This is a genomic window from Streptomyces sp. NPDC001902, from assembly GCF_042891295.1.
Classification (GTDB): domain Bacteria; phylum Actinomycetota; class Actinomycetes; order Streptomycetales; family Streptomycetaceae; genus Actinacidiphila.
In genome coordinates this window covers 349,836-405,132 of the sequence record NZ_JBIATA010000004.1, presented here as the reverse complement: position 1 = coordinate 405,132, position 55,297 = coordinate 349,836, and the positions used below count along the sequence as shown (strand labels likewise).

The 55,297-nt window shown below is 74.1% G+C and carries 50 protein-coding genes and 3 tRNA genes (1 of these 53 running past the window's edge); 31 read left to right on the top strand and 22 right to left on the bottom strand.

Annotated elements, in window-relative coordinates; genetic code table 11:
- From ACFYYN_RS10665 to ACFYYN_RS10620, 10 genes are all read right to left on the bottom strand, one after another.
- Positions 1 to 1,029, bottom strand: the 5' portion of a protein-coding gene (locus ACFYYN_RS10665; protein WP_500545459.1) for an alkaline phosphatase PhoX. 129 nt of this gene lie to the left of the window's left edge; the window shows 1,029 of its 1,158 coding nt (coding positions 1-1,029); the start codon lies at positions 1,027 to 1,029; its stop codon lies off the left edge, out of view.
- Positions 1,030 to 1,196: 167 nt separating this feature from the next.
- Positions 1,197 to 2,123 (bottom strand): oxidoreductase, encoded by a 927-nt coding sequence (locus tag ACFYYN_RS10660; protein ID WP_499511784.1) that lies wholly within the window; start codon positions 2,121 to 2,123, stop codon positions 1,197 to 1,199.
- Positions 2,124 to 2,183: 60 nt separating this feature from the next.
- Positions 2,184 to 2,381 (bottom strand): antitoxin, encoded by a 198-nt coding sequence (locus ACFYYN_RS10655; RefSeq protein ID WP_500323035.1) that lies wholly within the window; start codon positions 2,379 to 2,381, stop codon positions 2,184 to 2,186.
- An 858-nt stretch (positions 2,382 to 3,239) separates the two neighbouring features.
- Positions 3,240 to 3,887: a PhzF family phenazine biosynthesis protein gene (locus ACFYYN_RS10650; RefSeq protein WP_500545458.1), complete on the bottom strand. Its 648-nt coding sequence runs from the start codon at positions 3,885 to 3,887 to the stop codon at positions 3,240 to 3,242.
- Between the two features lie 28 nt (positions 3,888 to 3,915).
- Positions 3,916 to 4,248 (bottom strand): nitrite reductase small subunit NirD, encoded by a 333-nt coding sequence (gene nirD, locus ACFYYN_RS10645; RefSeq protein WP_500323037.1) that lies wholly within the window; start codon positions 4,246 to 4,248, stop codon positions 3,916 to 3,918.
- The gene (nirB, locus tag ACFYYN_RS10640) at positions 4,245 to 6,830 is read right to left on the bottom strand and encodes a nitrite reductase large subunit NirB (RefSeq protein ID WP_500545457.1); all 2,586 of its coding nucleotides are present in this window, start codon (positions 6,828 to 6,830) and stop codon (positions 4,245 to 4,247) included. Before nirB ends, nirD begins: the two co-directional genes overlap by 4 nt.
- A 1-nt stretch (position 6,831) precedes the next feature.
- Positions 6,832 to 8,172, bottom strand: coding sequence for an NAD(P)/FAD-dependent oxidoreductase (locus ACFYYN_RS10635; protein ID WP_500545456.1), 1,341 nt, complete (start codon positions 8,170 to 8,172; stop codon positions 6,832 to 6,834).
- A gap of 67 nt (positions 8,173 to 8,239) precedes the next feature.
- Complete coding sequence (locus ACFYYN_RS10630) at positions 8,240 to 8,398, bottom strand: hypothetical protein (protein WP_500545455.1); 159 nt, start codon at positions 8,396 to 8,398, stop codon at positions 8,240 to 8,242.
- Between the two features lie 242 nt (positions 8,399 to 8,640).
- Positions 8,641 to 10,758 (bottom strand): molybdopterin oxidoreductase family protein, encoded by a 2,118-nt coding sequence (locus ACFYYN_RS10625; protein WP_500545454.1) that lies wholly within the window; start codon positions 10,756 to 10,758, stop codon positions 8,641 to 8,643.
- 648 nt (positions 10,759 to 11,406) lie between these two features.
- Complete coding sequence (locus ACFYYN_RS10620; RefSeq protein WP_500545453.1) at positions 11,407 to 12,111, bottom strand: SanA/YdcF family protein; 705 nt, start codon at positions 12,109 to 12,111, stop codon at positions 11,407 to 11,409.
- A gap of 83 nt (positions 12,112 to 12,194) precedes the next feature.
- Here ACFYYN_RS10620 and ACFYYN_RS10615 point away from each other — a divergent pair, with 83 nt between their 5' ends.
- The 7 genes from ACFYYN_RS10615 to ACFYYN_RS10585 all read left to right on the top strand — a co-directional run bounded on the left by ACFYYN_RS10615 (position 12,195) and on the right by ACFYYN_RS10585 (position 20,230).
- Positions 12,195 to 12,617: a gamma-glutamylcyclotransferase family protein gene (locus ACFYYN_RS10615; protein WP_500545452.1), complete on the top strand. Its 423-nt coding sequence runs from the start codon at positions 12,195 to 12,197 to the stop codon at positions 12,615 to 12,617.
- Positions 12,618 to 12,729: 112 nt separating this feature from the next.
- Entirely contained in the window at positions 12,730 to 13,608 is an 879-nt protein-coding gene (locus ACFYYN_RS10610) for a sirohydrochlorin chelatase (protein ID WP_500545450.1), read from the top strand.
- A gap of 36 nt (positions 13,609 to 13,644) precedes the next feature.
- Positions 13,645 to 14,952: a deoxyguanosinetriphosphate triphosphohydrolase gene (locus ACFYYN_RS10605; protein WP_500545449.1), complete on the top strand. Its 1,308-nt coding sequence runs from the start codon at positions 13,645 to 13,647 to the stop codon at positions 14,950 to 14,952.
- Between the two features lie 160 nt (positions 14,953 to 15,112).
- Complete coding sequence (locus tag ACFYYN_RS10600) at positions 15,113 to 16,375, top strand: NAD(P)/FAD-dependent oxidoreductase (protein WP_500332382.1); 1,263 nt, start codon at positions 15,113 to 15,115, stop codon at positions 16,373 to 16,375.
- Between the two features lie 30 nt (positions 16,376 to 16,405).
- Complete coding sequence (locus tag ACFYYN_RS10595; RefSeq protein WP_500332381.1) at positions 16,406 to 16,855, top strand: GNAT family N-acetyltransferase; 450 nt, start codon at positions 16,406 to 16,408, stop codon at positions 16,853 to 16,855.
- 31 nt (positions 16,856 to 16,886) lie between these two features.
- Positions 16,887 to 18,803: a DNA primase gene (gene dnaG, locus ACFYYN_RS10590; RefSeq protein ID WP_500545448.1), complete on the top strand. Its 1,917-nt coding sequence runs from the start codon at positions 16,887 to 16,889 to the stop codon at positions 18,801 to 18,803.
- Positions 18,804 to 18,934: 131 nt separating this feature from the next.
- Positions 18,935 to 20,230: an RNA polymerase sigma factor gene (locus ACFYYN_RS10585; protein ID WP_500545446.1), complete on the top strand. Its 1,296-nt coding sequence runs from the start codon at positions 18,935 to 18,937 to the stop codon at positions 20,228 to 20,230.
- A gap of 60 nt (positions 20,231 to 20,290) precedes the next feature.
- Here ACFYYN_RS10585 and ACFYYN_RS10580 read toward each other — a convergent pair whose 3' ends face one another.
- The 4 genes from ACFYYN_RS10580 to ACFYYN_RS10565 form a co-directional block, all read right to left on the bottom strand.
- Positions 20,291 to 22,246: an ABC transporter ATP-binding protein gene (locus ACFYYN_RS10580; protein ID WP_500322003.1), complete on the bottom strand. Its 1,956-nt coding sequence runs from the start codon at positions 22,244 to 22,246 to the stop codon at positions 20,291 to 20,293.
- A complete protein-coding gene (locus ACFYYN_RS10575; RefSeq protein WP_500545445.1) occupies positions 22,243 to 23,991 on the bottom strand; it encodes an ABC transporter ATP-binding protein in 1,749 nt (582 codons plus the stop codon). The genes ACFYYN_RS10580 and ACFYYN_RS10575 overlap by 4 nt, the downstream gene beginning before the upstream one ends.
- A 69-nt stretch (positions 23,992 to 24,060) precedes the next feature.
- Positions 24,061 to 25,515 carry an FGGY family carbohydrate kinase gene (locus ACFYYN_RS10570; protein ID WP_500322005.1) on the bottom strand — a complete coding sequence of 485 codons (1,455 nt, stop codon included), beginning with the start codon at positions 25,513 to 25,515 and terminating at the stop codon, positions 24,061 to 24,063.
- An 81-nt stretch (positions 25,516 to 25,596) separates the two neighbouring features.
- Positions 25,597 to 25,896 carry a YtxH domain-containing protein gene (locus ACFYYN_RS10565; RefSeq protein WP_500545444.1) on the bottom strand — a complete coding sequence of 100 codons (300 nt, stop codon included), beginning with the start codon at positions 25,894 to 25,896 and terminating at the stop codon, positions 25,597 to 25,599.
- 177 nt (positions 25,897 to 26,073) lie between these two features.
- Between ACFYYN_RS10565 and ACFYYN_RS10560 the strand changes: the two genes are divergently transcribed.
- The 3 genes from ACFYYN_RS10560 to ACFYYN_RS10550 all read left to right on the top strand — a co-directional run bounded on the left by ACFYYN_RS10560 (position 26,074) and on the right by ACFYYN_RS10550 (position 26,478).
- A tRNA-Asn gene (locus ACFYYN_RS10560) sits at positions 26,074 to 26,146 on the top strand.
- A gap of 14 nt (positions 26,147 to 26,160) precedes the next feature.
- Positions 26,161 to 26,233 (top strand) — tRNA-Asn (locus tag ACFYYN_RS10555).
- A gap of 168 nt (positions 26,234 to 26,401) precedes the next feature.
- Positions 26,402 to 26,478: transfer RNA gene (locus tag ACFYYN_RS10550), tRNA-Ile, on the top strand.
- 244 nt (positions 26,479 to 26,722) lie between these two features.
- Here ACFYYN_RS10550 and ACFYYN_RS10545 read toward each other — a convergent pair.
- Both ACFYYN_RS10545 and ACFYYN_RS10540 read right to left on the bottom strand, forming a co-directional pair.
- A complete protein-coding gene (locus ACFYYN_RS10545; protein ID WP_500545443.1) occupies positions 26,723 to 27,187 on the bottom strand; it encodes a hypothetical protein in 465 nt (154 codons plus the stop codon).
- Between the two features lie 170 nt (positions 27,188 to 27,357).
- On the bottom strand, positions 27,358 to 28,602 hold the full coding sequence (locus ACFYYN_RS10540; protein WP_500545442.1) for a glycoside hydrolase family 88 protein: 1,245 nt from the start codon (positions 28,600 to 28,602) through the stop codon (positions 27,358 to 27,360).
- Between the two features lie 227 nt (positions 28,603 to 28,829).
- Here ACFYYN_RS10540 and ACFYYN_RS10535 point away from each other — a divergent pair, with 227 nt between their 5' ends.
- The 5 genes from ACFYYN_RS10535 to ACFYYN_RS10515 all read left to right on the top strand — a co-directional run bounded on the left by ACFYYN_RS10535 (position 28,830) and on the right by ACFYYN_RS10515 (position 33,230).
- Positions 28,830 to 30,143, top strand: a complete 1,314-nt coding sequence (locus tag ACFYYN_RS10535; protein WP_500545441.1) for an alginate lyase family protein — start codon at positions 28,830 to 28,832, stop codon at positions 30,141 to 30,143.
- 274 nt (positions 30,144 to 30,417) lie between these two features.
- Positions 30,418 to 30,798, top strand: a complete 381-nt coding sequence (locus tag ACFYYN_RS10530; RefSeq protein ID WP_500545440.1) for a hypothetical protein — start codon at positions 30,418 to 30,420, stop codon at positions 30,796 to 30,798.
- 15 nt (positions 30,799 to 30,813) lie between these two features.
- A complete protein-coding gene (locus tag ACFYYN_RS10525; RefSeq protein WP_500545439.1) occupies positions 30,814 to 31,725 on the top strand; it encodes an NmrA family NAD(P)-binding protein in 912 nt (303 codons plus the stop codon).
- Positions 31,726 to 31,760: 35 nt separating this feature from the next.
- The gene (locus ACFYYN_RS10520) at positions 31,761 to 31,934 is read left to right on the top strand and encodes a hypothetical protein (protein WP_500545438.1); all 174 of its coding nucleotides are present in this window, start codon (positions 31,761 to 31,763) and stop codon (positions 31,932 to 31,934) included.
- A 66-nt stretch (positions 31,935 to 32,000) separates the two neighbouring features.
- The gene (locus ACFYYN_RS10515; RefSeq protein ID WP_500545437.1) at positions 32,001 to 33,230 is read left to right on the top strand and encodes a cytochrome P450 family protein; all 1,230 of its coding nucleotides are present in this window, start codon (positions 32,001 to 32,003) and stop codon (positions 33,228 to 33,230) included.
- 18 nt (positions 33,231 to 33,248) lie between these two features.
- Here the strand turns inward: ACFYYN_RS10515 and ACFYYN_RS10510 are convergent, their stop codons facing one another.
- Positions 33,249 to 33,908 carry a YoaK family protein gene (locus ACFYYN_RS10510; RefSeq protein ID WP_500545436.1) on the bottom strand — a complete coding sequence of 220 codons (660 nt, stop codon included), beginning with the start codon at positions 33,906 to 33,908 and terminating at the stop codon, positions 33,249 to 33,251.
- 125 nt (positions 33,909 to 34,033) lie between these two features.
- Between ACFYYN_RS10510 and ACFYYN_RS10505 the strand changes: the two genes are divergently transcribed.
- The 7 genes from ACFYYN_RS10505 to ACFYYN_RS10475 all read left to right on the top strand — a co-directional run bounded on the left by ACFYYN_RS10505 (position 34,034) and on the right by ACFYYN_RS10475 (position 40,288).
- A complete protein-coding gene (locus ACFYYN_RS10505; RefSeq protein ID WP_500545435.1) occupies positions 34,034 to 35,035 on the top strand; it encodes a Dyp-type peroxidase in 1,002 nt (333 codons plus the stop codon).
- Positions 35,032 to 35,835: a family 1 encapsulin nanocompartment shell protein gene (locus ACFYYN_RS10500; protein ID WP_500545434.1), complete on the top strand. Its 804-nt coding sequence runs from the start codon at positions 35,032 to 35,034 to the stop codon at positions 35,833 to 35,835. The genes ACFYYN_RS10505 and ACFYYN_RS10500 overlap by 4 nt, the downstream gene beginning before the upstream one ends.
- Before the next feature lie 64 nt (positions 35,836 to 35,899).
- On the top strand, positions 35,900 to 36,100 hold the full coding sequence (locus ACFYYN_RS10495) for a hypothetical protein (protein WP_500322019.1): 201 nt from the start codon (positions 35,900 to 35,902) through the stop codon (positions 36,098 to 36,100).
- A gap of 327 nt (positions 36,101 to 36,427) precedes the next feature.
- Positions 36,428 to 37,324: a cupin domain-containing protein gene (locus tag ACFYYN_RS10490; protein ID WP_500545433.1), complete on the top strand. Its 897-nt coding sequence runs from the start codon at positions 36,428 to 36,430 to the stop codon at positions 37,322 to 37,324.
- Complete coding sequence (locus ACFYYN_RS10485) at positions 37,321 to 38,619, top strand: beta-ketoacyl-[acyl-carrier-protein] synthase family protein (protein WP_500545432.1); 1,299 nt, start codon at positions 37,321 to 37,323, stop codon at positions 38,617 to 38,619. Before ACFYYN_RS10490 ends, ACFYYN_RS10485 begins: the two co-directional genes overlap by 4 nt.
- Positions 38,616 to 39,869, top strand: coding sequence for a beta-ketoacyl synthase N-terminal-like domain-containing protein (locus tag ACFYYN_RS10480; protein ID WP_500545431.1), 1,254 nt, complete (start codon positions 38,616 to 38,618; stop codon positions 39,867 to 39,869). The genes ACFYYN_RS10485 and ACFYYN_RS10480 overlap by 4 nt, the downstream gene beginning before the upstream one ends.
- A 134-nt stretch (positions 39,870 to 40,003) precedes the next feature.
- On the top strand, positions 40,004 to 40,288 hold the full coding sequence (locus ACFYYN_RS10475) for a hypothetical protein (protein ID WP_499511751.1): 285 nt from the start codon (positions 40,004 to 40,006) through the stop codon (positions 40,286 to 40,288).
- 131 nt (positions 40,289 to 40,419) lie between these two features.
- Here ACFYYN_RS10475 and ACFYYN_RS10470 read toward each other — a convergent pair whose 3' ends face one another.
- On the bottom strand, positions 40,420 to 40,713 hold the full coding sequence (locus ACFYYN_RS10470; protein ID WP_500322023.1) for a hypothetical protein: 294 nt from the start codon (positions 40,711 to 40,713) through the stop codon (positions 40,420 to 40,422).
- Positions 40,714 to 40,775: 62 nt separating this feature from the next.
- Positions 40,776 to 41,051 (bottom strand): chaplin, encoded by a 276-nt coding sequence (locus ACFYYN_RS10465; protein ID WP_499511749.1) that lies wholly within the window; start codon positions 41,049 to 41,051, stop codon positions 40,776 to 40,778.
- Between the two features lie 172 nt (positions 41,052 to 41,223).
- On the opposite strand from ACFYYN_RS10465, the gene ACFYYN_RS10460 reads away from it, so the two are divergent.
- On the top strand, positions 41,224 to 42,783 hold the full coding sequence (locus ACFYYN_RS10460; protein WP_500545430.1) for a S8 family peptidase: 1,560 nt from the start codon (positions 41,224 to 41,226) through the stop codon (positions 42,781 to 42,783).
- 60 nt (positions 42,784 to 42,843) lie between these two features.
- On the opposite strand, the gene ACFYYN_RS10455 is transcribed toward ACFYYN_RS10460, so the two are convergent.
- A complete protein-coding gene (locus tag ACFYYN_RS10455; protein WP_499511747.1) occupies positions 42,844 to 43,185 on the bottom strand; it encodes a chaplin in 342 nt (113 codons plus the stop codon).
- Between the two features lie 200 nt (positions 43,186 to 43,385).
- Here ACFYYN_RS10455 and ACFYYN_RS10450 point away from each other — a divergent pair, with 200 nt between their 5' ends.
- The gene (locus ACFYYN_RS10450; RefSeq protein ID WP_500545429.1) at positions 43,386 to 44,630 is read left to right on the top strand and encodes a glycoside hydrolase family 6 protein; all 1,245 of its coding nucleotides are present in this window, start codon (positions 43,386 to 43,388) and stop codon (positions 44,628 to 44,630) included.
- A gap of 91 nt (positions 44,631 to 44,721) precedes the next feature.
- Here ACFYYN_RS10450 and ACFYYN_RS10445 read toward each other — a convergent pair whose 3' ends face one another.
- The gene (locus ACFYYN_RS10445) at positions 44,722 to 46,629 is read right to left on the bottom strand and encodes a glycosyltransferase family protein (RefSeq protein ID WP_500545428.1); all 1,908 of its coding nucleotides are present in this window, start codon (positions 46,627 to 46,629) and stop codon (positions 44,722 to 44,724) included.
- A gap of 235 nt (positions 46,630 to 46,864) precedes the next feature.
- Here ACFYYN_RS10445 and ACFYYN_RS10440 point away from each other — a divergent pair, with 235 nt between their 5' ends.
- From ACFYYN_RS10440 to ACFYYN_RS10425, 4 genes are all read left to right on the top strand, one after another.
- Positions 46,865 to 47,641, top strand: a complete 777-nt coding sequence (locus ACFYYN_RS10440; protein WP_500545427.1) for an IclR family transcriptional regulator — start codon at positions 46,865 to 46,867, stop codon at positions 47,639 to 47,641.
- The gene (locus ACFYYN_RS10435; RefSeq protein ID WP_500322032.1) at positions 47,638 to 48,501 is read left to right on the top strand and encodes an SMP-30/gluconolactonase/LRE family protein; all 864 of its coding nucleotides are present in this window, start codon (positions 47,638 to 47,640) and stop codon (positions 48,499 to 48,501) included. The genes ACFYYN_RS10440 and ACFYYN_RS10435 overlap by 4 nt, the downstream gene beginning before the upstream one ends.
- A gap of 50 nt (positions 48,502 to 48,551) precedes the next feature.
- Positions 48,552 to 49,355, top strand: a complete 804-nt coding sequence (locus tag ACFYYN_RS10430) for an SCO2400 family protein (RefSeq protein ID WP_500545426.1) — start codon at positions 48,552 to 48,554, stop codon at positions 49,353 to 49,355.
- A 181-nt stretch (positions 49,356 to 49,536) separates the two neighbouring features.
- Positions 49,537 to 50,544 carry an NADP-dependent oxidoreductase gene (locus ACFYYN_RS10425; protein WP_500322035.1) on the top strand — a complete coding sequence of 336 codons (1,008 nt, stop codon included), beginning with the start codon at positions 49,537 to 49,539 and terminating at the stop codon, positions 50,542 to 50,544.
- A 49-nt stretch (positions 50,545 to 50,593) separates the two neighbouring features.
- On the opposite strand, the gene ACFYYN_RS10420 is transcribed toward ACFYYN_RS10425, so the two are convergent.
- Positions 50,594 to 51,217, bottom strand: coding sequence for a TetR/AcrR family transcriptional regulator (locus ACFYYN_RS10420; RefSeq protein ID WP_500545425.1), 624 nt, complete (start codon positions 51,215 to 51,217; stop codon positions 50,594 to 50,596).
- Positions 51,218 to 51,365: 148 nt separating this feature from the next.
- On the opposite strand from ACFYYN_RS10420, the gene ACFYYN_RS10415 reads away from it, so the two are divergent.
- From ACFYYN_RS10415 to ACFYYN_RS10405, 3 genes are all read left to right on the top strand, one after another.
- The gene (locus tag ACFYYN_RS10415; RefSeq protein WP_500545424.1) at positions 51,366 to 53,882 is read left to right on the top strand and encodes a beta-glucosidase; all 2,517 of its coding nucleotides are present in this window, start codon (positions 51,366 to 51,368) and stop codon (positions 53,880 to 53,882) included.
- Positions 53,883 to 54,071: 189 nt separating this feature from the next.
- Entirely contained in the window at positions 54,072 to 54,617 is a 546-nt protein-coding gene (locus tag ACFYYN_RS10410; protein ID WP_500545423.1) for a hypothetical protein, read from the top strand.
- 39 nt (positions 54,618 to 54,656) lie between these two features.
- A partial coding sequence (locus tag ACFYYN_RS10405; RefSeq protein ID WP_500545422.1) for an EI24 domain-containing protein occupies positions 54,657 to 55,297 on the top strand: 641 nt, incomplete at its 3' end.

Here is a 55,297-nt window from a genome sequence, read left to right as displayed (position 1 = left end):
GGACTGGCCGCTGACCCGCAGGAACGGCGAGACGACGTCGTCCGGGGTGATCAGGCAGATCTCCATGGTGCCGCCGTCCTCGGCGACGTAGAGGTCACCCGAGGAGCTGCCGGTGATGTTGTCCACGCCCGTCAGCGGGGCACTGCCGGGGACCAGGGAGTCGTCGTACGCCAGCGCGTAGGTGCCGGCGGCCAGGTCGAGCCGCCAGACGCGGTTGTCGCCCTTGGTGGTGAACCAGACGGAGCCGTCGGCGTAGTGACAGCCCTCGCCGCCGTTGAACCTCTTCGCGCCGGACACCTGGCTGCGGGTGGCGGTCGGGGAGCCGTCGGGGTCGGGCACGTTCGCCCAGGTGAAGGAGCCCGCGGCGGCGGTGCCGGCGACCAGCACCTGCAGGGCCCCGGCCGACAGGTCGCCCCAAGTGGCCGGGACGAACCGGTAGAAGCAGCCGTTGGTCTCGTCCTCGGTCAGGTAGACCACCTTGCGCACGGGGTCGGCGGCGGCCGCCTCGTGCTTGAACCTGCCCATGGCGGCGCGGCGGACGGCCGCCTCCACGCCCCGGGGGTCGGTCTCGTACACGTGGCCGAGGCTGACCTCCTCGCAGGACAGCCAGCTGTTCCAGGGCGTCCTGCCGCCCGCGCAGTTCTGCCGGGTGCCGGAGAGGATGCGGTAGGCGCCCGTGACGCCGCCCGAGGCGTCGAACCGCACCGCGCTCGCGCCACCGTTCGGGTCGGTCTCCGAGTTCGAGACGTAGATCCAGCCGGTGCCGTCGGCGAAGCACGCGCCGCCGTCGGGCGCGCTGTGCCAGGTGTACGACGTGCCCGCGACCTTCTGGCCGGAGCGGGCGACGACACGGCTGGTGAAACCGCCGGGCAGGGCGATCCCGTTGGCGTCGGGCGCCTGCAGCGCGCCGTAGGGGCCGGCACCGGGCTGGGCGGGTGCGGCGTGGACCGCCCCGCGCATGAGGGTGCCGCCGAAGGCGGCCGCCGAGCTGCCGACCACCGCTCCGCGCAGGAAGGTTCGACGTTCCACGATCACTCCAGGGACGACGGGGTGGCCCGCCCGGACCCATCGCCGCGGGCGGGTCGCGCACCGGAAGGCTAGGGTGCGCTCCCCGACGTCTTCGCCAACACAGCGTGAACCCCCCGCCACGGTCCGTCGGATTCACCGTCATGGCAGAGGGCGCGGGACGCGGCGGCTCACCCCGCCGCGGGCAGCTCGTAGCGGACGCCCGTCAGTTGTTCGGAGGCCGCCCACAACAGCTCGCCCGCCCGGTCGTCGCGGGTCCACGGGGCGCGCCAGGAGGGGGCCGGGGAGCCGCGCCAGCCCTGGAAGCGGGGACCGGTGAAGGAGTCGGGGAGCACGCCGGGGGCCGTGGCGGCGTACAGCAGCGGGAGCGCGCCGGCGTCCGCGGACTGGGCGATCACCCGGTTGCCGAGGTTCACCACGCGTTCGACGGTCCGGCGGTTCTCCATGCGCGCGGCACGGGTCTGCAACCCGGTGCTCGCGTAGCCGGGGTGCGCCGCCGCGACGACGGTGCCGGCGCCCGCGGCCGCCAGCCGCCGGGACAGCTCGTGGACGAAGAGCAGGTTGGCGCTCTTGGAACGGGCGTAGGCGACCCAACGGCGGTAGCGGCGCTCGCTGTTGAGGTCACCGGGATCGATGGTGGCGACCGCGTGCATGCTGCTGGAGACGGAGACGACCCGCGCTCCCGGGGTGGCCAGCAGGCGTGGCAGCAGCAGCCCGGTGAGGGCGAAGTGGCCGAGGTGGTTCACGCCCATCTGGGTCTCGAAGCCGTCGGCGGTGGTGCCGTGCGGCAGGGCCATCACACCGGCGTTGTTGACCAGCAGGTCCAGCCCGGTGCCGTCGTACCCGGCGGCGAAGGCGCGCACCGAGGACAGGTCGCCCAGGTCGAGGTGGCGGTATCCGGCGCGGGCGTCGGGCACCTCGGCCTTCAGGCGGTCGACGGCCTCCTTGCCGCGCGTCTCGCTGCGGCAGGCGAGCAGCACCCTGGCGCCCCTGCGGGCGAGTTCGCGGGCGGTGCAGTAACCGATGCCGCTGTTCGCACCGGTGACGACGGCCGTGCGGCCGCTCTGGTCGGGGATGTCGTGCGCGCTCCAAGCCATGCGGGCCAGCGTAGGGCCGCCGCGCCGCCCTCCACACGGGTGCGCGACGGCCCGTCGGCGTCAGGAGTGCGGGGGACGGTCCTCGCCGGTGCCGCCGGTGCCGAACTCGTCGCCCAGCTTGTCCTGGGTGGTGTCGACCTGGCGCTGGTACTTCCCGCCGGTCTTCTCGTCCAGCATGTCGCCGCCCTTGTCGATGCCCTTCTGGGACTGGCTCTCGTGGCCCTTCAGCTTGGCCTTGATCTTGTCGAACATGGACATCGCTGTCCTCCTCGCCGTGAGTGGCACTTCTCTCAGCATCACCGCCCCGCCGAAGATCCGCATCCGGAACCCGTGAGCGGTCGAAGCCGCAGGTCAGAGCGGTGCGGCGAGGCGTGACGCGCGGCGTGACCGGGGCCTGGCGCCGTGCCCGGACCCCGTGCCCCGGCCACGGGGACCACTGACGGCGGGCATCCCGTGGCGGCGGCGCACCGGCGGCCCAGGCGCCGTCCTGCGTACGGTCGTTGCCGCCGGGCACCGCGGTCGCAGGGGGACGGCGTCCGGCCGGAGCCACGGGGCGGCGGCCCCCGGGCGGCCGACGCGAGGTGCGGCAGTGCACCAGCGGCGAGGCCCGCTGTCCGAAGCCCCGGCCGGGGGTCGCGGGGCGGTGGCACACGCGCCGTCCGGCGCACGGCGGTTGCCGCCGGGGCCACGAGCCCCGGCCGGGGGTCGCGGGGCGGTGGCACACGCGCCGTCCGGCGCACGGCGGTTGCCGCCGGGGCCACGGGCCGCGGGCGGCTGATGCGAGGTGCGGCCGCGGTGGGCGCTCGTGCGGCGGTTGCGCACGCCTGTCGGCCGGGCCGTGGTGCGAGAGGCGGATTGCGGGCGCTCGCGTGGTGGTCCCTGCCGGGGTGCCTGTCGGCAGCGCTCCGGGGTGACCCGCGTGCCGGTGCGGCCGCCTGCCCCGACAGGGGAGCCCGGCGGTCCGTCGTTTCGCTCTGGGAGGGGGGGACGCGGCAGTGGCGTCGGAAGAGCGACCGGAATCCGAGTCCGGGTGCGAGGCGCCGTGCCAGGCGGGGGCGACCGGCGGGTTCGCCGTCGCGCCGGGCCCATCGGGACGCGGGCCGGATGGGCGACCGGTCAGGGGGCGAGGGACACCCGGCCGCCGATGTCCACGGCGCCGTCGGGGTGGACCCGGGTCAGGATCTGTGAGCCCACGCCCTGGCGGACGTCCAGCGGGCGTCCCAGCTCCCCGGTGAGCACGAGCGCCGCGGCGCCCGTCGCCTCGTCCTCCACGATCCCGTCGCCGCGTCGCGGGAAGGCCCGTGCGCGGACGCGTCCGGCCGCCTCGTCCGCCCAGGCCCAGGCGTAGAGCCAGCCCTCCCCGGGCGGTGGCGCGGGCAGCGCGTCCACCTCCTCGGGTGAGCCGAACCGCTGGGTGCGACGCCCCGACGCCCACTCCGCGCGCCCGCGCACCCAGGTGAAGGCGCCCTCCGTCCAGGCCTTCACCTCGCCGGCCGGCGGCCGCAGCACCTCGGCCCCGAGCAGCCACGCCGTCCCCACCGTCGGATGGCCCGCGAAGGGCAGCCGCACGCTCGGCGTCCAGATGTCGACGACGCCGCGTGCGGCGTCGTCGACGAACACGGTCTCGCTGTAGCCGAGCGCCGCGGCGAACCGCTGCCGCGCCTGCGGCCCGGGCACGGACGCGCCCTCCCGTACCACCCCGAGCAGGTTCCCGCCCCGCCCCTCGGGGCCGATGAACACGCGCAGCACCTCGACCTCGGTCATGGACCGATTCAAGCAGGCGTCCGGCCCGTCACCGCACCCGCACCGGGAAGGCCGGCACCGAGACCGCCTCGTCGTCGAGGCAGCGGCCGTTCTCCAGGTCGAAGCGCTGCTTGAGCAGTGGGGAGGCGACGAAGGCCCGGCCCTCGGCGGTGGAGCCGAGCAGGCCGCGGGACAGGACGTAGGCGCCGGTGAAGGGGTCGCGGTTGTCGATGGCGTACGGGCGCCCGTGCCGGTCGGTGAAGAGGGCCGCCTGCCGGCCGTCGGGGAGGAGGGCGGCGACGCCGCGGCCGGGGGTGAGGGTGCCGTGGTCGCAGACGGCGAACCAGCCCGCGGTACCGGGGAGGAGGACTTCGACGTTCATGCGGTGGTGGTCCCTTCGAGGGTGCGGACGGGGAGCACGGGGCCGGCGAGCAGGTCGAGGTCGGGCTTGACCTGGTCCCGCTCGGGGACGAAGCGGACCGAGGGGTCGGGCACGCCGGGCGCGTTGACGAAGGAGACGAAGCGCCGCAGCCGCTCCGGGTCCCCCAGCGTCTCGGCCCACTCGTCGCGGTAGTGGGCGACGTGGTCGGCCATCAGCCGCTCCAGCTCCCCGCAGATGCCAAGCGAGTCGTGGACGACGACGTCCCGTACGTGGCCGAGCCCGCCCTCGATCCGCTCCAGCCAGGCGGAGGTGCGCTCCAGGCGGTCGGCGGTGCGGATGTAGAACATCAGGAAGCGGTCGACCAGCCGGACCAGTTCGGCGTCGCTCAGGTCCTGGGCGAGCAGGTCCGCGTGACGCGGGGTGGCACCGCCGTTGCCGCCGACGTACAGGTTCCAGCCGCTCGCGGTGGCGATGACGCCGAAGTCCTTGCTGCGCGCCTCCGCGCACTCGCGCTGGCAGCCGGAGACGGCGGACTTGAGCTTGTGCGGGGACCGTAGGCCCCGGTAGCGCAGTTCCAGGTCGATGGCCATGCGGACGCTGTCCTGCACGCCGTAGCGGCACCAGGTCTGCCCGACGCAGGACTTCACGGTGCGCAGCGCCTTGCCGTACGCGTGCCCGGACTCGAAGCCGGCGTCCACCAGCCGGGTCCAGATCATCGGGAGCTGGTCGACCCGGGCGCCGAACAGGTCGATCCGCTGACCCCCGGTGATCTTGGTGTAGAGGCCGAAGTCGCGGGCCACCTCGCCGATGACGATCAGCTTCTCCGGGGTGATCTCCCCGCCCGGGATGCGGGGCACGATCGAGTACGAGCCGTTCCTCTGCAGGTTGGCCAGGAAGTGGTCGTTGGTGTCCTGCAGCGCGGCCTGCTCGCCGTCCAGGACGTAGCCGGAGGCGCCGATCGCCGGGGCGAGCGAGGCGATGATCGACCCGACGGCCGGCTTGCAGACCTCGCAGCCGTCGCCGCCGCGGGCGCCCTCACGGCCGTGCCGGTCGAGCAGTTCGCGGAAGCCGGTGATCCGCAGCGCCCGCACGATCTCGTAGAGCTCCTGGCGGGTCTGGGCGAAGCAGCCGCACAGCCCCTTGTCGACCTCGACGCCCGAGGCCTCCAGCTCCGCGGTGACCAACTGGCCCAGCACCTTCACGCAACTGCCGCAGCCGGTCCCGGCCTTGGTGCACTTCTTCACCTCGGGGACCGTCGTGCAGCCGTGCTCCGCGACCGCGCCGCGGATCGTGCCCTTGGTGACGTTGTGGCAGGAGCAGATCACCGCCTCGTCCGGCAGCGCCGACGGGCCCAGTGCCACGGGGGCGCCCGCGCCCGCCGGGAGCACCAGCTGCTCCGCGGGGACCGGGGGCACCGAGCCGGTGAGCGGGCGCAGCATGCCGTACTGCTCGGCGTCGCCGACGAGGATGCCGCCCAGCAGCACGCCGTCCGGCGAGACGACCAGCTTCTTGTAGACCCCGGAGCGGGAGTCGGAGTAGACCACGTCGAGGCAGCCGGCGGTCGCGCCGTGGGCGTCGCCGAAGGAGGCCACGTCCACGCCGAGCAGCTTCAGCTTGGTGGAGGTGTCGGCGCCGGTGAAGGAGCCCTCCTGGCCTGCGATGGCCTTCGCCGCGGTCTCCGCCATGTCGTAGCCCGGCGCCACCAGGCCGTACACCCGGCCGTCCGAGGCCAGGGCGCACTCGCCGATGGCGTAGACCCGCGGGTCCTCGGTGCGGCAGGTCGCGTCGACGACGATCCCGCCGCGCTCGCCGACCGGCAGCCCGCACTCACGGGCGAGCTGGTCGCGCGGCCGTACGCCCGCGGAGAAGACCACCAGGTCGACGTCGAGCGACGAGCCGTCCGACAGCGCCATGGCCCGGACCGAGCCGTCGGCGGTCGTGACGATCTCCTGCGTGCCCACCCCCGTGTGGACGGTCACGCCCATGCCCTCGACCGTGCGCCGCAGCGCCTCGCCGCCGCCCTCGTCGACCTGCACCGGCATCAGCCGGGGCGCGAACTCCACGACGTGCGTGTCCAGTCCGAGCCCCTTGAGCGCGCCGGCCGCCTCCAGCCCGAGCAGCCCCCCGCCGACGACCGCGCCGGTGCGCGAGGTCATCGCGTACTCCTCGATCGCCAGCAGGTCCTCGATGGTGCGGTAGACGAAGCACCCCGTCGCGTCCTTGCCGGGGACCGGCGGCACGAAGGGGTACGAGCCGGTGGCGAGCACCAGGGTGTCGTAGCCGACCGTGAGCCCGGAGCGGGCGGTGACGGTCCGGGCCGGGCGGTCCACGGCGACCGCCGGGTCGCCCAGGTGGAGTTCGATGCCGTGCTCCGCCATGAAGCCGGCCTCCACCAGGGACAGCCCCTCCGGGCCGGTGCCGGCGAAGTACGAGCTGAGGTGGACGCGGTCGTACGCCGGGCGGGGCTCCTCGCAGAGCACCACCACCCGGGCACGGGAGGTCAGGCCGCGGTCGGCCAGGGCCTCCAGGAACCGCTGTCCGACCATCCCGTGGCCGACGAGCACGATGGTGGGCGTGGTCATGTCAGGACCCTCCGTTGTCGGTGAGCAGGTGGAGCGGGGCGACGGGCAGCGCCTCGTCGCCCTCCCAGGTGCGGGCGAGCGCGCCCACGGTGCCGAGGTCGCCGAGGAGGATGCCGCCGACGAGGCGGTCACCGCGCAGGACGACCTTCCGGTACGCGCCGCGCGTGGCGTCGGCGAGGCGGAGCACGTCGTCGCCCGGGGAGGGCGTCGTCTCGCCGAAGGAGGCGATGTCCAGGGCTGCCGGGCCGTTGAGGGTGAGCCGGGTCAGCGAACGGGTACCGCCGTACCGGGGCGCGGGGTCGGCCGTCAGGACGTCCGCCAGCGCGTCCGCCTGCTCGGTGGCCGGGCCCGCGAGGCCGTAGACGACGCCGCCGTGCTGGGCGCAGTCGCCGATCGCGTGGACCGACGGGTCCGAGGTGCGCAGCGCGTCGTCCACGACCACGCCCTTGGCTACCGCCAGCCCCGCCGCCTGGGCGAGCCCGACGCGCGGCCGTACGCCGCAGGCCAGCACGACCAGGTCGGTGCCGAGGCAGTAGCCGTCGGCGAGTTCGACCGCGGTGACCGTGGACCGCGCCGACCGGCCGTCGCCGGCGGCACCACGGGGCAGGGTCGACGGGCGCGCCCCCGCGGACCCGCCTCCCGTACGCACCGTCCCGGCCGGCCGCAGCCGCCGGGAGGGCCGCGCGACCCCGGCCCCGTCTTCGTCCCGGGTCAGCAGACCACGCACCCGGCACTGGGTGTGCACCTCGACGCCCAGTCCCTCCAGGTGCGCGCGCAGCAACTCCGAGGCGGGCTCGTCAAGATGACGCTCCATCAGGTGCTCGCCCTGGGTGGCGACCACCACCTGCGCCCCGCGCGCCGCCAGCGCCCGCGCCGCCGACACCCCGAGCAGCCCGCCGCCGACGACCACCGCGCGCGCCCCGGGACGCACCGCCGCCGAGAGCGCCAGGCAGTCGTCCATCGTGCGGAAGGCGTGCACCCCCTCCGGGAACGTGCCGCCGTCCCGCGCGAACAGCCCGCGCAGCGGCGGCAGTACCGGATTGGAGCCGGTCGCCAGCACCAGCCGGTCGTACCGGACCACGCCACCGTCGTCGCAGACCACGGCCCGCTCGTCGCGGTCGATCCGCACCGCCCGGACACCCCGGCGCACCACCGCGCCGGGCACCCCCGGCAGCGCGACCACCTCCGGCGCGTACCGGCCCGCCAGCACCTCCGCGAGCAGCACCCGGTTGTACGGGGCGTGCCGCTCCTCGCCGATCACCGTGACGTCCGCGCCGGAGGGCGCCAGACGCTGCGCGAGGCGCGCCCCCGCCATTCCGCCGCCGACCACCACCATCCTCATGGCACGAGCCTGCGGCGCCGCTGTTACCCGGCCGCATCCCCGTCGTTTCCCCCGGGGAACAGTGCCCTCAGCGCCCGCCCGGCCCCGCTGTGAGCTTCCGGTTACGGTCGACTCCGACCATGGCGATCCCGGGCCGGACCTCGGCCACCGACGCGAAGTCCTGATCGGCGTGGACCCGGCACCAGGGATCGTCGAGCGTTGGGCAGCGGCCGCCGAGGTGGCTCATCTGCCACCGCGCTCCTGCTCCGCCAGGTAGTCGAAGTCCAGGAAGTCCCCGGCGTGCTCCTGGAGCCATGCGAGCCCGCGGGGGACGGTCGTCGGCGCTCGGCCCGGCCGCTATCACAGGGCCAGGTTGATCGTCTCGCGCTTCCTCCTGGTGCCGCGCTGCGCCGGGCGAGGGCGAGCATCGCGTCGTCCAGATCGATGACTATGCGTTTCCAGCAGGATGCCCGTACATCAACAGCGATATCAGACGTCGATGGACCGCGGCTGCGCCCGCTCGACGCGGACCGCGCACACCTTGAACTCCGGCATGCGGGACGTCGGGTCGAGCGCCGGGTTGGTGAGGGTGTTCGCCCGGCCCTCGCCCGCCCAGTGGAAGGGCATGAAGACCGTGTCCGGACGGATGGCGCGGTCCACCTGGGCCGGCGCCACCGCGCGGCCCCGGCGGGACGTGACGGCGACCGGGTCGCCCTCGGCGACACCGATGCGCTCGGCGAGGCGCGGATGGAGCTGCACGAACGGACCGGGCGCCGCGGCGTTCAGCTCCGCCACCCGCCGGGTCTGGGCGCCCGACTGGTACTGCGCCAGCACCCGTCCGGTCGTCAGGTACAGCGGGAAGTCCCCGTCCGGCTCCTCGGCCGCCGGACGGTGCAGCACCGGCACGAACCTGGCCCGGCCGTCCGGCGTCGCGAACCGGTCGAGGAACAACCGGGGCGTGCCCGGGTGCGCCCCGGCGCCCCCGGCCGGGACGTCCGGGCACGGCCAGAACACCCCGTCCTCCGCCTCGATGCGGCGGTAGGTGATCCCGGAGTAGTCCGCGGGCCCGCCCGCCGACGCGCGGCGCAGTTCCTCGAAGACCTCCTCCGGGTCGGCAGGGAAGCCCTTCTCCCGGCCCAGGCGTGCGGCCAGCCCGTTCAGCACGTACAGGTCGCTGCGCACACCCTCCGGCGGGTCCAGGGCCTTGCGCCGCAGCAGCACCCTGCCCTCCAGGTTCGTCGTGGTCCCCGTCTCCTCGGCCCACTGCGTCACCGGCAGCACCACGTCGGCCATCGCCGCCGTCTCCGACAGCACCACGTCGCACACGGCGAGGAAGTCCAGCGCCGCGATGCGCTCGGTGACGTGCGCCGCCCGCGGCGCGGAGACCACCGGGTTGGAGCCCATGAGCAACAGGCCCTTCACGTCCCGGCCCAGCGCGTCCAGCAGCTCGTACGCGCTGCGCCCCGGCCCCGGCAGGTCGTCCGGGTCGACCCCCCACACCCGGGCCACGTGGGTGCGCGCCGCCGGGTCGTCGAGCTTGCGGTAGCCGGGCAGCTGGTCGGCCTTCTGGCCGTGCTCCCGGCCGCCCTGGCCGTTGCCCTGCCCCGTGAGACAGCCGTACCCCGACAGCGGGCGCCCCGCGCGACCCGTCGCCAGGCACAGGTTGATCCACGCGCTCACCGTGTCCGTGCCCTTCGACTGCTGCTCCGGGCCGCGCGCGGTCAGCACCATCGCCTCCGGCACGCCGCAGAACAGCTCCACCGCCTCCCGGAGCCTGGGCACCGGCACCCCGGTGATCCGCTCGACCAGCTCCGGCCAGAGCGCCATCGCCGAGGCCCGCGCCTCCGGCCAGCCGGTCGTCCGCTCCGCGACGAAGTCCTCGTCCACGCGGCCCTCCGCGACCACCAGGTGCAGCAGGCCGAGCGCGAGGGCGAGGTCGGTGCCGGGGCGCGGCTGCAGGTGCAGGTCGGCGTGCTCGGCGGTGCGCGTACGGCGCGGGTCCACGACGATCAGGCGGCCGCCGTTCTCCTTCAGCTCCGTGAAGTAGCGCAGCGCGGGCGGCATCGTCTCGGCGAGGTTCGAGCCGACCAGGATCACGCAGCCCGTCCGCGCGACGTCCGCCAGCGGGAACGGCAGGCCCCGGTCCAGGCCGAAGGCCCTGGTGTGGGCGGCCGCGGCGGAGGACATGCAGAAGCGGCCGTTGTAGTCGATCTGGGACGTCCGCAGCACGACCCGGGCGAACTTGCCGAGGGCGTACGCCTTCTCGTTGGTCAGGCCCCCGCCGCCGAACACACCGACCGCGTCGGGGCCGTGGGCGGCCCGCACCCGCAACAGGCCTTCCGCGACCCGGTCCAGGGCGTCCTCCCAGGGGGCCGGCTCCAGTCGCCCCGAGGCGCGGTCCCTGACCAGGGGGCCGGTCAGCCGTGCCTCCGGGGCCAGCACGGCGGGCGCGGTGCGGCCCTTGCCGCACAGGGCGCCCTTGTTCACGGGGAAGTCGCGCTCCACCACGTCCGGGATGCCGCTGCCTCCGGCGGTGCGGCGGAGGCCCATTCCGCACTGCAGGGCGCAGTAGGGGCAGTGGGTGTCGACGGTTCCGCTGGCGCTCATGCCGCCCACGATGCGGCGCCGGTGTTTCGCCCCCCGGGCGGGGGCGTTACGCCCGGCGTACGGTGCGCTCCCTGCGGGGCTGTGCGGGGTGTGAGGGTGCGGGTCGTTTGCCGTGTGCGGGTTGTTTGCGCCTGCGGCGGGCGTCCACCCGCCCTCCCGCCCGATTGCCCGGCGCGGTCAGTGCGGGCCTGCGCTCCGTTGGGGTGGGGTCGGTGGCGCGCCGGCGCACGTCCTCAGCGCTCGCGGTTTGGCCCTGCGTCGTTCGGCGCCGGGTCCGTCGCTCGTCGCTTCCGGGCGCACCCCGCCACACCCCCTCCGGTTGTCGGGGCGCATGACGGCCGGTGGGGGGGTAAGTAGGGCACCTGCGGCAACCCCGGACCGCTCTCCGACCCCGCCCATCGGCCGTTAGTCGCCTCGACCGGCAGGAGGGGGTGTGGCGGGGTGCGCCCATGGGGGTCCCCCCCAGCCGAAGGCTGGGGGAGACGAGCGGCGAACCCGGCGCCGAATACTGCAGGGGTAAACCGCGAGCGCTGTGGGGGTCCCCCCCCGGCCGAAGGCTGGGGGAGGGCGGGCGGCGGGGAAACCCCCAACAGCAACCACAACGCAACCGCACGCGCGGCGACACGGGTCACCCCGGTCCGGGCCGGGTCACCCCAGGGCGCGCTGGATGCCGGCCTCGCGGGGGCCGAGGAAACGGGGGTCCGGGGTGAACGCGGCGTCGAACGCGGCCTTCACGGCTCCGGCGACCTCGCGGGTCCCCCCGTAGTACCAGGTCGCGTCGTGCCGCTCGTCGACCCCGATCCCGTACGCCTCGATCCCGGCCGCCCCGCACAGCGCCAGCGCCCGCCGTATGTGGAAGCCCTGGCTCACCAGCAGCGCCCGGTCGACGCCGAAGACGCGCCGGGCCCGGGCGCAGGAGTCCCACGTGTCGAAGCCGGCGTAGTCGAGGACGACCTTGTCGCGGGGCACGCCGTGCGCGGCCAGGTAGTCCCGCATCGCGGTCGGCTCGTCGTAGTCGGTGCGGCCGTTGTCGCCCGTGACGAGGACCGCCCGCACCTTGTGCGCCGCCCACAGTTCGGCGGCCGCGTCGAGGCGGTGGGCCAGGTAGGGGGAGGGCTCGCCGTTCCACAGGCCCGCGCCGAAGACGACGGCGACGGGCTCCGCGGGGGCGTCCGCCACCGTACGGACCCGGTCGTCCGCGGTGACCTGGAGCCACGTCGCGGGCAGCAGCGCCAGTACGCCCAGGGCCACGGCGGCCCACAGCAGGTACCGCCGCCCCCGCCTGGACCGCGGTAGCCGTGGCAGCCGCCGCAGCCGCGCGAGCCGCCGCAGACGCGGCAGCACGGCCCCCACGCGTACCCCTGGCGTCTTCCGGTTCGGGCTTCGTTCCACGTCCGAGTCGACGTCCCGTACGTCCCTGCGGTTCCATGAGGGTGATGCGTGACGACCATTCCCGCCTCCCGTTCTTCGTGTACGGGACCCTGCGGCCCGGCGAGATCAACCACTCCTGGCTGCTGCGCGGCCGGACGACGTCCGAGACGCCCGCCGTGCTGCACGGTGCGCTGCTCTTCGACGGTCCGGGCTACCCGTACGCCGTGGCCGACGACCGCGGCCGCATCCACGGCGACGTCATCCATCCGGTCGAAGACCTGTACCAGGAGGTGCTCGCGGACCTGGACCGCCTGGAGGAGTACAGTCCGGGCGCCGCCGGGAACCTGTACGAGCGGGTGGTCCGCGACGTGCGCACCTACGCCGGGCGGACGGTGCCCGCATGGGTGTATCTGGCGGCCGCGGACCACGAACGGGAGCTGCGCGGGAAGGGGCGCCCCATCGAGGGCGGGGACTGGAAGCGCCGCTGACGCACGCTCCGCGGGCGGCCCTCACACCCGCCCGCACGGAGTGTGAAGTGGCGGAAACCAGTCGTCATCTCGGTGCAACGGCGTGGCAACCCCCGCTCGCCACACTCGGTGCATGACGGCCGAGGAACCCGCGCCGCACGGCGTGCCAGGACCGGACCACTTCGACAGCACGGCGCAGCTCATGTCCCGGATCACCACGCAGCTCAGCAGTCAGCTCTCGCGGGTGACGCTGCGCTCCGCGGCCCCCTGCCGCCCGGTCCTGGTCGCCGTCGCGCACGGCAGCCGCGACCCGGAGGCGCTGCGCACCGCGCACGCCCTGCTGGAGCGGATCAGGGACCTGCGCCCGGGGCTGTCGGTGCGGCTCGGTCACATCGAGATCGACGAGCCGTCGCTGGACGACACCCTTGCGGCCCTGCGCGGCGAGGCCGTCCTGGTGCCGCTGATGCTGACCCGCGGCCACCACGTCAAGCGGGACCTCCCCGGGGCGCTGGCCCGGGCCCCGCACCTGCGGGGGCGGGTCGCGGCGCCGCTCGGCCCGCACCCGCTGCTCGCCGAGGCGCTGCACGACCGTCTGGCCGAGGCGGGCTGGCGCACCGGCCCCCCGCGTGCCGCCCGGCGGGCCGGGATCGTACTGGCCGCCGCAGGGTCCCGTGACCCGCAGTCGGCCCGGGACACCGAGGCGACGGCCGCGCTGCTGCAGGCCCGGCTGGGCGGCGGGGTGCCGGTGGTGCCCGCGTACGCGTCGGCGGGGCCGGACGTCGCCGCGGCGGTGCGGCAGCTGTCGGCCGACGGCCGGGACCGGGTCGCGGTGGCCTCCTGCTTCGCCGCGCCGGGCCGCTTCGCGACGGCGGCGGCCGCCGCGGCGCCGTGGATCGCCGCCGCCCCGCTCGGCGCGCATCCGGCGATGGCGGCGCTGGTGCTGCACCGCTACGACCGGGCGCTGGCCGGCACGGCGGGTCCCGCCGCCGCGGCGCAGCTGGCCACGGCGTAGCCGCCCGGACCGGGTCGCGCCCGCTACCGTCGCGGTATGGACGCGAACCACCCTGCGGCGACCGACTACGCCCCCTACAGCGAAGCCGACACCGAGCGCTACGTGCCCGAGCCCGACAAGCGGCCCGGCCGCACGTCGTTCCAGCGGGACCGGGCCCGCATGCTGCACTCCGCGGGGCTGCGCCGGCTGGCCGGGAAGACGCAGGTGGTGGACCCGGTCGATGACGCCCGGGCGCTCAACAGCAGCCCGCGGACGCGGCTGACGCACAGCCTGGAGTGCGCCCAGGTCGGCCGGGAGCTCGGGGCGGCCCTCGGCTGCGACCCGGACCTGGTGGAGACCGCCTGCCTGGCCCACGACATCGGCCATCCGCCCTTCGGGCACAACGGGGAGATGGTGCTCGCCGAGGTCGCGGCCGGCTGCGGCGGCTTCGAGGGCAACGCCCAGAGCCTGCGCATCCTGACCCGGCTGGAGCCGAAGCGTTTCGCCCACGCCGACGACGGCACCCTGACCAGCGTGGGCCTCAACCTGACCCGGGCGGCGCTGGACGCGGCGACGAAGTACCCCTGGCCGCGCGGCGGGCACCCCACCGACCCCACCAGCCCCAAGTTCGGCGTGTACGAGGACGACCTGCCGGTCTTCGAGTGGCTGCGCCGCACCGCCCCCGCCGACCGCCCGTACGTGCAGTGCTTCGAGGCGCAGGTCATGGACTGGGCCGACGACGTGGCGTACTCCGTCCACGACGTCGAGGACGGGCTGCACGCCGGCCATCTGGACCCGGCGGTGCTGCTCGCCGAGCCCGAGCGCCGTGAGATCTTCGCCGTCGCCGCCGGCCGCTACGCCCCCGGGGCGGCCGAGGACGAGCTCGCGCAGGCCCTGGACCGGCTGCTGGACATGGAGTGGTGGCCGCACGGCTACGACGGTTCCGCCATCGCCCAGGCCCGGCTGAAGGACGCCACCTCGCAGCTGATCGGCCGCTTCTGCCTGGCCGCCGAGCGCGCCACCCGGGACGCCTACGGCACCGGCCGGCTCACCCGTCACCGCGCCCAACTGGTCGTCCCGCGCGACCAGCGGCTGGAGTGCGCCGTCCTGAAGGCGGTCGCCGACCGGTACGTCATGCAGCGCGAGGCGCAGGAGCGGCGGCGCGCCCAGCAGCGCGTGGTCATCGGGGAGCTCGCCGAGGCCCTGCTGGCCCGGGCGCCGGAGGGGCTGGACCCGCAGTTCCGCGGCATCTTCGACGAGGCCAAGGACGACCGGGCCCGGCAGCGGGCCGTCGTCGACCAGATCGCCTCGCTGACCGACGCGGCCGCGACCGCCCTGCACGCCCGGCTCACCGCCCCCCGGTGAGCCCCCGGCGGGCCCCCGGCCGCCCCCGTGCGCCGCGCCGCCCCCGTTCCCGGTCGGCGCGGCACTCTTCACGTCGGCCCTGCCGTGCGGGACGCTCACATGACTGGCAATTGCCAGAGGGAGGGCCGCCGGGCACCCGAGGACACCAGGGAGGCGCACAGTGGTGGACGCAGACCACACATTCGTCATCGTCGGGGCGGGGCTCGCCGGGGCGAAAGCGGCGGAGACGCTGCGCTCCGAGGGTTTCACCGGCCGCGTGATACTGATCGGGGACGAACGCGACCACCCCTACGAACGACCCCCGCTCTCCAAGGGCTTCCTGCTGGGCAACGAGGAGCGCGACTCGGTCTTCGTCCATCCCGCCGCCTGGTACGCCGAGCACGACGTCGAACTCCACCTCGGCCAGCCGGTCACCGGCCTGGACCGGACCGGCAAGCGGATCACCCTGGGCGACGGCACCTCCATCCCGTACGACAGGCTGCTGCTGACCACCGGCGCCGAGCCGCGCCGGCTGGACATCCCCGGCACCGACCTGGCCGGGGTGCACCACCTGCGCCGTCTCGCGCACGCCGAGCGGCTGAAGAACGTGCTGACCTCGCTCGGCCGCGAGAACGGCCACCTGGTGATCGCCGGAGCGGGCTGGATCGGCCTGGAGGTGGCGGCCGCCGCCCGCGGCTACGGCGTCGAGGTCACGGTCGTCGAGCCGCAGCCGTGCCCGCTGCACTCGGTCCTCGGCCCGGAGCTCGGCGAGGTCTTCGCCGACCTGCACCGCGAGCACGGGGTGCGGTTCCACTTCGGCGCCCGGCTCACCGAGATCACCGGTCAGGACGGCATGGTGATGTCGGTGCTCACCGACGACGGCGAGGAGCACCCCGCCCACCACGTGCTCGCCGCGATCGGCGCCGCCCCGCGCACCGCGCTCGCCGAGGCCGCCGGGCTGGCGCTGGCCGACCGCGCCGCGGGCGGCGGCATCGCCGTGGACGCCTCGCTGCGCACCTCCGACCCGGACGTCTTCGCCGCCGGAGACGTCGCCAACGCCGAACACCCCCTGCTGGGCGGCCGGTTGCGGGTCGAGCACTGGGCGAACGCCCTCAACAGCGGCCCCGTGGCGGCCCGTGCGATGCTCGGCGGGGACGTGGTGTACGACCGGGTCCCGTACTTCTTCACCGACCAGTACGACCTGGGCATGGAGTTCTCCGGGCACGCCGCCCCCGGCACCTACGACCAGGTGCTGGCCCGGGGCGACGTGGGCAAGCGGCAGTTCATCGCCTTCTGGCTGCGCGACGGCAGGGTGCTGGCCGGGATGAACGTCAACGTGTGGGACGTGACCGACACCGTCCAGAAGCTCATCCGCTCCGGCCGCCAGGTCGACACCGACGCGCTGGCCGACCCCACGGTGCCCCTGGCCTCCCTCCTGGAGTGAGCCCGGGGGCGGTCACCTAGCATGACTGTCATGGAGCCCAGGACCGCCGTCGTACCCGTCGAGGAGATCTTCGAACTGCGCTGGAGGGTGCTGCGGCCCGGGCTCCCGCGGAAGTCGGCGATCTTCCTGGAGGACGGTCATCCGCTCGCCTTCCACATGGCGGCCTACGGCGGCGACGGCGGCGACGAGGTCGTGGCGTGCGTCACGCTCTTCCCGGAGCAGCTGCCCGGCGACGGCGCGATCGCGTACCGCATCCGCGGCATGGCCAGCGCCCCGGAGGTCCGCGGCCGCGGCTACGGCGCTGCGCTGCTGCACGCCGCGCTGGAGCAGGCCCGGCAGCGCGGGGCCGAGCTGGTGTGGTGCAACGGCCGTACCTCGGCGCGCGGCTTCTGGGAGGGGCAGGGCTTCATGGCGGTGGGGGAGGAGTTCGTGCTGGAGCCGGCCGGGCCGCACTTCCTCTTCGTCGCCAAGCTGGTCTGACCTTCCCCGGGCCGCGCCGTAGAATCCTTCCGTGGCTGGGCGGATCAGGGACGAGGACGTCAAGGCGGTACGGGACGCGGTCCCGATCGACGCCGTCGTGTCCGAGTACCTGCAGCTCAGGAACGCGGGCGGCGGCAACCTGAAGGGCCTGTGCCCCTTCCACGACGAGAAGTCGCCCTCCTTCCACGTGAGCCCGAGCAAGGGGCTCTACCACTGCTTCGGCTGCCAGGAGGGCGGCGACACCCTCGACTTCGTGATGAAGGTCGACCACCTGTCCTTCTCGGAGGCGGTCGAGCGGCTCGCCGCCGTGGCGGGCATCACGCTGCGGTACGAGGAGGGCGGCTACACCCCGGGCCGGCAGCAGGGCGAGCGGATCCGGCTGGTCGAGGCGCACAAGGCGGCCGCGCAGTTCTACGTCGAGCAGCTGGGCGGGGCCGAGGCCGAGATCGGCCGGAAGTTCCTCACCGAGCGGGGCTTCGACCAGGCCGCCGCCGAGCACTTTGGCGTCGGCTACGCCCCGGCGGGCTGGGACCACCTCGTCCGCTTCCTGCGCGGCAAGGGCTTCACCGACCGCGAGCTGATCGTCTCCGGACTCGCCAGCGAGAGCCGCCGCGGCGGTGCCATCGACCGCTTCCGCGGCCGGCTGATCTGGCCGATCCGCGACATCACCGGTGAGGTGATCGGCTTCGGCGCGCGCAAGCTGCGCGAGGACGACCAGGGCCCGAAGTACCTCAACACCCCCGAGACGCCGATCTACAAGAAGTCCCAGGTCCTGTACGGCATCGACCTGGCGAAGAAGGAGATCGCCCGCACCAGCCGGGCCGTCGTCGTCGAGGGCTACACCGACGTCATGGCGTGCCACCTCGCGGGCGTCACCACCGCCATCGCGACCTGCGGCACCGCCTTCGGCGGCGATCACATCAAGATCCTCCGCCGGCTGCTGATGGACAACTCGGGCGCCGAGGTCGTCTTCACCTTCGACGGCGACGAGGCCGGCCAGAAGGCCGCCCTGCGCGCCTTCGAGGACGACCAGAAGTTCGCCGCCGAGACCTCCATCGCCATCACCCCCGGCGGCATGGACCCCTGCGACCTGCGCCTCGCCGAGGGCGACGCCGCCGTGCAGCGGCTGGTGGACACCCGTACCCCGCTGTTCGCCTTCGCCCTGACGTCGGTCGTCGCCCGCTACAACCTCGACACCGCCGAGGGCCGGGCCTCCGCGCTGGAAGCGGGCGCGCCCATCGTCGCGGGCATCAAGAACGCGTCCATCCAGCACGAGTACGCGGTGCAGCTGGCCGGCATGCTCGGCATCCTCGACTCGCAGTTCGTGGTGCGCCGTGTCTCCCAGCTCGCCCGCTGGCAGCGCGAACGCCGCCAGTCCGGCGGCGCCGCCCAGCCGGGCCGGGGCGCCGCGGCGCGCCCCGACGCGGCCCCGGGCCCCGCCGCGCCGGCCGGTCCGCGCGGGCCGCGGCTGGACATGCGCAGCCCCGCCCACCGGGTCGAGCGCGAACTGCTCAAGCTCGCCCTCCAGCACCCGGAACTGGTCTCCCCGGCCTTCGACGCCTACGGCGAGGACGAGTTCACCGCACCGCCGTACGCCGCCGTGCGCCGCGCCATCGCCGAGGCGGGCGGTGCCGAGGCCGCCGACGCCGAGTTCCTCGTCCGGGTCCGCGACGTGGCACCGGACGACACCGTGCGCTCGCTGGTGACCGAACTCGCCGTCGAGCCGGTCCAGCACAAGGCGCCGGACGTCTACGCCGGCAAGATCCTCGTCGACGTACGCCGTCAGGCGGTCGCCCGCCGCATCACCCAGCTCAACGCCGACCACACCCGGCTGAGCGCCCAGGGCCCGCGCGCCGACGAGGCCCAGCTCGCCGCCGTCCAGGGCGAGCTGTGGGCGCTCCAGCAGTACGGCCAGCGCCTGCGCGAACAGGGCGTCGCGGCCCTCTGAGCCGGGCGCGGACGGCCGTCCCGCCCGGGAAGGGACGGGGACGCGGGCGTGACGAGGGGGTTGCCCTCCGTCACAAAAAAGCGGCGCACGACCCTCGTGGGCATGGTGTGCCGTAGGCCACACTGGGGGCGGTGCAAGAGTCCTCGGAGCGCGGACTGCCGAGCGGTGTCGATGGTGACGCCACCGGAGTGCCGCTGACGGCGAACTCCCGGACGGGCCGTGGCGAGGACGCCGCGACCGTTCCGTCGCGGCGCGTCTCCGAGTCCGTGGCTGCGCTCACCGTGGAGGTCTCTCCCGTGCACATCCAGACACTGACGCCCCTGACGGCCCCGGCCGACGACCTGCTGGAGCGCGTGCCGGAGCAGAACCACGCGGCCGTGCACCCCGAGGAACCGGCCGGCGGACCCGACGAGGCGCAGGCGCGTGCGGAGGCCGCGGCGGAGACGGGGTCCGACCCCGACCCCGAGTCCGATGCCGACCCGGGCCCCGTACGGCGGTCCGGCGACGAGGTCTTCGGCCCGTCCGCGGACCTGTTCCGCCAGTACCTGCGCGAGATCGGCCGGATACCCCTGCTCACCGCCGAGGAGGAGGTCGAACTCGCCCGCCGGGTCGAGGCCGGCCTCTTCGCCGAGGAGAAGCTGAACGGCACTCCGGACCCCGACTCCCGGCTCGCCGTCGACCTCGACCGGCTGGTCGTGCTCGGCCGGATGGCCAAGCGCCGCCTGATCGAGGCCAACCTGCGCCTGGTCGTCTCCGTCGCCAAGCGGTACGTGGGCCGCGGCCTGACCATGCTCGACCTGGTCCAGGAGGGCAACCTCGGGCTGATCCGCGCCGTGGAGAAGTTCGACTACGCCCGCGGCTACAAGTTCTCCACCTACGCGACCTGGTGGATCCGCCAGGCCATGAGCCGCGCCCTGGCCGACCAGGCCCGCACCATCCGGGTCCCGGTCCACGTCGTGGAGCTGATCAACCGCGTCGTGCGCGTCCAGCGCCGCCTGCTGCAGGAACGTGGCTACGAGCCCTCCACCGAAGAGGTCGGCGCCCACCTGGAGATCCCCCCGGAGCGGGTGAGCGAGGTGCTGCGCCTGGCGCAGGAGCCGGTGAGCCTGCACGCCCCGGTCGGCGAGGAGGAGGACGTCGCCCTCGGTGACCTCATCGAGGACGGCGACGCCACCTCGCCCGTGGAGTCCGCCGCCTTCCTGCTGCTGCGCGAGCACCTGGAGGCGGTGCTGTCCACCCTCGGCGAGCGCGAGCGCAAGGTCGTCCAGCTGCGGTACGGCCTGGCCGACGGGCGCCCGCGCACCCTGGAGGAGATCGGCCGGATCTTCGGCGTCACCCGCGAGCGCATCCGGCAGATCGAGTCCAAGACCCTCAACAAGCTGCGCGACCACGCCTTCGCCGACCAGCTGCGCGGCTACCTGGACTGAGCACGCGCGAGCCCCCGCCGGCCGGGCCGGCGGGGGCTCGCGTCGCGGCCTCGCGGCCGGTCAGTCGACCTCCGCCACCGCCTGCGCGAACTGCGCCGCGTACAGCCGGGCGTAGGCGCCGTCCTTGGTCAGCAGCTCCTCGTGGGTGCCCTGTTCGACGATGGCGCCGCTCTCCATCACCAAGATGACGTCCGCGTCGCGGATCGTGGACAGCCGGTGCGCGATGACGAAGCTGGTCCGCCCGTGGCTGAGCTGCGCCATGGCCCGCTGGATCAGCACCTCGGTACGGGTGTCGACCGAGCTGGTGGCCTCGTCGAGGACGAGGATCACCGGGTCGGACAGGAACGCCCGCGCGATGGTGATCAGCTGCTTCTCGCCGGCGCTGACGCCCGTGCCCTCGTCGTCGATGACGGTGTCGTACCCGTCCGGGAGGGTGCGGACGAAGCGGTCCGCGTGCGCGGCGCGCGCGGCCTCCTCGACCTGCTCGCGGGTCGCGCCCTCGGTGCCGTACGCGATGTTCTCCGCGATCGTGCCGCCGAACAGCCACGTGTCCTGCAGCACCATGCCGATGCCGGAGCGGAGTTCCTCCCGCGGCAGGGACGCGATGTCGGTGCCGTCGACGGTGATCCGCCCGCCGGTGACCTCGTAGAAGCGCATGAGCAGGTTGACCAGCGTGGTCTTGCCCGCGCCGGTCGGGCCGACGATGGCGACCGTGTGGCCCGGTTCGACGGTCAGCGACAGGTCCTCGATGAGCGGCTTCTCCGGCTCGTAGCGGAACGCCACGTCCTCGAATCGGACCTCGCCGTGCTGCTCCTTGCGCAGCCCGAGCGTCTTCGGCTCGGGGCTCTGCTCCTGGGCGTCGAGCAGCTCGAAGACCCGCTCGGCGGAGGCGACCCCGGACTGCACCAGGTTGGACATGCTCGCCACCTGGGTCAGCGGCTGGCTGAACTGCCGGCTGTACTGGATGAAGGCCTGGACGTCGCCGATGGACAGCGCGCCGCTGGCCACCCGCAGCCCGCCCACGACGGCCACCAGGATGTAGTTGACGTTCCCGATGAACATCATCGCGGGCTGGATGACGCCCGAGATGAACTGCGCCCGGAAGCCCGACTGGTAGAGCGCCTCGTTCTGCTCGCGGAAGGCCTCCGCGGACTCCTCCTGGCGGCCGAAGACCTTCACCAGGGTGTGCCCGGTGTACATCTCCTCGATGTGGGCGTTGAGCTTGCCGGTGGTCCGCCACTGCTGCACGAACTGCGGCTGGGCCCGCTTGCCGACCGCCGTGGCGACGAACACCGACAGCGGCACGGTCACCAGCGCCACCAGCGCCAGCAGCCAGGAGATCGAGAACATCATCACCAGCACGCCCACGATCGACAGCAGCGCGAAGATGATCTGCCCCATCGTCTGCTGCAGCGTCTGGCCGATGTTGTCGATGTCGTTGGTGGCCCGGCTCAGCACCTCGCCGCGCGGCTGCCGGTCGAAGTACGACAGGGGCAGCCGGGCCAGCTTCGCCTCGACGTCCTGGCGCAGCCGGAACACGGTGCGCTGGATGACCGTCGTGGCCAGCCGGCCCTGGACGACCGCGAAGACCGCGGCGGCCGCGTAGATCGCGAGGGCGGTCAGCAGCACGTGGCCCACGGCGTCGAAGTCGATCCCGGCGCCCGGGGTGAAGTCGGCGGACTGCAGCAGGTCGGCGAGGGTGTTGCTGCCCTCCTGCCGCAGGTGCTCGATCGCCCCGGCCTTGTCGGTGCCCGCGGGCAGCGAACGGCCGAGGACCCCGGCGAAGATCAGGTCGGTGGCCTTGCCCAGGATCCTCGGGCCGATGACGTTGAGGGCGACGCCCAGCGTCGTGCAGGCCAGCATGGCGACGACCAGGGTGCGCTCGGGGCGCATCAGCCCCAGCAGCCGCTTGCCGGAGCCCTTGAAGTCCATGGACCGCTCGGTGGGCTGGCCGCCCATGAACCGCATCGGCCCCGCCGTGGGTGCGGGCCCCCTCCGGGGCGCGGGGACGCTCATGCCGCCTCCTGCTCGGTGAGCTGGGAGAGCACGATCTCCCGGTACGTGGGATTGCCGTCCATCAGTTCGTGGTGGGTGCCCGTGCCGACCACACGGCCCTCGTCGAGGACCACGATCCGGTCGGCGTCGCGGATGGTGCTGACCCGCTGCGCGACGATCACGACGGTCGCGTCCGCCGTCTCCCGGGCCAGCGCCCGGCGCAGCGCGGCGTCGGTGGCGTAGTCCAGCGCGGAGAAGGAGTCGTCGAAGAGGTAGACGGTGGGCTTGCGCACCAGGGCCCGCGCGATGGCGAGGCGCTGGCGCTGGCCGCCGGAGACGTTGGTGCCGCCCTGGGCGATCGGGGCGTCGAGTCCGGAGCCGCCGCCCTCCTGCGCGAGCCGCTCCACGAACTCCCGGGCCTGCGCGATCTCCAGGGCGTGCCAGAGCTCCTCGTCGGTGGCCTCGGGGTTGCCGTAGCGCAGGTTGGAGGCGACCGTCCCGGTGAACAGGTACGGCTTCTGCGGGACCAGGGCGACCGTCTCGGCCAGGTGCGCCGCGTCCAGTTCACGGACGTCGGTGCCGTCGATCAGCACCTGGCCGCCGGTGGCGTCGAACAGCCGCGGCACCAGACCCAGCAGGGTCGTCTTGCCGCTGCCGGTGGAGCCGATCACCGCCGTGGTCTCCCCGGGCCGGGCGACCAGGTCGATGCCGCGCAGCACCTCGGCCTCGGCGCCCGGGTACGCGAAGTCCGCGGCGCGCAGCTCCAGCTCGCCGCGCCGTACCGCGAGCCGCACCGGATCGGCGGGCGGGGTGACGCTCGGGTCGGTGCCCAGCACCTCCTCGATGCGCTCGGCGCAGACCTCGGCACGCGGCACCATCATCACCATGAAGGTGGCCATCATGATCGACATGAGGATCTGCATCAGGTAGCTGATGAAGGCGGTGAGCGCGCCGATCTGCATGCCGCCGCTGTCGATCCGGTGGGCGCCGAACCACAGCACGGCCACGCTCGTGACGTTCACGACGGCCATCGCGACCGGGAACATCAGCGTCATCATCCGCCCGGCGCGCAGCGCGACGTCCGTCAGGTCGTCGTTGGCCTTGCGGAAGCGGGCCTGCTCGAAATCGTCCTTGACGAAGGCGCGGATGACCCGGATGCCGGTGATCTGCTCCCGCAGTACCCGGTTCACCGTGTCGAGCCGTTCCTGCATGGAGCGGAAGAGCGGACGCAGCTTCCGTACCAGCAGCAGCACCAGCACGCCCAGCACCGGCACCACCGCCAGCAGCAGCGAGGACAGCGGCACGTCCTGGCCGAGCGCCATGATGATGCCGCCGAAGCACATGATCGGTGCCGAGACCATCAGCGTGAAGGTCATCAGCACCAGCATCTGCACCTGCTGGACGTCGTTGGTCGTCCGGGTGATCAGCGAGGGGGCGCCGAACTGCCCGACCTCGCGGGAGGAGAAGCGCTGCACCCGGTCGAAGACGGAGGCGCGGATGTCCCGGCCGACCGCCATCGAGGTGCGGGCGCCGTGGTAGACGGCGCCCACCGAGCAGGCGAGCTGGACGAGGGTCACGGCGAGCATGATGGCGCCGACCCGGAGGATGTAACCCGTGTCCCCCTTGACGACGCCGTCGTCGATGATGTCGGCGTTGAGGGTGGGCAGGTAGAGCATGGCGAGGGTCGCCACGAGCTGCAGTACGACGAGCACGGAGACGGCACGCCTGTAGGGAAGGAGATGGGACCGGAGGAGACGGATCAGCACGACGGATGACCCTATAGTCCGATGGTTGCCGTAGGCACACGATTTACCGGCCCATGGCCGACTCCGGGATCAACCCGGGAACGCCCCCGGATGCGTCTGCTCACGCACCGCGACGTACTGCTGCCGCACCGAGTGCCCGATCGGCCCGTCGTCCGGGCCCGGTTCGGCCACGGCGTAGTCCGCGGGGTGCCAGTACGGAGGCTGCTCCGGCGAGGCCGTGCCGTTCACCACCCCCAGTGACCAGGCCGCCTGCCGGGCCGCGCCCAGCGCCGCGTACTCGCCCGGCGGCGGCACGACGACCTGCGCGCCCAGCAGCGCCGGGGCCATCGACCGTACGGCGGGGAGGTCACCCGCCGGGCCCAGCAGGAAGATCCGGCGCACCTCCACCCCGCGCGCCCGCAGCACGTCCAGCGCGTCCGCCAGCCCGCACAGCATCCCCTCGAACGCCGCCCGCGCCAGGTGCTCCGGCTTCATGCTCTCGCGCCGCAGCCCGTGCAGCGTCCCCGCGGTGTGCGGCAGGTCAGGTGTGCGCTCGCCCTCCAGGTACGGCAGCAGCACCAGGCCGTACGAACCCGGGGTGGAGCGCATCGCCAGCTCCGACAGCCCGGCCAGGTCGGTGCCGAGGAGCTCGGCGGTGCCGCGCAGCACCCGTACGGCGTTGCGGGTGTGAACGACCGGCAGATGGCGGCCGGTCGCGTCGGCGAAGGAGGTGATCAGGCCGGTCGGGTCGCTCAGCGCGTGGTGGTGCACCGCGAAGACCGTCCCGGCCGCTCCCAGCGACACCACCGCGTCCCCCGGGCCGACGCCCAGTCCGAGGGCGGCCGCCATGTTGTCCCCGGTACCGGCCGAGATCAGCAGCCCCTCCGGGGTCCGGCCGGCCGGCTCGGCGGGGGCCAGCACGTCGGGCAGCTGCACCGGATGGCCGAGCGCCAGCTCCACGATGTCCGTGCGCCACTGTCCGGTCGCCGCCGACCAGTAGCCCGTGCCCGAGGCGTCGCCCCGGTCCGTCGTGCGCCGCCGGGGGCGGCCCATGAGCTGCCACACCAGCCAGTCGTGCGGCAGCAGCACCTGCGCGGTGCGCTGCGCCGAGGCGGGTTCGTGCCGGGCCAGCCAGCGCAGCTTGGCCACCGGGTACGCGGCCTGCGGCACCGCCCCGACCGCCTCGGCCCAGGCGCCGGGACCGCCCAGCTCCTCGGTCAGGTCGGCGGCCTGGATCTGCGCCCGCTTGTCGTTCCAGAGCAGTGCGGGCCGCACGAGCGCCCCGCCGGCGTCCAGCGCCAGCATCCCGTGCTGCTGTCCGGAGACCCCGATGGCCTCCACGCCCTCGAGCATCCCGCCCTTGGCGGCCTCGCCCAGCGACAGCAGCCAGGCCTCGGGGTCGATCTCGGTCGGCGTCCCGGCGCCCTCGCCGCCCGGCAGGGGGTGCGGGGCGTGCGTCTGCCGGAGCACGGCTCCGTTTTCGGTGTCGCACACGACGACCGTCGTGCCGCTGCCCGAGCTGTCGATCCCCGCCACAATCCCCATGCGGGCATCATGCCGCACCCGGCGCGTACGGCGGAAAACCGGGCACCTTCACCCGCATCCGCCCGCGCCGGACCGGCGTCGTCAGGTGTTGCTGGTGCCCCAGTCGTCCTCGACCGCCGAGCCGTTGCCGCGCACGCGGCGCAGCCGCTCCGCGACCGCCGGCGGCAGCCGGTCCCCGACCTTGGCGGTCACCGCGTCCACGGCCTTCACGGCCGCCCCGCGGCCCGCTTGGCCCGCGGACTCCACGGTGTTCCGCACCGCCGGGTTCTGCGCGACGCGCTGGGCGCTCTTGCGCAGCTGCTCGTACCGGTCGCGGCCGGCCCGCGCCCCGAGCACGTACCCGACGGCGACCCCGCTGATGAACGTCAGCCGGTAGCGCATGGCTCCACCCTCTCCTCGTCTCGGGGCTGTGCTTCGCGCCTACCCGTCGTGGCCAGCGGACAACCACGGAGATACCGGTTGGCGGAGCACCCCCCACCTTGCGCTAATGTATGTGTCGCAGCGAGCGCACGCCGTCCGGGATGCCGGAAACGGGTGCATTCGGTGCAAGCGGAGCGATCCCCTGTAGCTCAATTGGCAGAGCAGCCGGCTGTTAACCGGCAGGTTACTGGTTCGAGTCCAGTCGGGGGAGCTCGCGCTCCTCTATCCCCTGTAGCTCAATTGGCAGAGCAGCCGGCTGTTAACCGGCAGGTTACTGGTTCGAGTCCAGTCGGGGGAGCAGCGGTCAAGGACCCCCGTGGGGGTCCTTTTTCGTGTCCCCGGGAACCGGTCATCCGGTGATCGCAGTCCACCAGGTGGTGCGTCTGTGACCCGCGAGGGCGACAGATCGTATGAGCAGCTATGCTGCGGCAGACGGCGTGCACGGGATGGTGACGGCACGCCGTACGGGGCGGTAGCTCAGCCGGTTAGAGCAGCGGACTCATAATCCGTCGGTCGTGGGTTCGAGTCCCACCCGCCCCACCAAGGGCCGTGGGCCCGCAGGTTCAGGACCTGCAGCGGGATAACGAACGAAGCCCCTCCGGGTCACCCGGAGGGGCTTCACTGATCGTTGGCCGGTCCGTCGAAGGGCTCGGCGACGGCCCGGTGCGGGGCGGGCGGAAGGCCACGCGCCCGGCCGTACGGCTGTGCGGGACGCGCTCCCGGTACGCCCATTCGCTGAGGCGCACCGCCGGCGGGGACGGGCGGGTGCGGGATGCGGGTCCCGTCGTCACCCGGCCGCGTACGCTTTGCGGCACTCCTCGGCTGCCGTGAAGTACGCGTCGCGGAAGTCGCTTTGGAGGTCAGGTGGCAAGTGCTCGAACGTGACCTCGCCCTGCACGATCACCGCCATCGTGTGGGAGGCCACCGCGAGCGGGGTCCATGCCGTGTCGAGGTTTTCGGCGTGCGAAGCCTTGTTGGCGGTGGCGCTCGCCTCTGCCGCTGCCGTGTCCACGTGCACCGGCACGGTGGGGTCGGGGCCCGGCAGGTGGGCGTCCTGGCCGAAGCCCCATGATCGGCAGACGGACTGTGCTTCGGCCAGGGCTGTGGCTCTCTGCCCGGTGACGCCGTCACCGCTGGTGCACCCGGCGAGGGTGAGGGCCGTCGTTGCGGCGGCGCAGACGGCCAGTGCTGCACGCAGCCCTGATCGGCTGCGCGCGTGCGGCGCGAGGTCTGAGCTCTCATTGGCGGCCATTCCGGCCCTCCCCGTGTGAGTGGCCTGCGCATCCTACGCGTCCGCGGAAGCGCCGGGGACGGAACGGTGACCGGGGCGGCGGGCCCGCGCGGCCGCCCAACTGCCCTGGTACGCGGTCGCGTTCGCCGGGGAGGGGCCGCGCGGGGAATCCGGCGCCGCCGGACGGCGCGTCACACCGTGGACAGGTCGATCGCCCGGTCGGCGTCCGCGGGGCGCAGGACGCGGAGGATGCCCTCCAGGAGGTAGTAGTCGGCGTAGGGGACGGAGACCTCGACGCCGTCCTCGGCGGGGCGGTTGCGGGTGCAGCGGGCGACGACGGCCTGGGCGCGGGTGGAGCGGGTGGTCAGGCAGGTGCGGGACAGGGCGAGGAGCAGCTGCAGGGCGCTCTCGCGGTAGCGGGCCGTGCCGGTGGCTGCGGCGAGGTCGAGCAGGCCGCAGGCCATGACCGCGCCGGCCGAGGCGTCCTTGACGTCGTTCGGCTGCTGCGGGGCGAGGTAGTCCCAGACGGGGACGTGATCGGGCGTCAGCGCGCCGAGCGCGAAGTCCGCGAGCCTGCGGGCCGTGGCGAGGAACTCCGGGTGGCCGGTGCGGCGGAACATCGTGGTGAAGCCGTAGACGCCCCAGGCCTGGCCGCGGGACCAGCAGGAGGCGGGGCTGTAGCCCTGCACGGTGTTGGGCCCGACGGGGGCGCCGGTGGCCGGGTCGAAGTCGAAGACGTGCGGCGTGGAGCCGTCGGGCCGCAGGAAGTGGCGCTGGGTGGTCCGCGCGTGCGCGACGGCGATGTCGAGGTAGGCCGGGTCCCCGGTCTGCCGGCCGGCGAAGGCCAGGAGGTCGAGGTTCATCATCGTGTCCATGATCACCCGGCCCGCGTTGTCGGCGCTGCCGAGCGCGCCCCAGGCCCGGATGAAACGGCCTGCCGTGTTGTACCGCTTGATCAGGGAGGACGCCGCCTGCAGGGCGCCGTCGCGCCACTTGGGGTCGCCGGTCAGGCGCCAGGCGGTCACCCAGGACGGGGAGAAGAGGAAACCGAGGTCGTGCGTGCCGGTGTCGGTGCGCCGGGGCGCCAGCCGTTCCGCGGCGGCGAGGGCCAGGGAGCGGAACTGCGGGTCGCCGCTGTGCAGCCACGCCATCCACAGCGTGCCGGGCCAGAACCCGCCCACCCAGTCGCCGTCGGCGGAGTAGGTCCACTTCTCGAACTTCGTGATGACCGGGAACGAGGTCACCCCGGGTGCCACCGCGCGCAGCTTCGCCACCGCGTAGTCCGCCGTCTCCCGCAGCGTGCGGGTGGTCGCGGCCGGGTCGTCGGCGTACGCGGTGTGCGCGGGGGGTGCGGCTTGTGCCGGGGGAGCGAGCGCGGTGGTCGCCGCGGCGGCGCCCGCGGCGGTGGTCAGCAGATGGCGCCGGGAGATGCCCATGGGTGCCTGCCATTCGGAGTGGGGGGTCGCGAGGAGGCCAGGGTCAGCCTGGCATCCCTATGACAGTGCTGTACACCTACGTGGCGCAAGTTCTTGTACGTGAACGAACCGTCGTCGAGGGTGGCTGGAGGGGCGCTCTTGACGCCCCGTCGACACTGGCCTAGGTTCCGGTGGCGCATTCACGGAGATGTGCTCCGTTCATATAGAGAGACAGAGGGAGAAGAGACATGCGCACCCCTTGGGGCCACTCCTGGCGCCGCCGCGCAGGCGTCGTCGCCGCCCTCGCGGCCCTCCTCGTCCCGCTGGCCTCCGCCGCCCCGGCCGCGGCCCGGCCGGACGGGCGCCACGGCACGGCCGGCGGGCCCACCACGGCACCGCGGACGGTCGTCCTCGACGGGAAGGACCTGGTACGGGCGAAGGCCCGGCTGCGCGCCGGCGATCCGCGGGCCCGCCGCGCCCTGCGGGACCTCGTCGTCCAGGCCGACGCCTGGCTGGGGCAGGGCCCCTGGACGGTCGTGGACAAGGACCGCGTCCCGCCCAGCGGTGACCTGCACGACTACTTCAGCCAGGCCCCCTACTGGTGGCCCGGCGCGCCCAGGACCCCGGACAACCCCCAGGGCTGCCCGTACGTGCAGCGCGACGGGGAGCGCAACCCCGAGGTCGACGGGCTCACCGACCACGACGAGCGGGGCAAGGTCTTCGAGTCGGCCTACGAGCTCTCCCTCGCCTGGTACTACACCGGAAGGCACGCCTACGCCGAGCACGCCGCCCGCATCCTGCGCACCTGGTTCGTCGACCCGGCGACACGGATGAACCCGAACCTGGGCAACGCGCAGGCCATCCCGTGCCGTTACGACGGGCGTGCCATCGGCATCATCGACTTCTCCCAGGGCTTCACCAGCCTCCTCGACGCCACGGCCGTCCTCGATCTGGGCGCACCCGGCTGGTCGGCGCGGGACCGTGACGGCATGCGGACCTGGGAGAACGGCTTCCTCGACTGGCTGGTGGACAGCGACTTCGGCAGGCAGGAGAGCGCCGCCGCCAACAACCACGGCACCTTCCACCACATGCAGGTCGCCGCGCTCGCCGCCGCCACCGGCCGCACCGCGCTCGCCCGGCGGACCGTCACCGCCGCCCGGGCCGGGCTGATCGACCCTCAGATCACCGCCGACGGCAGCCAGCCGCAGGAGCTGGCGCGTACCCGCAGCTGGCACTACTCCACCTTCAACCTGGTGGCCTTCACCCGGCTCGCCGCCGTCGGCGACCACGTGGGCGTCGACCTGTGGCGCCACACGGGCCCGGGCGGCGCGTCACTGCGGCGGGCCGTCGACTTCCTGCTGCCGGCCGCCACCGGTGCCGGGCCGTGGCCCCACCCCGAGCTGGACTTCCACGCCTACGCCGCTTCCGACCTCGTCCACGCCGCCGCCGACCACGGCGACCGGCGGGCACGCGCCGCGCTCGCGGACCTGGAGGCGCCCCCGGGCGGCGACCTGTGGGCGCTGCGGCCCGCACCGGAGCAACTGGACGGCATCACGGGCTGAACGGGGACGGCCGGGGCCCCGGTTCCCTCCGGATGCGCCATCCGGGTGACTGTGATGTGCTGTATCTGTCGATGACGGCCCGGCACCGCGATCCGGGTGCCACGGGCCCCGGCCATCCCGCCCCTCCCCAGGGGGCCGGTGATCCGCGCTCCCTCGCAGGCACCGTCGTGTGCCCGGTGCCTCGGGAGCGCCGGCACCGAACCGCCGCCGACCGATCCGACCGATCCGACCGATCCGGCCACCTGATCCGACCAGCTGATCCGAGGTGGAGTCCATGGCTCTCGCGAAGAAGCTCGCCGCAGGAACGATCGCCGCGCTCGCGACGGGGGCCCTGGTCCTCGGCGGCACCGGTACGGCGGTCGCCGACGACGGCTGCCACGCCGGGAGCGGGCAGGACGGTTCCGTCTCGCACTGCGCGCCGGGCGACTCGGGATGGTCCGCGGCGGACGTCCAGGAGGCGCTGCAGTCCTTCCTGCAGGCCCATCCGGACATCGCCGACGACCCCCATGTGCAGGCCTTCGCCGCCCTCGCCACGCAGTGGCTGGAGGCGCACCCCGGCATGACGCAGGACCAGTTGGCGGCGGCGCTGGAGCCGGTCGTCTCCTGCCTGGAGGCGGGCGGCGCACCGGAGTCCTGCGTGATGTCGCCGTCCTGACGGAAGGGCCGGACGATGCCGGACAGCCCGATGATCCTCGTGACCGGCGCCGCCGGGAGCGTGGGGGCGGTCGGGCACAGGACCGTCGAATTGCTGAGGGAACGCGGTTTCCCCGTCCGCGCCTTCGTCCACCGCGAGGACGAGCGGGCGGTGCAACTGCGGGACACCGGGGCGGAGGTGTTCGCCGGCGACCTGACCAGGACCGCGGACGTCGCGCGGGCCGCCGAGGGCTGCGGCCGGATGTACTTCGGGATGGGCGTGTCGGCGCAGTACCTGCAGGCCGCCGCGACGACGGCGGCCGTGGCCCGCGCGCACGGCGGGCTCGACGTGCTGGTCAACATGTCGCAGATGACGGTGTCCCAGATGAACCTCACCAGCACGTCCGAGTCGAAGCAGCAGTGGCAGCAGTGGCTGGCGGAGCAGGTCATGGACTGGTCGGGGGTGCCGGTCTGCCACATCCGGCCGACGGTCTTCATGGAGAACCCGCTCTTCCTCGGCCTCGGTTTCCGCTCGGTCGCCCGGGACGGCACGATCCGCCTGCCCTTCGGCGACGCGCGGACCTCGCCCGTCGCGGCCCGTGACGTCGCCGAGGTGGTCACGGCGGTGCTGGCCGACCCGGCGTCGCACGTCGGCCGGGTCCACGAGCTGACCGGGGCCGGGTCCCGGGACATGACGGCGATCGCCGCCGAGTTCACCGAGGTGCTGGGGCGGAAGGTCGATTACGTCGACGTGCCGTACGAGGAGTGGGCCGGGGAACTGGACGCCCTGGGGCTCCCCGAGCACGTACGGCAGCACATCGCCACCATGGCCCGCCTCCACGCGGCGAACCGGTACGACCGCGCGACCGACGACGTCAGGGAGATCCTGGGCAGACCGGCCTCCGGCATGCGCGAGTTGGTCGAGGAGCACCCGGAGGTGTTCGGCTGACGCCGCCGGTGGACCGCGTCGTCGGTGGTCCGTCAGTGGTCCGCGCAACAGGGCGTCGGGTTGGCCACCTCGAACGGGGCCGGGCGCCCGCCCTCGCCCGCACCGGGCTCGTCCCCGCGGTGAAGGCGCTCGCCATGGCGGGCGTCGTCCTCGCGGCCGCGATCGCCTACCTCGTGGCAGCCGCCCTCCTCTCGGCGGCGCTCGGTTAGGGCCTGCCGAGGCGGCACCGCGGGCGAGGGGCCGGAGCGCCACGCTCCGGCTCTTAGGGTGGGGGCATGGCCTCCTCGACCACGCCGAACGCCGCTCCGGACGCAACACCGCCCGGGCAGGCTCCCGTTGACCCCGCCGAGCTGATCGCCGACCCCTACGGGGCGTACGGCAGGCTCCGCGAGGCCGGTCCCGTCCACCGCGTCACCGGTACCGACGGGCGTCCCGCCTGGGTGGTCACCCGGTACGAGGACGTGCGGCAGGCGCTCGTCGACCCGCTGCTGTCCCTGGACAAGCGCAACGCCCTGCCCGGCAACTACTCCGGGTTCGCCCTGCCCCCCGCCCTCGACGCCAACCTGCTGAACATGGACCCGCCGGACCACACCCGCATCCGGCGCCTGGTGTCGCAGGCCTTCACCCCGCGCCGCGTCGCGGACCTGCGCGAACCGGTCCGCCGTACCGCCGCCGAACTCCTGGACGCTCTCGCCCCCGACGGCCGCGCGGACCTGATCGCCGCCTATGCCGCGCCGCTGCCCATCCGGGTGATCTGCGACCTGCTCGGCGTCGCCCCCGGCGACCGCCGCGACTTCCGGGGCTGGACGGACGCCCTGGTCGCCCCGGACCCGTCGCGGCCCTCCGCGGCGAAGGAGGCGGTCGCCGCCATGCTCGCGTACTTCGGGCAGCTCATCGCGCGCAAGCGCGCCCACCCCGAGGACGACCTGCTCTCGGCGATGATCGCCGCCCGTGACGACGGCGACCGGCTCAGCGAGGACGAGCTGATGTCGCTGACCTTCCTCGTCCTGTTCGCCGGGTACGAGAACACCGTGCAGCTCATCGGCAACGCCGTCCTGGCGCTGCTGACGCACCCCGGGCAACTGGCCGCCCTGCGGGCCGAGCCGGGCGGGGCCGCGGCGGCGGTCGAGGAGCTGACCCGCTGGGACGGGCCGGCGCCGCTGGCCATCCGGCGCTTCCCGCTGGAGGACGTCACCATCGGCGGCGTGACGGTCCCCGCCGGCGAGACGGTGCTGCTGTCGCTGGCCGCGGCCAACCGCGACCCCGCCCGCTTCCCCGAGCCCGACCGGCTCGACCTCGGCCGCGCCGACACCGCGCACCTCGGCCTCGGGCACGGCATCCACTACTGCCTCGGCGCTCCGCTGGCCCGGCTGGAGACCGGGATCGCGCTCACCGAGCTGCTGGCCCGCTTCCCGGGGCTCGCCCTGGACGCGGACCCCGCGCAGCTGCGGTGGCGCCCGTCGATGCGCACCCGCGGCCTGGTGGCCCTCCCGGTCCGTTTCTGACCGGCGGTACGGGACGGGTCACCGGCGGGCGGCGACGGTCGCCGCCACGGCCACCGCCAGCGCGCACCCGGTGGCCGCGCCCAGGGCGGCGGGCGGTGTCACCAGGAGCACCAGGAGGCCCCCGGCCAGGGCGCCGGCCACCAGGGCGGCGACGCTCAGTGCCTGGCGTAGGGCCATCCGCCGGTCGTGCGCCGTGGCACCGGTGCCGCTGAGCAGCCCGACCAGGGTGCGGGTCATCACGGTCGTGGTCAGGCCCGCGACGCCGACGCGTCCGGCCATCGCGTTCTGGATGCCCATCGCCACCGCGCAGACCACCACCAGCACGCGCCGCGGCCCGTCCAGCGCGTGCAGGGCCGTGGCCGAGGCCAGCAGCGCGGTCTCGCACACCGCGGCCGCGCCCACGAGCGCGATCGGGCGGGTCAGCCGGGCCAGAGCCGCCCGGCAGAAGAGGATGCCCACGGCGAAGCCGCCGAGGGCCATCAGCGAGGTGACGACGGAGAACTGGGGCGCCCCGGCCAGGCCGAGGCTGACGAAGACCAGGTTGCCCGTCATGTTCGCCACGAAGACATGGCCCAGGCTGAGGATGCTCACGGCGTCGACCAGCCCGCTGAGCACGGTGAGGACGAGCAGCAGCACGGTCAGCAGGCGCTGCCGGTCCCCTTCCGGGCCACCGCTCATGTCCAGCCGCCTTCCACAGGGGTTCGCCGCCGCTCCTGGTCAGGATGCACCGGGCCGGGCCCCGGAGCAGACTTGTGCGTGTCCGCCCCGACCCGGGCGCGCCCCCGAACCGAAGGAGCGTGGTGATGGCGGAACCGCTGCCGCAGCCGGTGCTCAGCCCTCTCACCACGTCCGCGATCTTCCTGGTCGTGACGGTCGACCCCGGCGGGGAGACCGCCGTCCGCGATCTGCTGGAGGACCTGTCCGGGCTGCAGCGCTCGGTCGGCTTCGGCACCCCGGACGGGCGGCTGAGCTGTGTCGCCGGGGTGGGGTCGAACGTGTGGGGCCGACTCTTCGGCGGGCCGCGCCCCGCCGCACTGCACCCCTTCGCCGAGCTGACCGGCCCCCGCCACCAGGCGCCCGCCACCCCGGGCGACCTGCTCTTCCACATCCGGGCCACCCGGCTGGACCTGTGCTTCGCCCTGGCCCAGCTGGTCATGGACCGGCTGCGCGGCCATGTCACGGTCCGTGACGAGGTGCACGGCTTCAAGTACCTCGACGTCCGCGACCTGCTGGGGTTCGTCGACGGCACCGAGAACCCGGTGGGCCCCGAGGCGACCGACGCGGTCCTGACCGGCGACGAGGATGCGGACTTCGCGGGCGGCAGCTACGTGATCGTGCAGAAGTACGTCCACGACCTCGACGCCTGGAACGCCCTGCCCGTGGAGGCGCAGGAGCGGGTGATCGGCCGCAGCAAGCTGGGCAACATCGAGATGGACGACGACGTCAAGCCCGCCGACTCCCACGTCGCCCTGACCACGATCGTCGAACCGGACGGCACCGAACGGCAGATCCTCCGCGACAACATGCCCTTCGGCCGGGTGGGCACCGCCGAGTTCGGGACGTACTTCATCGGCTACGCGCGGACGCCCGAGGTTACCGAGCGGATGCTGCGCAACATGTTCCTCGGCGACGGGCAGGCGAGCCACGACCGGATCCTGGACTTCTCCCGGGCCGTGACCGGCACGCTGTTCTTCGTGCCCTCCGCCGACTTCCTGGACGACCTTCCCGATCCGCCCGCCGTCGCGGCCGCCCCGGCCGCGAAGTCGCTGGGGATCGGCGACCTGAGGAAGACCGTCACGTCATGAACAACCTGCACCGGGAACTCGCCCCGATCTCCGAAGCCGCCTGGGACGACCTGGAGGAGGAGGCGCGGCGCACCTTCAAGCGCCATGTCGCCGCCCGCCGCGTCGTCGACGTGCCCGAGGCCGTCGGCCCCGAGTTCGCCGGGGTGAACACCGGCCACCTCGACCCGGTCGAGGCGCCCCACGAGGACGTCCTCGCCCGGGTGCGCCGCGCGCAGCCGGTCGTCGAGCTGCGCGTGCCCTTCACGGTCGCCCGCAGCGAGGTCGACATCGTCGAGCGCGGTGCCCAGGACGCGGACTGGCAGCCCGTGAAGGACGCCGCCCGGCGCATCGCGTTCACCGAGGACCGGGCGGTCTTCGAGGGGTACGCGGCGGCCGGCATCGCCGGCATCCGCGCGAGCGCCTCGAACCCGCCGCTGAGCCTCCCCGCGGACGTGCGCGACTACCCCAACGCCGTCAGCCAGGCCATCTCGGCGCTCCGCCTCGCCGGCGTCGGCGGCCCGTACACGCTCGCGCTGAGCGCCGACGCGTACACCGCCGTCAACGAGACGTCCCACTACGGCTACCCGATCCACGCCCACCTGGCCCGGCTCCTCGATGGGGAGATCGTGTGGGCGCCCGCCATCGACGGGGCGTTCCTGCTCTCCACCCGCGGCGGCGACTTCGAGCTGCGCATCGGCCAGGACGTGTCCATCGGCTACCTGTCGCACGACGACACCAGCGTGCGGCTGTACTTCCAGGAGACCCTCACCTTCCTGGTGCACACGGCGGAGGCGGCGGTCGCGCTCACGGCCGCCGCGTGACGGATGACGGGTGACGGGTGACGGATGACGAGTGACGGGCGCCCGGTAGGGGTATTCGCCCGTTATGACCGGAAAACACAGGAAGACATCGCTCTGGCCGCACCGTTCCGAGGTCAGGACCGGCGGGCCCGCCCGCCACGCCGCCTCGGCGGGCGGGGACGACGGCGGTCGTGAGCCCGTCCCCGAGGACCTCCCGCCCGCCCACGCCCCCGTGGTGCCGGGCACCCACGTGGACGGCACGGAGGCGCCCCACCACCGCGCGTGAGAGCGAGCCGCACCGAGAGCGGGCCGCACCGGACGCAGGAGCGCCTCGTGCCCCGTCCGCCGGCGTGGGAGCGGCGCGCGGGGAGCACGGGACGGGGGAGGAGGCGGAGGTCCCGCACGCCCGCGTCGACCGGCGCCGGAGCGCCGCTGACGGGCCCTCACGAAGTGTGCCCCCGTACGGGTGGAGCGGGCCGCGAGGGCGTGACACGTTCCGTCACCGCGGGGACCGATTGTGTGATTATTCGGCCCGCTCGGTTGGAGGTAGTGCCCCCATGACCTCAGTGACGGAACGTCAGTCCGGCCATCCCGCGGCGGAGGTGCGGACCCGATGACGATGCACACCGAGAACGAGATCGTCATCGACGCGCCCCTGCGGTACGTGTGGCTGCGGACCAACGACGTCGCCGGCTGGCCCACCCTGTTCAGCGAGTACGCCGAGGCCGAGATCATCTCCCAGGAGGGCGACACCACCCGCTTCCGCCTGACCATGCACCCCGACGAGAAGGGCCGCGTCTGGTCCTGGGTGTCCGAGCGCACCGCCGACCCGGCCACCCGTACCGTGCGGGCCCGGCGGCTGGAGACCGGGCCGTTCGAGTTCATGAACATCTACTGGCAGTACGAGGAACTCGGCCCGGAGAGCACCCGCATGCGCTGGCTGCAGGACTTCCGGATGAAGGTGGACGCGCCCGTCGACGACGAGGGCATGCGGCAACGCATCAACAGCAACTCCCGCGTCCAGATGCAGCTCGTCAAGGACCGGCTGGAGTCCCGCCGGATCCGTCCCGTCGGCACCCTGGACACCCACGCGGACACCCGCCGCGGCGGCGACATCCGCACCCTGCTGACCACCACCTCGGTCGGCACGACGGACGGGTTCTGCGGCATGGTCACCGTCGGTCCGGGCGAGGCCGTCGCCGAGCACTACCACCCGTACTCGCAGGAGCAACTGGTCGTCGTCGAGGGCGAGGTGCGGGTGGACCTCGACGGCTGCCCGCGCAGCGTCGCCGCCAACGAGGCCCTGCTCGTCCCGCGCGGGGTCCGTCACCGGCTGGTGAACACCTCCGACGCGGTGGCCCGCGCCGTGTTCTTCCTGGCCCCGCTCGCGCCGCGTCCGGAACTGGGGCACGTCGACACCGAGACCCGCGAGGAAGCCGCCGCCATCGCCCGCGCGACGGGTCCGGCGACGGAGGGCCCGGCGCCGGGCCGCGAACTGGTCGACCGGTGACCGCAGGCCGTACCGCGCGCAGGGTGGTGGTGACGGGCGTCGGAGCCGTCGCCGCCGGCGGCGTCGGGCGGGAGGCGTTCTGGGAGCGGATCGTCGGGGGCAGGCCGGCGATCCGCCGGATCACCCGCTTCGACCCCTCGCGGTACCGCTCGCGGATCGCCGCCGAAGCCGACTTCGACCCCCTCGCGGCCGGGCTCACCCCCCGGGAGATACGCCGCAACGGCCGGTTCGCCCAGTTCGCGCTCGCCGCGGCCGCCGAGGCGCTCGCCGACAGCGGGCTGCGCACGGAAGCCGAGGACACCGACCGCATCGGGGTCTGCCTCGGCACCGCCGTCGGCGCCACCGTCACCCTGGAGGACGAGTACGTGGTCGCCAGCGACGGCGGCCGCCACTGGGAGGTCAGCCCGGACCACGGCATGCCCTTCCTCCACCGGGCGATGCACCCCTCCTCGGCCGCCGCCGAACTCTCGCTGCGGCACGGTCTGCACGGTCCCTCCTCGGTCGTCTCCACCGGCTGCACCTCCGGCGTCGACGCGATCGGCTGCGCCTTCCGTACGCTGAGCGACGGCGAGGCCGACGTCATGCTGGCGGGCGCGGGCGAGGCGCCCATCTCCCCGGTCACGGTGGCCTGCTTCGACGCGATCCGCGCCACCACCGCCTTCACCGGCGACCCCGAGCGGACGCCGGCGCCCTTCGACGCCCGGCGCGACGGCTTCGTCCTCGGCGAGGGCGGCGCCGTGCTCGTCCTGGAGGAACTGGAGCACGCCCGTGCCCGGGGCGCGTCCGTCTACTGCGAGGTGCGCGGCTGGGACAACCGCACCGGCGCCTACCACATGACCGGTCTGCGCCCCGACGGCTACGACCTGAGCGAGGCGGTCATCTCCGCCATGTCGGAAGCCGGCATCGCCCCCGAACAGCTCGACTGGATCAGCGCCCACGGCTCCGGCACGGTGCAGAACGACCGCTACGAGACCGCCGCGTACAAGCGCGCCCTCGGCGAGCACGCCCGCAAGGTCCCGGTCAGCTCCGTCAAGTCCGTCATCGGCCACTGCCTCGGCGCGGCGGGCGCCCTGGAGATGGCCGCCTGCGCCCTCGCCGTCCGGCGGGGGGTGATCCCGCCGACCGCCAACCTCCTGCGGCCCGACCCGCAGTGCGACCTCGACTACACCCCGGTCCTCGCCCGCGAACGGCGGGTGCGGCACGCACTGTCGGTGGCCTGTGGGCTCGGCGGTCTCCAGTCGGCGATGGTCTTCTCGGCCCTGGAGCCGGACCGTGAACGGGAGGCGGAGGCATGACCACACGCGCGGTCATCAGCGGACTCGGGGTCGTCGCCCCCACCGGCGTCGGGGTCCGCCCCTACTGGCGGGCCACCGTCGCCGGGCGCAACGGCATCCGGCCGATCGGCAGGCCCGACGCGAGCCGCTCCCCGGTCGTGCTGGCCGGGGAGGTCACCGGGTTCGACGCCGCCCGCTGGATCGACGACACCCTGCGCGCCGAGACCGACCGCTGGACCTGGTTCGCCCTGGCCGCGGCCGAGATGGCGCTGGCCGACGCGGCGCTGCGGCCCGCCGACCACCCCCCGTTCCACCTGTCGGTGGTCACCTCCAGCGGCTCCGGCGGCAACGAGTCCGGCCAGCGGGAGACCCACGCCCTGTGGGCACGGCAGCCCGGCCAGGCCGGCGCCCACCAGTCCATCGCCTGGTTCCACGCGGCCGGCGCCGCCCAGATCTCCATCCGGCACGGGCTGACCGGCGGCTGCGGCGTCGTCGCCGCGGACGGCGCGGGCGGCCTGGACGCGCTCAAGCACGCCTGGCGGCGGCTGCGGCGCGGCGGCAAGGCCGTGATCGTCGGCGGCACCGAGGCGCCGCTGTCGCCCTTCGCGCTCGCCTGCCAGTCCACCCTGCCCACGGTGCACCGCGGCACCGACCCCGAACGGGCCTACCTGCCCTTCAGCCCGAATGCCTCGGGGTTCGTCCCCGGCGAGGGCGGTGCCCTGATGGTCCTGGAGGAGAAGGCGCACGCCGCCGAGCGCGGGGTGCGCGGTTACGCCGAACTGCTCGGCCACGCCGCCACGCACGACGCGCACCACCACACGGCGCCCGCGCCCGACGGCGTCCAGCTGGCCCGGGCCGTCACCACGGCGCTCGAGCAGGCCGGGCGTGCTCCCGGGGACGTGGACGTGGTCTTCGCCGACGGCGCCGGCGACCCGGCCGGGGACGCGGCCGAGGCGGCGGCGCTCCAGCGGGTCTTCGGCGACCGGCTGGCGGAGCTACCGGTGACGGTGCCCAAGGCGGGCGTCGGCCGGCTGACCTCCGGCGCCGGCGCGCTGGACGCGGTGACCGCCGCCCTCGCCCTGCGCACCGGCGTGATCCCGCCCACCCGGGGCGGCGACGCGAGGGCCGCCCGCGAGCGGTACGGCGTCCGCCTGGTCACCCGCTGGACACGGCCGGAACGGCTGACGACGGCCGTGGTGCTGGCCCGCGGCACCGGCGGGTTCAACAGCGCCGTCGTCCTCGGGTCGTTGGTCGCGGACTCCTCGTATTAGCGGCGTGCCCTACGGCCTGGGAGTGAAAGAGGGAAAACCTGGAGCAATGACCGTCACGTCCACCCGGCGGGGGGCGTTGCTCCTGATGTCGGCGTCCGGAGGACGTCGTTGAACTCCCAGAGGAGAAACTCCCCATGCTGAAGAAGGCTCTTGCCTGCGCTTCTCTCGCCGTCGCGGCCACCGGCGCCGTCGTCCCCGCCGCCGTGGCCTCCGACACCTCGGGTGGGAACTACTCGCAGAACGTCAACCTGATCCCGCACCCCTGCCTGGACGTGAAGCGCATCTACGCCCTCAACCCCCTCGCCGTCGACCTGCTGACCGAGACCAGCGGCCAGCAGTGCAACGAGAAGTCGAAGGTCGTCGACGGGCACAAGTCCGCGCTGTCCGACCTGATCGACGCCGGGGCCTACCAGAACTGAGGGACCGGGCACACGAAGGGCCCGGCCCCACGGGGTTCCGTGGGGCCGGGCCCTTCTCCCGTGCGTGCCGGCACGCACGAGCGGCGGCCGCCCCCGTACGCCGGGGACGGCCGCCGTGGATCCCGCCCGGATCAGTTCTGGTACGCGCCGACGTCGGCGAGGTCGGACAGTGCCGACTTGTGCGCGTCCACCACGCTGGACTTCTCGTTGCACTGCTGGCCGCTGGTCTCGGTCAGCGCGTCGAGCGCGACAGGGTTGAGGGCGTAGACCCGCTTCACGTCCAGGCAGAGGTGCGGCAGGACGTTGACGTTCTGCGAGTAGTTCCCACCGTGGACGTCGGAGGCCTGTGCGGTCGGCGCGAGGGCCGCGGCGCTGCCCGCGGCGGCCACCGCGAGAGTGGCGCAGGCGAGTGCCTTCTTCAGCATGTTGCGAAGCTCCAGAATGAGGTGCGGACGGATGGCGGGGCGCCCGGGGGCGGGCGCTGCCGTCAGACGTTGAAGCAGGCGTTGCCGGCCGTGGGGTTCAGCAGCGCGCCGGCGTTGATGCCGTTGCCGCAGACGTTGACCGGGATGTTGACCGGGATCTGGATGACGTTGCCGCTGAGCACACCCGGGGAGCCGATGGCCGCACCCTCGGCCGAGGCACCGCCGCGGTCGTAGTGGCGGTCCTTGCCGCCGTCGCTTGCGAGGGCGCCGCCCGCACTGCCCATCACCGCGACACCGGCCGCGACGGTCAGCACTGCGGCCTTCGAGAGACGCTTCACGAGCTCTTCCTTTCCTTGGTCACTGACGTGCGGTCTGGTCAACGACGCGCAAGGCGGGGCGGATGCGGAGCGTCACCCGAACAGCCGCCGGAACAAGGCGTCCGGGATGGTCAGCTGATAACCAGAAACCTGGGGGGTCGTCAGATTTGCTACCGGTCAAGGAGCTCCGCAGATGCGAATTTCCTTGCGACGGACCGCCTCCGCCGCCCTGATAACTGCTCTTCCCGCCCTCGCCCTGACGGCGCCCCTCCCGAGCGCGGCGGAACCACGGCCCGGTCCTCCCGGAGCGATCCCGGACCAGTACGTCGTGACCCTGGACGACGGCACCGCGCCGCGGACCGTCCTGGACGGTCTGGGCGTCGAGCCGCTCTTCACCTACCGGCACGCGCTTTCCGGCTTCGCCGCCCGGCTCACACCGGCCCAGGCGCAGCGGGTACGCGCCGCGCCCGGCGTCGACCAGGTGGAGCAGGACGCGGTGGTCGCCATCCCGCTCGGCGAGGACGCCCCCGCCGACACCGACCTGGAGCCCCCCTACCCGGGCGACGTCCCGGGCGAGCCGTCCGGCCCCGTCGACTTCCCCGGCCCCGGCCCGCAACAGGAGGGGCCGCAGCAGGCTCCTGGCGAGGGAGTGCCCCTGCCGGCGGGACCGGACGGGCAGTCACCCGGGCAGTCGCCTGAGCAGTCCCCCGACCAGGCGATGCCGCAACCGGCCGGGCCGGACCAGTCGGTGCCCGAACAGACGGCTCCCGAGCAGTCCGCGCCGGACCCCGCGGCGCCGGGGCAGTCCGTTTCCCCGGTGTCCGGGACCAAGCCGGTCCAGGTCCCGCAGGCCCCACCCGGCCCCGCCTCGCCCTCGGCCCCTGTACCGGACTCCTCCGGACCGCGGGCGACGGGAGTGCGCAGCCTGGGCGGCTTCACGCCCTGGGGCCTGACCCGGATCAACAACCGGGCCCTCGGGGGCACCGGTTTCTCGGTGCGGTCCACCGGGGCCAAGGTCACCTCGTACATCGTCGACAGCGGCATCGAGTTCTCCCACCCGGACTTCGGCGGTCGTGCCGTGCCCGGGTACGACGCGATCGGCGACGGCCTGGACGGCGGGGACTGCAACGGCCACGGCACCCACGTGGCGGGCGTCGTCGGCGGCACCTACACCGGTGTCGCCCGCAAGACGACGCTGGTGTCGGTGCGGGTCTTCCCGTGCGTCGGGCGCACGTCGACCTCCGCCGTCATCGCGGGCGTCGACTGGGTGGCCGGGAACGCGAAGAAGCCCGCCGTGGCGAACCTGTCGCTCTCCGGGCGCTGGTCGCCGGCGGTCAACCGGGCCGTCGAGGGCCTGGCGGCGGCCGGGGTGTTCCCGGTGGCCGCGGCCGGGAACGACAACCTCAACGCGTGCTTCGTCTCCCCGGCCAGCTCGCGGACGGCCTTCACGGTCGGGGCGATCGACCAGGAGGACCGCCGTGCCTGGTTCAGCAACTGGGGCACCTGCGTCGACATCCACGCACCGGGCATGGGCATCCTGTCGGCGTACCTCAACGGCAGCTTCCGCGACATGGACGGCACGTCGATGGCCGCCCCGCACGTCACCGGGATCGCCGCCCTGTACAAGGACACCCACGGGGACGCGTCCTTCACGGCGCTCAGCCAGTGGCTGACCGGTCACGCCCTGCGCAACGTGCCCATCGACGGCGGTTACGGCACCGCGCGGCTGACGGCCTACACGAACGGCCTGTGACATGGCGGGGCCGCCGGAGGGCGTGACCTCCGGCGGCCCCGGCAGGTGTGACGGTTCGCGTCAGCCGTTGATGCAGACGTTGCCCGCGACCGGGTTGAGCAGGCCGATCGCGTTCAGGCCGTTGCCGCAGACGTTGATCGGGACGTTGATCGGCACCTGGATGACGTTGCCGCTCAGGATGCCGGGGGAGCCGGCGGCGATGGCACGGGCGTTGGCACCGCTGCGGCGGTTGCCGTAGCCGTAGCCGTCGAAGCCGTAGCCCTTGCCGTAACCCTTGCCGTAGCCGTGGCTGCCGCCCTTGCCGCCGCCGTCGTAGCCGCTCGCGAGGGCGGTGGTGGCGGAACCGAGGACGAGGGCACCGGTGGCGACCGTCAGGGCGACAGCCTTGGAGAAACGCTTCACTTCTGATCCTTTCGGACTGGAGGGGACCAAAGGTCGTGATCTGACCAACGACCCGATTTGTCCATGGATGCGCATGATCACCCGAATAGTCGTACCGGATTCGGATAGCACGTGACGCTTCGTCAGTTATTCGGTCTCCGGGCGACCGTTCGGCGCACCAGAAGCGGCGGGGCCCGGCGGCCGATGTGACGGTGGGTCACATGGTTCTCGCTGCGATCGCACGTGCCCGACGACCCGGCGCACGCACCGTACGCGTGGTGGCCGGGCTGGCCGGAGCGGCGGTGCTGCTCTCACCGGGGTGGGCCGCAGGCCCGGCCCTGGCGGAGGCCCCGCCGGCCACCATCGGGCCCTCCCCGTTCTGGGTGGACCCGGACAGCCGGGCCGCCCGGCAGGCCGACGCCTGGGAGGCCCGCGGCCGGACGGCGGACGCCGCGCTGCTGCGGCGGATCGCCGACCAGCCGCTGGCCACCTGGCTCGACGACCGGACCCCGGACGCCGCGGGCGAGGCCCGCCAGATCACCGCGGCGGCCGAACGCGCCCACCGCATCCCGGTGCTGGTGCTCCACAACCTCCCGCGGCGTGACTGCGTCCGCCGCCCGACCGGCGCCGCCGACGCGGCCGCCTACCGCCGCTGGATCACCGGCGTCTCCGGCGGCATCGGCGGCCGTCCGGCCGTGGTGGTCCTCGAACCGGACGCGGTCGCCGGTCTGGTGGCCGGCTGCGGAGGAGCCGCCCCCGGGCCGCCCCCGGGCCGGGCGGCGCTGCTGGCCGAGGCCGTGGGGCTCCTCAAGGCACGTACCGCTACCAGGGTCTACCTCGACGCGGGGAACCCGGGGCGGGTCCCCGACCTGCGCCGGCTCGCCGCGGCGCTGCGGCTCGCCGGGATCGGCCGGGCCGACGGCTTCGCGCTGAACGTCGCCGGCTTCCACACCACCGGGGTCAGCACGCAGTACGGCGACCGGCTGTCCGGGCTGCTCGGCGGCGCCCACTACGTCATCGACACCAGCCGCAACGGCAAGGGCCCCTGGGCGGCCGTGCGCAGGAACGCGCAGTCCTGGTGCAATCCGCCGGACCGGGCGCTCGGCCCCGCACCCACGGTGCGTACCGGCAGTCCGCTGGTGGACGCCTACCTGTGGGTGAAACAGCCCGGTGAGTCCGACGGTGCCTGCCGGGGGGCGCCGCCCGCGGGGCACTGGTGGGCGGCGTACGCGCTCGAACTGGCCCGGGAGGCCGGGCGACGGCCGGCGGCACGCGCGTTGCGACCCGCCCCCGCCGTACCCACCTGGACCCCGTCGGCGTCCGCCCCGGCTCCGGCGAATGCCCCGGCTCCGGCGTCCGCCCCGGCTCCGGCGGATGCCCCGGCTCCGGCGTCCGCCCCGGCTTCGGCGGCCGTTCCCTCCTCATCCCCCTCGGCCGCGCCGTCGAGGCCCGCGGTGCCTGGCTGAGGAGGACGAAGCAAGGACGAAGCAAGGACGAAGCAAGGACGGCCGCCCGTACCGGGCGGCCGTCCTGGTGTGCCGGGTCCTGCCGTGTTCCTCAGCGCCGCGCCATGTGGTGCCGTACCGCCGCCATGCGGGCGGAGGCGCGCTGCCTGGGCGCGCGGTGCCGGCCCCTGGCCGTACGCCGGGCCCGTCGCGCCCGCCGAGCGGCCAGGACGCCCGCCACCCGGCGCCGCAGCACGCTGCACCGCCAGACCAGCAGCGGGACCAGGGAGGTCAGCAGCGCGATCGCGGCCCAGACGCGCATCGCCGGGTGGGCGTGGCCGCGGGGGACCGAGGCGAGCAGCGAACCGGCGAGCAGGGCCGCCCAGAGCAGGTGGACACGGAAGGTGGCGAGCCGGTCCGGGCGGGCCGGGTCGCCCTCGGCCGTGGCGAGCCTGCCCGGCGGGCGCCGGAGCACCGTCCCTACCAGGGAGAGCACGTGGAGCGGGGCGGACACCGCGGACATCAGCAACCCCGCGACGCCGAAGGACCCCTTCGGTCGGTGGGGGCCGGCGTTGCGCCCTCGGGTCCCCAGGCACAGGGCGATCCGGAACGCGACGGCGGCGCCGTGGAGCGCCAGCCACACCGTGGGGTCGAAGGGGGCGCCGGAGGCACCGAGCCCCAGGAAGAGCACGCAGGCCAGCGCGGAGAGGATCCAGCCGAGGCCCGAGAGGGGGTAACGGGCGGCCGCCAGCGTGTAGGTGAGCAGGCTGCCGGGGCGCAGTTTCCATGGGGCCTTCCAGAACTGCCGCAGGAGGGACTCGTAGGTGCCGCGGCTGCGGTGCAGTTCCTGGGCGAAGAAGCCGTTCCAGGAGGACGGTCCCCGGCCGACGGCCACCACGTCCGGGGTGTGGACCGAGCGCCACTTGCGGCCGGTGGCGGGGTTGCGGCGGGCGTGGATCTCCAGCCCGGTGGCCAGGTCGCCGGCGGCGGAGTCGTACATCCCGCCGGCCTGCCGCAGCGCCGAGACGCGGACGACGTCGGTGGTGCCGGTGAACAGGGCGGAGCCGTAACGGTTGCCGGCCCGCTGCGCGGAGGCGTGGACGTGGAACCGGTGGCTCTCGGCGGCCCTCGTCACGGCGGTGTCGTGGTCGCCGTGGACCTGCGGGCCGACGACGAAGGCGACGTCCGGGTCGCGGAAGTAACCGAGCATCCGCTCCAGGTAGTGGGGGAGCGGGACCTGGCCGGTGGCGACGCCGGCGGTGAACTCGTAGTCGCCGCCGTGGGCGTCGAGCCAGGCGTTGTGGTCGCCGTGCCGGGCACCGGCGCGCAGGGCGCCCTTGGGGTGGTTCCAGCGCGCGACGCCCTTGCGGGTGAAGTGCCGTACGCCCAGCGTCTCGCAGAGCCGCCGGACCTCCGGGTCGTCGTCCTGGTCCAGCAGCCACACGTCGACGGGGCCTTCGTGCCGGACGCGTACCGCGCCCTCCAGCGTGGCCCGCAGCCCCTCCAGGGACTCACCGCCCGGGGCGGAGGAGACCAGGAGGGCGACCCGGGTGCCCGGTGCCGGGGCGACCGGGACCGGGTCGCGGGCGACCAGGGTGGCATGGGCGTGGGCGAGGACGGCGACCAGGCGGAGGAGTTCGAGGAGGCCGAGGGAGACCAGCATCGCGGTGTCGGCGACGTGCGCCCACTGCGGCGCGGTCTCCCGGGCCGTCCAGTGGCGCGGCTGCACGAGCCAGACCAGCACGCCCAGCGAGGCCAGGGGTGCGGCGGTGAGCAGCAGCCAGGTGCGGATCCGGTGTCCTTCGCGGGAGATCAGGCTGCGGTACCTGACCCGGTACAGCACCCCTGGCCGCGGGGGGTCGTTGAGGGGTCCGGCGAGCGTCCCGTGGCGCGCGTACTCGTAGCGGCGGGGGGCGCCGGGGACCGGGGCCGGCCGGTCGCCGTCGCCGGTGGCCGGTGCGGGGACGAGCCCGCCGGGCCGGTTGGGCGTCTTGCGCATGCTGCTGGGCGTGATCGTCACGGCGACCCCGTAGGAGGAGAGAGGTGAAGGAATCACCGAAAGGTGGGAAAGCGGTGCAAAGCCCCTGATGGGCACTGAGAAAGTAGCAAAGGGCCCTAGAGTTATCCGACAAGCAGACAATCGGCGTGGCGCGGTGCGCGGCCATTGCCCGCTACGACCCGGCGCGGATACGCTGCGTTCGCGATACCGATCGCTATACGGAATATCGAACAGGCGCCGGAGAGAGCGAGCAGAGATGGGACGTCTCGTACCCGCCGTGACCAGAGCCCTGGACATCCTGGAGCTCTTCCTCGAAGGCGACGGCACGATGTCCGCGCCCGAGATCACCCGCAGGCTGGGTCTGCCGCGCACCACCGTGCACGAGCTGGTGACGACCCTCGCCGCGCGCAACTACCTGGTGTCGCAGCCCGGTCAGTCCGGCCGCTACCGCCTCGGCGTGCGTACCTACCAGCTCGGCAGCCGCTACGCCGAGCAGCTGGACCTCGCCGCCGAGGGTCAGCAGGTGGCCCGTTCGGTCGCGGAGACCTGCGACGAGACGGTGCACGTGGCGATCCTGGAGGGCGCCGACGTCATCTACATCGCCAAGGTGGACAGCACCCACGCGGTCCGGATGGTGTCGGCGGCCGGGCGCAGGCTGCCCGCGCACTGCACCTCCGTCGGCAAGATGCTGCTGGCCTCGCTGCCCCCGGACGCCCTCGACGAACGCCTGCCCGGCGAGGGGCCGCTGCCCGCGATGACCGAGCACAGCATCACCTCGGCCGACGAACTGCGACGCCAGCTCGGTGCGGTGCGCGAGCGGGGGGTCGCCGTCGAGCGGCGCGAGTCCAACCCGGACGTCTCCTGCGTCGCCGCCCCGGTCCGCAACTCGGCGGGACGGGTGGTGGCCGCGCTCAGCATCTCCGTGCCGATGATCCGCTGGACCGAGGAGCGCCGGGCCGAGCTGGAGGAACTGGCCGTCAAGGGGGCCGCCGAGCTGTCCGAGCGCCTCGGGCACCGGGGCGGTGCGCGATGAGCGGGGTCGAACTCGCCCTCAAGGCCGGGGCGCGCCTAGGTGAGGGCCCGACCTGGGACCCGGTCGGCGCGCGGTTGCTGTGGGTGGACATCCTCGCCTCCCGGGTGCACTGGTACGACCCGGCCGGCGGCGGCGAGTCGGTGATGGCGACCGGGCAGCACGTCGGCGCGGCCAAGCCGCGCGCGGCCGGCGGCGTGGTGGTGAACCTGCGCGACGGCGTGGGGCTGTACGACGCGGACGGTGCCTTCCGCTGGCTGCACCGCGACCCCGTCCCCGGCCGGCGGGCCAACGACGCCGCCGTGGACGCCGCGGGCACCCTGTGGGCCGGCACCATGCGCTACGACGAGGCGCCCGGCGGCGGGACCCTGCGCCGGGTGGCCCCGGACGGCACGGTCGAGCCGGTGCTGGACGACGTGACCGTCAGCAACGGCACCGACTGGAGCCCCGACGGCTCCCTCATGTACTACGTGGACAGCCCGACCCGGCGCGTCGACGTCTTCGACGTCGACCGGGACACCGGACTCGTCCGCGGGCGGCGGCCGTTCGCGGAGGTCGAGGAGGCCGCGGGGCTCCCGGACGGCCTCACCGTGGACGCCGAGGGCTGCGTCTGGGTGGCCCTGTGGGACGGGGCCGCCGTCCGCCGCTACACCCCGCGGGGGGACCTGGACCGGGTCGTGGAGGTGCCGGTACGGCGGCCGACCGCCTGCGCCTTCGGCGGCCCGTCGCTGACCGATCTCTACATCACCTCCGCGAGCACGGGCCTTGACGCCCGGGAGCTGGCCGAGCGGCCGCTGTCGGGATCGCTGCTGGTGGTGCCGGGGGCCGGGCAGGGGATGCCCGATGTGCCGTTCGGTGGTTGATTCCGTGGTGGTTCGGGGTTGATTCGGGGCTGATCGGCCCCTAAACCCGCATGTCCCGGGTTTCACAGAGGTTTCACGGGATCGACGGTCAACTCATATGTACGTCGTATCGTCGCGTCCCATACGCTGCCGGGGCAATGGACTACTGCGCAGCATGCCGACGGCACATCAACGGCGCCCTGTCTTGCCCGGGGTGCGGAACGCCCGCTCACCAGCTCGGTGCGCAGGGGCCTGCCGACGCGCCCGTGCAGGAGCCCGGGACCGACGAGGGCGAGGCCGCGGCGCCGCCCGAGGGCGGTCGTGCGGAACGCCGCAAGGCCGCGGGACGGGGCTCCGCGGAGAGCTCCCCGCGCCGTTCCGGCAGCCGGGCCCGCACCCGCCGCGTCCGCACCCGCCGCCGTTCCCGGCTGCTGGTCGGCACCCTGGTGGGCGCCGCGATCGTGCTCGTCGGCTGGAGCGTGGCGGAACTCCCGCTCGCCGGCTACGTGACGGGCGCGAGTTCGGCCGCCTCGGACGACACGCGGACCGACGGCGCCTCCCCGAGCCCGACCTCCTCGCCCGGCGACGACACCTCGGGGGACCCGGCGGCACCCGCCTCCGACGCCCCGGCGTCCGAGAGCGCGAGCGCCTCCGCGTCGCCCAGCGCCTCCAAGAGCGACAAGGAGTCGTCGTCCCCCTCGGCCTCGGCCTCCGCCTCGGTCAGCCACCCGCCCGCCGGCTCCGGGACCAAGCCCCCCGCCGGCGGGGGCCCCACCACCTCGGCGCCGCAGAACTCGAGCCCGGCGTCCACGCCCCCCACGCACACGCCGAAGCCGACGCCCTCCTGTACCCGTTTCCTGTGGTGGTGCACCTGACGGGCACCGGGCCCGTCCTCTCCGGCTCGTCCACCGACCCGGTCCGACCCGCTCCGTCCTGCGGCCCCACCGGCCGTCGCCGCGGTGTGCGACGGGACACGCCCATGCCGATTTATTTGACTTCCTCAAACATCCAGGCTCATGGTTAGTTAAGAACCTAAAGCTTTGGAGGCGTTCCCCCATGCCGAAGAGCCGTGAATGGCACCTGGTCGCCCGGCCGCACGGGTGGCCGAAGCCCGAGGACTTCGCGCTGCGCGAGACCGAGGTCCCCGAGCCCGGACCCGGTGAGATCCTCGTGCGCAACCTCTACGTGTCGGTCGACCCCTACATGCGGGGCCGTATGAACGACGCGAAGTCGTACGCGGAGCCGTACCGGCTGGACAAGCCGATGCACGGCGGCGCGGTCGGCCGGGTCGTCGCCTCGGGCGCGGAGGGCTTCGCCCCCGGCGACCACGTGCTGCACTTCCTCGGCTGGCGTGAGTACGCCCTGGTCAACGCGGAGACCGCGGTCAAGGTCGACCCCGACCTCGCCCCGCTCAGCACCTACCTGGGCGTGCTCGGGATGACCGGCCTCACCGCCTACGCGGGCCTGTTGCGCGTCGCCGGCCTCAAGGAGGGCGACGCGGTCTTCGTCTCCGGCGCGGCGGGCGCGGTCGGCAGCCAGGTCGGCCAGATCGCCAAGCTCAAGGGTGCCTCCCGGGTCATCGGCAGCGCCGGTTCGGACGAGAAGGTCAAGCTCCTCGTCGAGGAGTACGGCTTCGACGCCGCTTTCAACTACAAGGACGGCCCCGTGGCCGAGCAGTTGGCGGCGGCCGCGCCCGACGGCATCGACGTCTACTTCGACAACGTGGGCGGCGAGCACCTCGAGGCGGCCATCGGCGCCCTCAACCTGCGCGGCCGGGTGGCCGTCTGCGGCATGATCGCCCTCTACAACGCGACCGAGCCCGCCCCCGGCCCCCGCAACCTGTCCCGGCTCATCCAGAACCGGCTGCGCATCGAGGGCTTCCTCGTCGGTGACCACTACGACCTGCAGCCGCAGTTCGTCCAGGAGGTCGGCGGCTGGATCCGCGAGGGCAGGCTGCGCTACCGCGAGACCGTCGTCGACGGGATCGAGAACAACCTGGAGGCCTTCCTCGGCGTCCTGCGCGGCGACAACACCGGGAAGATGCTGGTGCGTCTGCCCGATTAGCAGCGGGCGGGAACGGGGGACGAGGGGCGTGCCCGGGTGGGTGCGCCCCTCACGCGCCGCCGGGTTCCCCGGCGTCGCGGGCCGGATCGAGCAGGGCGACGAAGCGCCGGAAGACCGCGGGCATGTCCACCTCGCCGGGGTCGTGCAGCCACTGCAGTTGCAGACCGTCCATGACGGCCACGAGCAACGGGGCGGCCTGCTCGGGCGTGAGGCCGCCGGGCAGCGTCCCGCCGTACTCGGCGCGCAGCGAGTCGGCGGCCCAGCGGCGCACCCGTGTGTAGCGGTCCCTGAAGTACTCCCGCGCCGGGTGGTCCTCGGTGACGCTGTCGCCGGCGAGCACGCTGAAGACCTGGACGACGCCCGGCCGGGTGGCGTTGTACTCGACCAGGTTGGCCACCATCTCCATCGGCCAGGCCGTGCCGTGCAGCGCCGCCGAGGCCATGTCCCACCGGTCGCGGACCTTGAGCACCGCGACGAGCAGGGCCTCCTTGGTCGGGAAGTAGTGGAGCAGCCCCTGCTGCGTGAGCCCGACCCGCTCCGCGACGGCGGCCAGCGAAGCCCCCCGGTAGCCGCGTTCGGCGATCACTTCGAGGGCGGCCTGGATGATCTCCGCCTTGCGGTCCTCGTTGCGGACCGCGCGGCCGAGTCCCCGGCCGCGGTCGTTGGCAGTCACAGGCGTGAGCCTAGCCCGGTACCGGGAACGGGCCGAAAGTAACGAAGAGGTGACGACACCTACCGATCAACAGGACGCGGCCGGAGGATGGCGACCAGTCAGGCAGGCAGGCGACGGGTTGTCACGTCCTCACGAAGGAGTCCACCCCATGAGCGACACCTCCGGAACCCCGCTCGACGACGCGGTCGAACGCGCGCTGGGCAAGCTCGACCTCGACGCGAAGGCACGGCTGCTGGCCGGGCAGGACATGTGGTCGCTGCCCGCGCTGCCCGAGATCGGACTGGGCTCGCTGGTCATGTCGGACGGGCCCATCGGGGTGCGCGGCGTGCGCTGGACCGCGGACGACCCCTCCATCGCGCTGCCCAGCCCCACGGCGCTCGCCGCCACCTGGGACCCCGCCCTCGCCCGCCGCACCGGGCGGCTGCTCGCCCAGGAGGCCCGCCGCAAGGGCGTGCACGTCCTGCTCGCCCCGACCGTCAACCTGCACCGTTCGCCGCTGGGCGGGCGGCACTTCGAGGCGTACTCCGAGGACCCGTACCTCACCGGTGAGATCGGCACCGGCTACGTCGCGGGCGTCCAGGACGGCGGGGTCGGCACGACCGTCAAGCACTTCGTCGCCAACGACGCCGAGACCGAGCGCTTCACCGTCGACAACGTCATCGGCGAGCGCGCCCTGCGCGAGCTCTACCTCGCGCCCTTCGAGGCCATCGTCAGGGACGCCCGTCCCTGGGGCGTCATGGCCGCCTACAACTCCGTCAACGGCACCACCATGACCGAGCACCACCGCCTGCAGAACGAGGTGCTGCGCGAGGAGTGGGGCTTCGACGGCTTCGTCGTCTCCGACTGGGCGGCCGCCCGGGACACCGCCGCCGCCCTCGCCGGCGGCCTCGACGTGGCCATGCCGGGACCGCGCACCGTCTACGGGCAGGCGCTGGCCCGCGCGGTGCGCGAGGGCCGCGTCGAGGAGTCCGCCGTGGACACGGCGGTGCGCAACGTGCTGCGGCTCGCCGCCCGGGTGGGCCTGCTGGCGGACACCCCCGCGGCGGTGCCCGCCGACCGGATCCCCGCCGCGATCGACGGCCCCGCGCTCGCCCGGGAGATCGCCCGCCGCTCCTTCGTCCTGGTCCGCAACGAGCCGCGCGGCGGGCGGCCCGTCCTGCCGGTCGACCCCGCCGCGGTGCGCGGGATCGCGCTCATCGGCGCGGCCGCGCGTGACGCCCGGGTGCTCGGCGGCGGGTCCGCGCAGGTCTTCCCCGCCCATGTGGTCGCGCCGCTGGACGGCCTGCGCGCGGCGCTGCCGGAGGGCACCCCCTTGGCCTACGCCGTGGGCGCCGACCCCAACGAGGAACTCGCGCCCGCCGGGCCGGGCTTCGCGCTGCGCGCGGTCTGCCGGGGTGCGGCGGGCGAGGTCCTCGGCACCTGCACGCTGCCCGGGGGCCACGTGCAGTGGATGGGCGGTGACCTGCCCGACGGGGTGACCCACGACACCCTGCGCTCCGTCGAGGTGACCGGCACCTTCACACCCCGCGAGAGCGGCGCCCACCACTTCGGGACCCGGGGGCTGGGCGGCTTCCGGCTCGTCGTGGACGGCGCGCCGGTCTACGAAGGGACCCAGGTCGCCGGGCCCGAGTCCGGTCCCTTCGAGGGGATGTTCGGTGCTCCCGTCGAACGCGGCCGGGTCGTACTGACCGCCGGGGTGCCCGTCGAGGTCTCACTGACCCACGTCCTGCCCCAGGACCGCAGGGGGCCGGTCCGGGCGGTCGTCTTCTCGCTCGTCCACGGCGAACCGCAGCGGGACGGGGACGAGTTGATCGCGGAGGCCGTCACGGCGGCGCGGGAGGCGGAGGTGGCGGTGGTCGTGGTCGCGACCACCGAGCGGGTCGAGAGCGAGGGCTTCGACCGCGCGGACCTGCGGCTGCCGGGCCGTCAGGACGAACTCGTGCACGCGGTGGCCGCGGTGAACCCTCGGACGGTGGTCGTGGTGAACGCCGGCTCGCCGGTGGAGATGCCCTGGCGCGAGGAGGTCGCCGCGGTGCTGATCGGGTGGTTCCCCGGACAGGAGGCCGGCGCGGCGCTCGCCGACGTCCTCCTCGGCGCGGCCGAGCCCGGCGGCCGGCTGCCCACCACCTGGCCGGCCCGGCTGGCCGACGCCCCGGTCGGCGAGGTCGTGCCCCGGGACGGGGTCCTGCGCTACGACGAGGGCGTCTTCATCGGCTACCGCGCCTGGGAGCGGGCCGGGGCGGAGCCCGCGTACCCGTTCGGGCACGGGCTCGGCTACACCGACTGGGCCTACGAGGACGCCTCCTTCGCACCGGCGGAGGGGCCGGAAGCGGACCGCGGGCGAGGCACCCTGGGCACGCTCACCGTACGGCTGCGCAACACCGGTGACCGGGCCGGGCGGGAGGTCGTCCAGGTCTACCTGGCGGCGCCCGCGGGCGAGGACCCGGCGGGTGGGCGCCCGGCCCGCGTCCTGGCCGGATTCCTCCCGGTGGAGCTTCCGGCGGGCGCCGTGACGGAGGCCCGGATCGCGCTGCCCCGCCGTGCCGCGCAGATCTGGGACCCCTCGGAGGGTGACTGGCGCACTCTTGCGGGTACGTACACCGCCGAGGTCGCGCGTAGCGTCGCCGACCGCCGTCTCACGGTGCCGGTGGCCGTGGGCGGCTGACCCACCACCCCGGGGAGGTCCCTGACAGCCTCCCCGGGGTGCGGGGTCGTCGCCGCATGATGACGGATCGTCAGGCTCCGTTCCGGGTGCGGTCCCCCGGCCGGCCCCCGCCCGATTGCGGGCCGCCTCCCGTGACGTGACGCTCGTGCCAACCGCGCCCCACTCCAGGCGTCCACCCGAGGAGCAGCGATGACGGCACGTACGCGCACGCGTCCGGTCCTGGCCGGGGCTCTCGTCCTGGCCGGCGCGGCCGCGCTGCTGACCGGCTCCGCGCGGGCCGGCGAACCGCCCGCGCCCGCCGTCGCCGGCTGCACGGTGAACGGCCGGGCGGTCACCGGGGGTGCCGTCACCGGCACCGAGGGCTTCGACGAGATCGACTGCCCGGGCGGTGTCCCCGCGGGCGTCGTGGTCGCCGGGGCCGGCGGCGTCGACGTCATCACGGTCCACGGCGGCAACGCGGGGACCGTCGACGGCGGCGGCGGGGCCGACATGATCGAGATCAACGGCGAGAACAGCGGGCGGGTCACCGGAGGCGACGGCGACGACCTCGTCGACCTGATCGGCGACGCCGGGGCCAACTCCGGCACCGTGGGCGGCGGACCGGGCGACGACGTGCTCTTCCTGAAGGCCGAGGACATCGCCGGCACCGGCGTCGTCACCGGCGACACGGGCTCCGACGTCTGCCTCTTCGACCCGGACCCCTCGGGCGCCCGGGACTGCGAGGTCATGGTCTGAGCCCCACCGTCCGCGCGCGGTTCGCATACCCTGTCGCGCATGCGAGATCTTGCCAACGGGATACGGCTCTTCGTGGACGGCCAGCGCTGGGTGCTCCGGCACGGCCGCTGGTTCGGCTTCGGGCTGCTGCCGGCGCTGATCACCCTCGTCGGCTACGTGGCGGCACTGGTCGTCCTCGCCTTCTGGGCCGATGACGCGACCGCCTGGGCCACGCCCTTCGCCGACGACTGGGACTCGCCCTGGCGCGGCCTGTTCCGCGGGCTGCTCACCGCGGTCGCCTTCGGCGGCGGCCTGCTGCTGGCGGTGATCTCCTTCACCGCGGTGACGCTCCTGGTCGGCCAGCCCTTCTACGAGTCCCTCGCCGAGCGGGTCGACGTCACCGAGGGCGGCGCGCCCGACGCCCCCGACGTCCCGCTGTGGCGGGAGCTGCTGCAGTCCGCCCGGGACAGCCTGCGGGTGCTGGTCCGGGTCGCCGCCTGGGGCATCCTGCTGTTCGCCGCAGGCTTCATCCCCTTCGTCGGCCAGACCGTCGTCCCCGCGATCGGCTTCTGCGTCTCCGGGTACTTCCTCGCCCTCGAACTCAGCGGGGTGGCCTTCCAGCGGCGTGAGGTCCCGTTGCGGTTGCGGATGCGGATGCTGCGGGGGCGGATGGCGCTGACGCTGGGCTTCGGTGTGCCGTT

What these genes read in the sequence shown, in the direction of transcription:
- ACFYYN_RS10480 (WP_500545431.1), top strand. Translation starts at nt 38,616, where the DNA reads ATGACCACACGCGCGGTCATCAGCGGACTCGGGGTCGTCGCCCCCACC.
- ACFYYN_RS10635 (WP_500545456.1), bottom strand. Translation starts at nt 8,172, where the DNA reads ATGAGGATGGTGGTGGTCGGCGGCGGAATGGCGGGGGCGCGCCTCGCG.
- ACFYYN_RS10500 (WP_500545434.1), top strand. Translation starts at nt 35,032, where the DNA reads ATGAACAACCTGCACCGGGAACTCGCCCCGATCTCCGAAGCCGCCTGG.
- nirD (WP_500323037.1), bottom strand. Translation starts at nt 4,248, where the DNA reads ATGAACGTCGAAGTCCTCCTCCCCGGTACCGCGGGCTGGTTCGCCGTC.
- ACFYYN_RS10515 (WP_500545437.1), top strand. Translation starts at nt 32,001, where the DNA reads ATGGCCTCCTCGACCACGCCGAACGCCGCTCCGGACGCAACACCGCCC.
- ACFYYN_RS10505 (WP_500545435.1), top strand. Translation starts at nt 34,034, where the DNA reads ATGGCGGAACCGCTGCCGCAGCCGGTGCTCAGCCCTCTCACCACGTCC.
- ACFYYN_RS10535 (WP_500545441.1), top strand. Translation starts at nt 28,830, where the DNA reads ATGCGCACCCCTTGGGGCCACTCCTGGCGCCGCCGCGCAGGCGTCGTC.
- ACFYYN_RS10495 (WP_500322019.1), top strand. Translation starts at nt 35,900, where the DNA reads ATGACCGGAAAACACAGGAAGACATCGCTCTGGCCGCACCGTTCCGAG.
- ACFYYN_RS10540 (WP_500545442.1), bottom strand. Translation starts at nt 28,602, where the DNA reads ATGGGCATCTCCCGGCGCCATCTGCTGACCACCGCCGCGGGCGCCGCC.
- ACFYYN_RS10630 (WP_500545455.1), bottom strand. Translation starts at nt 8,398, where the DNA reads ATGAGCCACCTCGGCGGCCGCTGCCCAACGCTCGACGATCCCTGGTGC.
- ACFYYN_RS10655 (WP_500323035.1), bottom strand. Translation starts at nt 2,381, where the DNA reads ATGTCCATGTTCGACAAGATCAAGGCCAAGCTGAAGGGCCACGAGAGC.
- ACFYYN_RS10565 (WP_500545444.1), bottom strand. Translation starts at nt 25,896, where the DNA reads ATGCGCTACCGGCTGACGTTCATCAGCGGGGTCGCCGTCGGGTACGTG.
- ACFYYN_RS10605 (WP_500545449.1), top strand. Translation starts at nt 13,645, where the DNA reads ATGGACGCGAACCACCCTGCGGCGACCGACTACGCCCCCTACAGCGAA.
- ACFYYN_RS10415 (WP_500545424.1), top strand. Translation starts at nt 51,366, where the DNA reads ATGAGCGACACCTCCGGAACCCCGCTCGACGACGCGGTCGAACGCGCG.
- ACFYYN_RS10570 (WP_500322005.1), bottom strand. Translation starts at nt 25,515, where the DNA reads ATGGGGATTGTGGCGGGGATCGACAGCTCGGGCAGCGGCACGACGGTC.
- ACFYYN_RS10430 (WP_500545426.1), top strand. Translation starts at nt 48,552, where the DNA reads ATGTCCCGGGTTTCACAGAGGTTTCACGGGATCGACGGTCAACTCATA.
- ACFYYN_RS10595 (WP_500332381.1), top strand. Translation starts at nt 16,406, where the DNA reads ATGGAGCCCAGGACCGCCGTCGTACCCGTCGAGGAGATCTTCGAACTG.
- ACFYYN_RS10490 (WP_500545433.1), top strand. Translation starts at nt 36,428, where the DNA reads ATGACGATGCACACCGAGAACGAGATCGTCATCGACGCGCCCCTGCGG.
- nirB (WP_500545457.1), bottom strand. Translation starts at nt 6,830, where the DNA reads ATGACCACGCCCACCATCGTGCTCGTCGGCCACGGGATGGTCGGACAG.
- ACFYYN_RS10660 (WP_499511784.1), bottom strand. Translation starts at nt 2,123, where the DNA reads ATGGCTTGGAGCGCGCACGACATCCCCGACCAGAGCGGCCGCACGGCC.
- ACFYYN_RS10475 (WP_499511751.1), top strand. Translation starts at nt 40,004, where the DNA reads ATGCTGAAGAAGGCTCTTGCCTGCGCTTCTCTCGCCGTCGCGGCCACC.
- ACFYYN_RS10510 (WP_500545436.1), bottom strand. Translation starts at nt 33,908, where the DNA reads ATGAGCGGTGGCCCGGAAGGGGACCGGCAGCGCCTGCTGACCGTGCTG.
- ACFYYN_RS10460 (WP_500545430.1), top strand. Translation starts at nt 41,224, where the DNA reads ATGCGAATTTCCTTGCGACGGACCGCCTCCGCCGCCCTGATAACTGCT.
- ACFYYN_RS10435 (WP_500322032.1), top strand. Translation starts at nt 47,638, where the DNA reads ATGAGCGGGGTCGAACTCGCCCTCAAGGCCGGGGCGCGCCTAGGTGAG.
- ACFYYN_RS10545 (WP_500545443.1), bottom strand. Translation starts at nt 27,187, where the DNA reads ATGGCCGCCAATGAGAGCTCAGACCTCGCGCCGCACGCGCGCAGCCGA.
- ACFYYN_RS10615 (WP_500545452.1), top strand. Translation starts at nt 12,195, where the DNA reads ATGCGTGACGACCATTCCCGCCTCCCGTTCTTCGTGTACGGGACCCTG.
- ACFYYN_RS10530 (WP_500545440.1), top strand. Translation starts at nt 30,418, where the DNA reads ATGGCTCTCGCGAAGAAGCTCGCCGCAGGAACGATCGCCGCGCTCGCG.
- ACFYYN_RS10410 (WP_500545423.1), top strand. Translation starts at nt 54,072, where the DNA reads ATGACGGCACGTACGCGCACGCGTCCGGTCCTGGCCGGGGCTCTCGTC.
- ACFYYN_RS10650 (WP_500545458.1), bottom strand. Translation starts at nt 3,887, where the DNA reads ATGACCGAGGTCGAGGTGCTGCGCGTGTTCATCGGCCCCGAGGGGCGG.
- ACFYYN_RS10625 (WP_500545454.1), bottom strand. Translation starts at nt 10,758, where the DNA reads ATGAGCGCCAGCGGAACCGTCGACACCCACTGCCCCTACTGCGCCCTG.
- ACFYYN_RS10450 (WP_500545429.1), top strand. Translation starts at nt 43,386, where the DNA reads ATGGTTCTCGCTGCGATCGCACGTGCCCGACGACCCGGCGCACGCACC.
- ACFYYN_RS10580 (WP_500322003.1), bottom strand. Translation starts at nt 22,246, where the DNA reads ATGAGCGTCCCCGCGCCCCGGAGGGGGCCCGCACCCACGGCGGGGCCG.
- ACFYYN_RS10425 (WP_500322035.1), top strand. Translation starts at nt 49,537, where the DNA reads ATGCCGAAGAGCCGTGAATGGCACCTGGTCGCCCGGCCGCACGGGTGG.
- ACFYYN_RS10525 (WP_500545439.1), top strand. Translation starts at nt 30,814, where the DNA reads ATGCCGGACAGCCCGATGATCCTCGTGACCGGCGCCGCCGGGAGCGTG.
- ACFYYN_RS10610 (WP_500545450.1), top strand. Translation starts at nt 12,730, where the DNA reads ATGACGGCCGAGGAACCCGCGCCGCACGGCGTGCCAGGACCGGACCAC.
- ACFYYN_RS10470 (WP_500322023.1), bottom strand. Translation starts at nt 40,713, where the DNA reads ATGCTGAAGAAGGCACTCGCCTGCGCCACTCTCGCGGTGGCCGCCGCG.
- ACFYYN_RS10440 (WP_500545427.1), top strand. Translation starts at nt 46,865, where the DNA reads ATGGGACGTCTCGTACCCGCCGTGACCAGAGCCCTGGACATCCTGGAG.